We start from the raw sequence: 57,540 nt of genomic DNA on the forward strand, positions 1-57,540 counted from the left end.
CAACACCATGCTGACACACAGGGAGGCAACCAATGTAACAAAGTAAAAGTACCTCAAAATGCGAAAATTAATGACTACTCTCCACAAGGCTGGTCATGTAATAGCGGCTATAAGCGACAAGGCAACCAATGTAACAAAGTAAAAGTACCTCAAAATGCGAAGATTAATGACTACTCTCCACAAGGCTGGTCATGTAATAGCGGCTATAAGCGACAAGGCAACCAATGTAACGAAGTAAAAGTACCTCAAAATGCGAGGATTAATGAGTACTCCCCACAAGGCTGGACATGCAATAGCGGCTTCAAAGCATCGGGTAGTAATTGCATTAAAATGACAGATGGTGAGCTACAAAAAGAAGCTGAATTGAAAAGAAAGCTTGTTGAGTACCAACAACGCCAAAAGGAGAAAGGGCACTGCGAGATCGAATACAAGACCGGTGCCGAAGTTTGTGTAGCCGTATTAGATGGAGAGCTTGACTGCGATGAAAATTACTCTGGGAATTACTATAACAGCTGTGAAGTAAACTTAACTTATAAAGTTGAAACTAACTACTCTGGCAATGCTTATATTGATGCATCCGTAAAGTGTGAAGTTGAAATAGAGTACGAAGGAAAAAATAATTATTACACCGACGATGACTCAGAGACCGAAAGTCGTTCACATTCTCTGTATGCAAATGAGAGCAGTAGACGAACATTTGAATTCGACTTTGACTTTAGCTCTTACGAGGAAATTAATAGTGTAAAAATATCTGGTGCTGGATGCAAAATAAAAGATGTCTATATGTATTAGTTTGAGCCTTAATATTTGTTTTTTAAATTTAAATCCTTGTGGATGAGAAATGTGAAAAAAGAAAATTACCCCTGTAATGAATGAAAGCTATGTAAAATAATCTGCCTCAGACTAACAATTATATCTACTTCGGCTTTTGGCACGGGGCTGCCGTAGCAGCCCACTAACAGTTAGACCTCAATTGACTCAGAAATATCAAGCGCGTCATCCACTTCAATTCCGAGGTAGCGTACAGTGCTTTCCAACTTTTTGTGGCCTAATAAAAGTTGGATAACTCTGAGGTTCTTAGTTTTCTTATAGATAAGATATGGCTTGGTCCTTCGCATTGAATGAGTGCTGTACAGCGAACTGTCCAATCCTAGTTTCTCGATCCAGCCATGAAATATCCGGTTGTACTGGCGGGTCGAGATATGTTCTGCATCAGTAACTCTCGATCTAAATAAATAATCTGATTCTGATAGATTCGCTTGCCTGATCCAAGCGGATAGCGAATCTCTAGTTCCTTGAGTTATCTCGAACTGTACTGGACAACCTGTCTTCTGCTGCACAACGTGAGTTCTGGTAAGCAGCGAACGGCCACACGAAACATCCGATACTTTCAGTTTTACTAAATCACAACCCCTAAGCTTGCTATCTAACCCTAGATTGAAAAGAGCCAAATCTCTTGCTTTCCCTTCAAGTTCAAGGCGTATGCGAATGCCCCAGATATGGGATATCTGGAGTGGCTTTTTCTGTCCTATAATTCGATTTTTATTCCACGGATATGCTTGTTGAACTGCCATGATTAATCTCCAGTTAGTACTGAGACTTAAGTATGGCCGTTAAAAAGAGTAAAAAGCCCGCTAAAAAGCGGGCTCCATATTCACCTCGGTGAGACATCCCACCTGACGTGGAACGTCAGGCTACATCACAAAGCTTACCGATACTCTTCAATGCTCGGGCATGAGCACATCAGGTTACGGTCACCAAATACGTCGTCAATACGGTTTACGGTTGGCCAGAACTTATCGTAACCAACGGCTTCAACCGGGTAGGTTGCCGTTTTGCGATCGTATGGGCGGTCCCATTCTGCATCGGTAATGTCGGCCAGTGTATGCGGTGCATTTACCAGTGGGTTGTTGTCTTTTGGCCATTCACCGGCGGCTACTTTCTCGGCTTCGGCTTTAATGCTGACCAAAGCTTCAATAAAGCGGTCCAGCTCGGCTTTAGACTCAGACTCTGTCGGCTCAACCATAATAGTACCCGCAACCGGGAAGCTCATAGTGGGCGAGTGGAAGCCGTAGTCTTGCAAACGCTTAGCCACATCAATTTCAGCAATGCCGGCGACGTCTTTCATTGGGCGCAGGTCGATAATGCACTCGTGCGCGACACGGTTGTTGCGGCCACGATACAGAATTTTGAAGTGCTTGCTTAGCTTCTCAGCCAGGTAGTTGGCGTTCAAAATAGCGGTTTCTGAGGCTTCACGTAAGCCGCGTCCGCCCATCATGGCAATGTACATCCATGAAATGGTCAGAATGCTGGCACTGCCAAACTGAGCAGCAGACACTGCGCCGTTACCGGCTTTAGGCCCGTCGATATTCACAATGGAGTGATTTGGCAGGAATTCAGCCAGGTGCTGCTTCACGCCAATAGGACCCATGCCAGGGCCACCGCCACCGTGAGGAATACAGAAGGTTTTGTGCAGGTTCAGGTGCGATACGTCAGAGCCAATGTAACCCGGTGAGGTTACGCCAACCTGTGCGTTCATGTTGGCACCATCCATGTAAACCTGACCACCGTAGCTGTGAACCAGGTCACAAATGTCTTTAATGCCTTCTTCGTAAACACCGTGCGTAGACGGATAAGTCACCATAATGCACGACAGGTTCTCGCCCGCTTCTTCAGCTTTGGCTTTTAAGTCGTCCATATCCACGTTGCCGTGCTTGTCACAGTCAACCACTACCACTTTCATGTTGATCATTTGCGCTGAAGCCGGGTTGGTGCCGTGAGCAGAACTTGGAATAAGGCAAATGTCGCGGTGTCCGTCGCCGCGACTTTCATGATACTTCTGAATAGCCAGCAGACCAGCGTACTCGCCCTGCGCACCAGAGTTTGGCTGCATCGACATGTTGTCGTAACCGGTTACGTCAATTAACCATTCAGACAAGGTTTCAACCAGCTCGTAATAGCCTTGCGCCTGCTCTGCCGGGCAGAACGGATGCAACTGACCAAACTCAGGCCAGGTCACCGGAATCATCTCGGCGGTGGCGTTCAGCTTCATGGTGCACGAGCCCAGAGAAATCATGGAATGGTTCAGGGCTAAATCTTTATTTTCCAGCTTTTTAATGTAACGCAGCATTTCGGTTTCTGAGTGATACTCATTAAATACCGGGTGCTGCAAGTACTGAGAAGTACGCACTAAGTCAGTTGGAATAGATTCAACGTCACCGCCAGCAACACGGCTGTCCAGTACGTCGATGTCTAAACCGTGGTTGTCGCCAAACAGAGCGGCAAATAAGTTTTCAACGTCGTCACGCGTTTTGGCTTCGTCCAGGCTGATACCAAACACGCCTTCGCCGTCAACGCGTAGGTTAAGACCCAGCGCTTTACTGCGCGCTAACACGTCTGCAGCGTTTTCTTTCATTTCAAAGGTTAAGGTGTCAAACCAGTGGCTGTTCACCAGCTTCACGCCTTTGTCCTGCATGCCTAAGGCAACAATGTCGGTTAAGCGGTGAATGCGGTTGGCAATACGACGCAAGCCTTCAGGGCCATGATACACAGCGTAAAACGACGCCATGTTCGCCAGCAGAACCTGCGCGGTACAAATGTTCGAGTTCGCTTTTTCGCGGCGTATATGCTGCTCACGGGTCTGCATGGCCATACGCAATGCAGGGCGCCCGCGCGAGTCTTTAGAAACCCCGATAATACGACCCGGCAATGAACGCTTAAACTTGTCACGGGTAGCGAAGAACGCGGCGTGAGGACCGCCGTAGCCCATTGGTACACCAAAACGCTGAGCGTTACCGAACACCATGTCGGCACCCATTTCGCCCGGTGACTTCACCATTAACAGGCTCATTAAGTCAGAAGCAACGGCGACAATGGCCTTTTTCTCCTGCAACTCACCAATTAACTGTTCAATGTTGTGCAGCTGGCCTTGCTTGTCCGGGTACTGCAACAACGCACCAAACACGTCATGATCAGAGGCTTCACGCGCCGGTCCGACAATAATGTCAAAGCCAAAGTATTCGGCACGGGTTTTAACCACGTCAATCGTTTGTGTGTAAACATTGTCAGCAATGAAAAACGCGTTGGATTTTTTGTTTTTAGAAACACGCTTCGCCATAGCCATAGCTTCGGCAGCAGCTGTGGCTTCGTCCAGCAACGAGGCGCTGGCTAAATCCAGGCCGGTTAAATCCATGGTCATTTGCTGGAAGTTAAGCAGAGCTTCTAAACGGCCCTGCGCAATTTCCGGCTGATACGGCGTGTACGCTGTATACCAACCCGGGTTTTCCAGCACGTTACGCAAAATAACGTTAGGCACTACGGTGTCGTAGTAACCCATACCAATGTACGAGGTACAAATTTGGTTCTTTTTCGCGATGTTTTTAAGACGAGCCAGAGCTTCGCGTTCAGTTTGCGGCTCCCCTGTTTGCAGGAACGGTTCACGCAGAATCGCACCAGGCACAGTGTCTTTGGTTAATGCTTCTAAAGAATCTACACCCAGCTCAGCCAGCATGGCTTTTTGTTCATCGGCGCTTGGGCCAATATGGCGGCTAATGAATTCATCGTGGTGCTCTAATTGCGTCAGGGTAGTACTGCTCATTTAACTCAGCCTCGTACATTTATCGGAAATTTATCGAAAACTTATCGGATACAAAAAACAATGAACCCCGGCTAATTTCCGGGGCTCAGGACGCTCTGTGTCATTGGTGCTATGCGCCAATGGCCTCAGTCTTCGTCGATTGAAGCCTCGTAAGTATTTGCGTCCAGCAAGTTGTCCAGCTCGCTGCTGTCATCTGCTTTTATACGGAATAACCAGCCGTCACCGTAAGGGTCGTTGTTAACGGTTTCAGGGGCATCTTCCAGGTCTTCGTTAACCGCAACCACTTCACCGGTCATTGGTGCGTAGATGTCTGACGCTGCTTTTACAGATTCAGCGACAGCAATGTCGTCGCCTGTTGCCACTTTGTCACCTACGTCAGGTAACTCAACAAACACCATATCGCCAAGAAGCTCCTGCGCATGCTCAGAGATACCTACAGTAAAGGTACCGTCGCCTTCGTCACGAACCCACTCGTGAGTTGATGCGTATTTCAGATCTGCTGGAATATTGCTCATATTGCTTTCCTTCTACCCGGGTTACCCGGAATGTATTGAATCTTGTTCGATTATAAAACAGATTGACCGTTTCTGACGAAACCTGGCTTAACCACCTTCACCGGCATTTGTTTTTTACGCATTTCCACTTCCGCTGTATCACCAACACTGGATGGAACGCGAGCCATTGCAACTGAGAAACTAAGTGTAGGCGAGAATGTACCAGAAGTGATGATACCTTCGCCACCCTCAACGGTTACTTTTTGACCGTGGCGCAGTACACCTTTCTCTTCCATTACAAGACCGACTAATTTGTCATGACCTTTCGCTTTTTTCTGCTCTAAAGCTTTACGACCAATGAAGTCACGGTCAGCCGGTTCAAACGCTACGCTCCAGCCCATATTGGCTTCCAGCGGCGTGATGTTCTCGTCCATGTCCTGACCATACAGGTTCATGCCAGCTTCTAAGCGCAGTGTATCACGAGCACCCAGTCCACAAGGAGCCACATCGGCTTTTAGCAGAGCATCCCATAAGCTTTCCAGCTGCTCAGCCGGAACCACAATTTCGTAGCCTTTTTCGCCGGTGTAACCTGTGGTCGCAATAAAGTAATCGCCAACGTCTTTCCCGACAAAAGGCTTCATGCCGTCAATTTCTGCGTACTGCTCTGCGGTTAATACACCCTGGATTTTGTCAGCGGCTTTAGGGCCCTGCAAAGCCAGCATACCCATGTCGTCACGCTCTTTGGTGCTGACATCAAAATCAGCAGCGACTTTTTCAATCCATGCCAGGTCGCGGTCGCGGGTTGCTGAGTTAACAACCATGCGATAAGCAGTTTCTGAGAAGAAATACACAATAAGGTCATCAATAACACCGCCGTTTTCATTCAACATGCTGGTGTATTGTGCTTTGCCTTCGGTTTTTAGCTTGGCAACGTCGTTAGCCAGCAGGTAACGCAAAAACGCCTGAGCCTGTGGGCCTTCTACGTCAACAATGGTCATGTGCGACACATCGAAAACACCGCAGTCACGGCGTACAGCATGGTGCTCTTCAATTTGTGAGCCGTAGTTCAGCGGCATGTCCCAGCCGTGAAAATCAACCATCTTTGCACCCGCTTTTACGTGTGCTTCGTACAGTGGCGTTCTGCTACCCATACCGTGTTCCTTTTCTGTTCACTTTATGTGCGTGTGTATGGGCGCAAATTATAGGCGTGATTCGTTTAAACTTAAAATCAATAATGCTTATAATGGTATTAATTTTTCAAATACCCAGTAATGACTTTATAAAGCGAACCAATGAAACATTTATCCTTAGAAGCCTTACGCAGTTTTAGTGCGGTGATTGAGCTGGGCAGTATGACACTCGCCGGCGAGCGCATGGGGCGTTCTCAGCCAGCTATTAGTCTGCAGCTTAAAAAGCTTGAGCAGCAACTGGGCGTTGCACTGCTAACCCGCCAGGGCAGCGGCTTTGCCCTTACCGCCGACGGTGACGTGCTGTTTGACTACGCCCAGCGTATGTTGGCGCTGAATGACCAGGCCTGGGCGCAGTTCGAGCCGCAACAGGTTAGCGGTAAAGTGCGGCTGGGTATTACCAGTGAATTCGCGTCCAGTTTGCTGCCCAAAGTGCTGGGTCAGTTCGCTCAGGTTTACCCGCAGGTTACGCTGCAAGTGACTTCTGCTTTGAGTAAAGACTTACTGTCCGGGCTAGGGCAACAGTTCGATATTATTCTGGCACTGCGCGAACAAACCAATAAAAGCGATGTTTTGATTCAGCGCGAAGAGCTGGTTTGGGTGGGCTCCCCCGCATTGGTTGAGCAAGCCAGCCTGCCTTTGGTTGTGGCTCCGGAAGGGTGCATTTACCGCCGCCGTGCCGAACAGAGTCTGCAACGGATACACCAACCCTACAGAATTACCTACACCAACACCGACTTCTCAGGGCTTACCGCCGCACTGCACAGCAGTTTGGGAATAACCGTACTGGCCCGTAGCACGGTACCGGACAGTGTTTCGGTAATTGATGCGCTTGCTAATGGAAAGAAATTACCAGCACCTGGGTCAGTCAACGTCATTATGCGCCTGGCCGGCGGCACTTCAAGTGCGGCTTCTCAGTTAGCGGATTATCTGAAAGCGAGGATTTGAACATTACATGCCCGGTCGGATGTCGGGTAGCCTGATGCTATTGCATCAGGTGAGGTGCTTAAATGATCAGATGAGCCGTTCGAATAATAACGCGATGGTGATGGGTTCGATATCTCACCTGACGTGAACGTCAGGCTACGGGAGATGCGCTCCGGGATAGGTGGCGCCTATGGTTGGTACGTACTGGTCAGGGAGTGTGCAGCGCCATGGATGGCGCTGCCCAAGCCCCCCAGGGATGGGTTCACGGGCGGCTCCCAGACCAGTATGTAGCAACCACCGCCACCTAGCCCAGAGCCACTTCGGCTAGCTTGCGCTTTAAAAAGGTGAGTTTGTTTGGCAGTGCGAAAGCCAGAGCGCGTAGGCCTTTTACCACTGGGTTTGCTGTGCCGAAACCACGTTTGAACGTTTCCATTGCCGCTATCATGAGCTGGGTGTCGGCTTTGCGCTCACGCTGATACGCACTCAAGGAGCGGTGCAATTGCGCCAGCGAGGATAAATCCACACCCTCAATTTTCTCGGTTAAGGCTTTCACGTCACCAAAACCTAAGTTTGCGCCCTGTCCGGCCAGCGGATGAATGGTGTGAGCCGCATCGCCAGCCAAAACAATACGATGCTGATACCATTGGCGGGCATACTGCATTCTAAGCGGGAAGGCTTTTATATCAGACACACACTCGCAGGCACCTAATACCCGACCGGATTCTGTTTCCACCTGTTTAGCAAAGCGCTCAGGCGGCTCATTAAGTAAGTTTCTGGCGAGATCTTCATCGGCAGACCAAACAATCGAAACGGTATGAGAGTCAGGCGTTGGCAGAAGCGCCAGTGGCCCTGTGGGTAAAAATACCTGACGAGCCACGCCATTATGCGGTTGTTCCGTGCGAATGTTCGCCACAATTCCTTGCTGCCCGTAGTCCCAGAAGGAAATTGGTAATTCAGCATACTGACGCACTTTCGAGCGACCACCGTCGGCTCCAACTATTAGATCAGCTGACAGTAACCACTCACCAACTTCTATTTCCGCGGGGTGAGACTCATCGCCGCCGTGAACCATTGTCCACTGCTGCGTCTGTAATATCTCCACACCGGCCTGCTCCGCACGTTGCCACAAAAAGTGCTCAACAACGTTGTTTTCAACTATAGCGCCTAGATCTTCGGCGTTAATTTCCTTTGCTGAAAACTCAATGTGCGCCGGGCTGTCTTTGTCCCACACTTGCATGCTCTGGTAGGGGCCGCTTCGGTGTTCCTGCACTAAAGGCCAGGCACCGCAGTCTTTTAATACGCTGCGACTGCGATCATTCAACGCGCTCACCCGTAAAGCCAGCTCGTCAGAAAGTTCAGGCTGCGAATGCCTTTCCAGCACCATTACTCGCCGGTTCTGTTGAGCCAGGCGTATCGCCAGGCTCAGACCAATCATACCGCCACCAACAATCACAACATCTAACTTTTTGCGTTTCATGGTCATGGTTTCATCCCCATGGTTAAGCGTGCAAAGGCGGATTTCAGCGGCGAACAATGCTGCAGTAACATCAGCGCACTATTGCGACCCACAACGGTGGGTAAATAATGGTTGGAGAAACCACGCACAAGGCCGTCGGTCAGCTTAATAATGGCCTGATAGTCGCGTTCGCGGTTCTGCTCGTAGCCTTGCAAAACGCGGAAATGACCGGGGTCATCGGTTGTTGCCAGTAATTCACACAACACTTCGGTATCCCGCAGGCCCAGATTAAACCCCTGCCCGGCTATTGGGTGTAAGGCATGCGAGGCGTTACCAATAATGACACTGCGGTGATGGGTTGAGCGTTTAGCCCGGCGTAAAATGAGCGGATAAAAAACCCGCTTCGATACCCCGGTAAATAAGCCCGCGCGGTAGCCAAAGGCCTGCTGACAACGGTGCAAAAATTCAGTATCTGACCATTGTTCGGCGGCTTCACGCTGCTTTTCGGTAAAGCTCCACACCAATGAGGCCTGCGAATTCTGCATGGGTAACAAAGCAATGGGTCCGGCTTCGGTAAAACGCTCAAACGCCCAGCCATTTAAGGGCTGTTTCATGTCTAAGGTGGCAATGCAGCCAAACTGACCGTAGTCGTAGGTATCGGATTTTAATTCAAGCTGTTCGCGCACTAACGAGTTCTGGCCGTCGGCGCCAATCAGCAACTTAGTCTGTAATTTCTGCGCGTTATCCAGAGTGAGTTCCACGTGCTCCAGATGCTGTCTCAGCGACTCCAGCCGCACACCGGACAACCAGTTTAAATTAGGCTGTTTCTGGCAACTCAGGTATAGGTTATTGACCAGCTCTGAAGCCGAAACCACGCGCCCCAGCGCCTCAACTTTTTCATGCTCCGCGTGTAATTCCGCAGCGCCGGCAAAACCACGATCAGAAATATGAATGTGTTTTATTGGGGTAGTATCAATGCCATCGAGCGCACCAAGGCTTTGTAACCGCTTTGCTGAGGCAGCTGCCAGCGCAATAATGCGTTTGTCAGCAGGCGGGCCTTCTGCGCGAGGTTCACACACCACAATACGCCAGTCCGGCCGCTGCTGCGCCAGCATTAAGCCGGTTAAGGCACCCACTAAGCTGCCTCCGGCTATAACCACATCAGCCTGAGTTACTGGCTTTTCATCCATTCTTCAATCTCTTCAACGGTTTTCGGTACGCCCGCGGTCATGTTGTCAAAGCCATCGGCTGTTACCACTATGTCGTCTTCTATACGAATGCCAATGCCGCGCCACTTTTCATCAACCTCGGCGTCTTCCGGAATATAAATGCCCGGCTCTACCGTCAGCACCATGCCCGGTTTAAAGGAAACCGGCTCGCCTTCACTGTTGCGATAACGCCCCACATCGTGAACGTCCAGACCCAGCCAGTGGCCTAACCCGTGAATAAAATAGGTTTTCCAGCGCTGCTCTTTGAAGTTCTCTTCGGCGTCACCGGTTAAAATACCAAGCTCCGTCAGACCGTCGCTAATGACCCGCGCTGCGGCTTCGCTTGCCTTAACCAGATTGCTGCCGGGCTTTATTTCGGCAAAGGCAGCCTGCTGGGCTTTCAGAACTAAATTGTAAAGTATGCTCTGCGGCTCATTAAACTTCCCGTTCACCGGGAAGGTGCGGGTAATATCGGCGGCATAGCCCTGATATTCCGCACCGGCATCCACTAACAGTAAATCGCCGTCGCGCAGAGCATCGCGGTTGTCGGTGTAATGCAAAATACAGGCGTTTGCACCGCCGCCACTAATAATGCCATACGCCGGATGCAAAGCGCCGTTCATAGCAAACTCATGATGCAACTCTGCCGCTACCTGATACTCGTGCTTACCGTCTTCGACAAAACGCATAATGCGACGAAACGCTCCCGAACTTATACGTGCCGCTTCTTTCATTACCGCTATTTCTGCGGCTGACTTAATTAAACGCATGGCGTCCAAGTCAGGCCGTAAATCAGACAAGCTTTGAGGTGCCAGTTTGCCGCTTCGTCTGGCTTTAACACTCACTTCATCACGAGCTTCGCTGACTAACTCGGCCAGTATTGAGTCTTCGCCCATGGGGTAAAAAACCGATTCAATGCCCTGCAACAATTCGGGTAAGCGCTCGGGCAAGGTATCTAGGTCTTCTGCGCTATCAACAGCTAAGGCTTCAACGGCATTTTCATAACCCAGACGCAACCCGTGCCAAACTTCGTGCTTTGGATCTTTGTCCTGACAGAATAAAACACTGCGTGGGTTGCTGTCGTTGATCAGCAGCAATACAGCGTCCGGTTCGTTAAAACCGGTTAAGTAGAAAAAGTCGCTGTTTTGCCGGAACGGAAACTCGGTATCGTTGCTACGGGTAACTTCACTGCTGGCGGCAACCAGTGCCAGTGAATTGGTCGGCAACAATTGCAATAACTGCTGCCGGCGCTGGTTAAATTCGTCCTGCGGAATAACGTCTTTCATCAACGACCTCAACTCCGTCAGTAATTAATGTAAAGTTTTAGGCGGCTGGTTCGCGGGCTGTTCTTTTCGGCCTAACTCGGTGTAGCACATCATGGCTGAAATACGCAGATACTCGACAATTTCGGTGTAGGCTCGTTCTTCTTCCTCATCACCGTCGTCAGTAAATTCTATTTTTGCCAGCTCGACCATGTCTTCAATGGCTTCTTTCAAGTCACCACTTAAGTTGGTCATATTTTCCTGATTCACACCATAGCCCACTAAAAAGGCGTTAACCCAGCCAGCCAGCGCGCTTAAGCGGTCAGACAACGGCGTGGTGTCTTCAGGTAACAACAAGCGGTAGCCTAAATCTTCGTCGCCCAGCGAGTGCTCAATTTCTTCAGCCTGCTGTTGCAGCAAGTTTTCCAGCTCGACGGGCAAGCCCTGGCCGTCATATGCCAGGTCTGACATTAAGATCATTAATTCATTGCTTTTGGCGTCGCTACCGGTGGCTATTAGCCCGGTTAACATGCCCTGCACTTCCGATGCACTTGGCGTCATATCGTATTGAGCGTAAAGCTCAACTAAACGGTCATAATTAAAACGTGTCGACATTCACATTCTGCCTTTGGTTAATCTTGCCCTAATCCTAACACTGGCTTTACGTAATCGCTAGCTGACAAACACCGGTAGCTCATGCCATAATGCCGTTATCAACGCTGTTGAGTCAGTTGCAAGGAGTCTTTGAATGACCGCAAAAACCATGGATATAAAATTGCTGGAACGTAATTACAAGGTCGCTTGTCCCATTGGGCAGGAGAGTGCGTTACAGCAAGCGGCGGATGCGCTTAATGAAAGGCTTGAAGAAACCAAGGAACGGACCCAACTGACCAATGTGGAACAGATAGCAGTAATGACAGCCCTGAATTTGTGTCATGAATGGATTCAGGATCAAAATGAACAGTCTGCAAAAACTGCTAAGCTGGAAGAAAAAATTCAGTTGCTTCAGGCAACCATTGAACAGGCTATGAGTGAGCAACGCTCACAACGTAATCGTTAACGGTTAACCTAAAGCAACAATGTAAACCCTTTTGCGGTTTCCTGGGGTGTTTGCCAGCAGGCTTATGTCCCTGAGCCGATGCTTGTATTAAAAGGGGATCACTGGCCTGCCATGAGCAAGCCCGGCTTGAACCGGGAAGCCTACGGCAGATACCATTTGCTCCCCGCCTTGAACCAATGGGTTCAAGGGCTACAGCCAGCAGCGGCACCTTGGGAAGCCACCCTCATTTTTGGCGATCCGCCTTTTCTTCAGCAACAATGGCTTTAACGTCCTGCAACAGTTGCTGAGCATCGAAAATAATACCGTCTTTAATGGTATACTGAATACCTTCGGTACGCATTGGCTGATTATTATCATCCAGTTTAAAATGCCCGGTGCCATACAGCACTTTAAAGTTGTCCATCGGGTTTTCGTTCACAATGACCATATCGGCTTTTTTACCAATGGCCACCGAACCAATGTCGTCTTCCATATTCAGTGCTTCAGCACCCGCCAGGCTGGCAGCATGAATAACCTCTAACGCGTTTAAACCCGCTTCACGCAGTAATTCCAGTTCACGGATGTAACCAAAGCCATAAATTTTGTAGATGTAGCCTGAATCCGAGCCGGTGGTAATACGGCCACCGTTTTCATGGAAGTCCTTCAAAAACGTCATCCATTTCTGATAGTTCTTTTTCCAGGCAATTTCGTTGTCCGTGGTCCAGTCAAACCAGTACGAACCATGCGCATAGCGGCTGGGTTCAAAAAAGTCCCATAACCGGGGCAGAGTATATTCGTCATGCCAAATGGCCTGACGCTCACGCATTAGGTCACGCGAGGCTTCGTAAATGGTTAAGGTGGGGTTAATGGTAAAGTCGAGTTCAATGAGTTCGTCACGCACCGCGTTCCATTTTTCAGAGCCCGGCTCTGCCGCCTGCTTCCATAAGCGCCCGGCTTCTTCAAAACGGTTTTGTTCGTTGTTGTAATTATAATCTGCCGGGTAGTCCTGCACGCGCTGCTCTTCAAACAAGGCTTCCGGCAAACCATACCAATGCTCCATTGAGGTTAAGCCTGAACGTGCTGAATCTAATGCGTTCATTGACATCACATTAAGCTGCGCATGATGCATCATAGTGCCTAAGCCCTGCTTGTTGGCTTCGTCCAGCGCCGCTTCCATAACCTTACGCGAAGCACCGAAAAACTTAATGCCTTTTGCGCCCTGGTCTTTTATATAACGAACCCACTCGCGTGCCTGTTCGCCATTATAAATGGGCTTATCCCAGCCTTGTCCAAAACCAACGTAGGGAATAATTCGCGGCGACGTAATGCGGTTGTCCGCAGCGCGTTTCTCATGCCACTGAACCCAGTCCAGGCCATTAAAACTGCCCGGCTCTCGAATGGTGGTAATACCATGTCCTAACCATAGCTTCAGCACGTATTCCGCCGGAATGCCTTTTGCCGAGCCGCCAATGTGCCCGTGCATATCGACAAAGCCGGGCAGAATGTATTTGCCGCTGACATCCAGTTCTTTGTCGTTAGCGCCCGCTTCGGGCCGCCCTTCCGGCTTAATTGGCACGCCTGGGTTACCCACGCTGACAATATTCACGATACGGTCGTTCTCAATGACAATATCCACCGGGCCAAATGGCGGCGCACCTTCACCGTTAATTAATGTGCCGCCACGTAAAATAAGGCGTTCGTATGGACCTTCGCCACGGTCACGTTCCGGGGCTTTAGGTGGCGCTTGCACAGCATAGGCTGCAACCGTAAAAGCCATGGCAACCATGGCTAAAGCTATCGTTTTTATTGTTTTCATCGGTTATCCTCAGACCATTCTTCAGCGTTTTTCTAAAAGCAGACTCTAGCATGACCCGACACAATCTCCGACGCAAGTTACAGCAGATTCGCCGCAATTTACCCGCCGAACAGCAACAGACGGCGGCGCGCGAGGTTGCCAACAGACTGCAACAGCGTTTAAGTCATCTGCAACCAGAACAAACCACAGTAGCCGTATATAAAAGTTTTGACGGTGAACTGCCGACCTTTCCCGTTATTGAAACACTGTGGCAACTGGGGTTTAACACCGTTTTGCCGGTGCTTCACCCTTTTGCTAAAGGTCATTTGCTGTTTTTACGCTATACTCCTGATACCCCAATGACGCTCAACAAGTACGGTATTCAGGAGCCCGAATTAAACGTACAGAACGTGGTGCCGCTATCGAACATTCAGATACTGCTGATGCCTCTTGTCGGATTCGATCAAAACGGTAACCGGCTGGGTATGGGCGGCGGCTATTATGATCGCACTCTGGCTCAATGGCACAACGGTTATCAACCCAACTTATCACCCGTAGGGTTAAGCTATAACGAACAACTGGTTCAAAGCATTCCTGTCGAGAGCTGGGACATTCCATTGCCGGAAGTGATAACACCGGCAAAACACTGGCGTTTCTGAAGCAAAGAAACGTCGATAAAAACCAACAAATTCCTTATACTGGCGTATAAAAAACAAACGGAGAAAAACGCTCATGTCAGGCAACGCTGATGCACTCAAAAAAGCGGCAGCAGAAGCTGCTATGCAATACATTGAAGACGGCACTGTGGTCGGAGTCGGCACCGGCTCAACGGTAAACTTTTTTATCGATGCCCTGGCCGAACGAAAGCATGACATAGAGGGTGCGGTATCCAGCTCTGAAGCCTCAACCGAGCGCCTGAAATCGCACGGCATTGAAGTGTTTGAGCTTAACTCGGTTGTGGAGGTACCCATTTACGTAGACGGGGCTGACGAAATTACTGAGCACGGTCAAATGGTTAAAGGCGGCGGTGGCGCATTAACGCGCGAGAAAATTATTGCCGCAGTAGCCAGGAAGTTTGTTTGCGTTGCAGATGAAAGCAAAATGGTTGGCCGCCTGGGTCAATTCCCGGTGCCGGTTGAAGTTATTCCCATGGCGCGCTCTTACGTTGCCCGTGAAATTGTGAAACTGGGCGGCGACCCGGTGTGGCGTCAGGGTTTTACTACCGACAACGGCAACTGGATCCTCGATGTGCATAACTTCGATATTATGGAGCCAATGAAACTTGAAGCTGAGCTGAATAATATTGTCGGCGTGGTCACTAACGGGCTGTTTGCCCAGCGCGGCGCTGATATCGCTTTAATTGCTCGTGAAGACGGAGTACAAACCCTGAAGGTAAGTGGCTAATGCAGATATCCCTGGCAAAAGACAAAATCAAAGTTTTGCTGCTGGAAGGCGTTCACGAAAGCGCCATTCAGCTATTTCGGCATCATGGCTATCATAATCTGGAAATACTGCAGACTTCGCTAAGCGAAGACGAGCTGTGCGAAAAAATTAAAGACGCCCATATTCTGGGTATACGCTCGCGCAGCCAGTTAAACGACCGTGTGTTTGCCGCTGCCGAAAAGCTCATTGCCGTGGGTTGCTTCTGTATTGGTACCAATCAGGTTGATTTAGAAGCGGCAAAAAAGCACGGTGTTATTGTTTTTAATGCGCCATTTTCAAATACCCGCAGTGTTGCTGAGCTGGTTTTAGCCGAAATTATTATGTTGTTGCGCGGCATTCCGGAAAAAAATGCCGTAGCCCACGAAGGCGGCTGGCTGAAGTCGGCTAAGCAGTCTTATGAGGCACGCGGAAAGATACTGGGCATCGTCGGCTATGGCCACATAGGCAGTCAGCTCAGTGTTCTGGCCGAGCAACTGGGCATGCATATTCGTTACTTTGATATTGAAGACAAACTGCCTATGGGCAATGCTCAGTCGGTAGCCACGCTGGACGACTTGCTGGCACAGGCCGACATCGTCACTATGCACGTACCGGAAACTGAACAAACCCAATGGATGATAGGCCGCCGCCAAATTGAGCGGATGAAGCCAGGTAGCCTGCTGATTAACGCTTCGCGCGGAACGGTTGTAGACATCGACGCTCTTGCCGAAGCCTTGTCGTCACGGCACCTGGCCGGCGCGGCTATTGATGTGTTTCCGGTTGAACCTAAAGGTAACAGCGATGAGTTTCTGTCGCCTTTACGCGGCCTGAAAAACTGCCTGTTAACACCCCACATTGGCGGCTCAACCTTAGAAGCTCAGGAAAACATTGGCGTTGAAGTAGCCGGAAAACTGGTGCGTTATTCCGATAACGGCTCAACCCTGTCTGCGGTGAACTTCCCCGAAGTTAGTCTGCCGACACACGCAACAGCACAACGCCTGCTGCATATTCATAAAAACCAGCCGGGTATGCTAAACGCTATTAACCGCATTATTAGTGACAACGAAATTAACGTGGTTGGTCAGTACTTACAAACGGATGAGAACGTTGGCTACGTGGTGATGGACATCGACAGCGATAACGGTGCCGATGTACTACAGCAACTGAAAGACATTCCGGGCACGATTCGTGCCCGGCGCTTATTCTAGTCTTTTTTACCCATAACCGTGCGTTCCATGCTCTCTGGTGAGACATGGCGCACGTCTTTGCCTTTCACAAAGAAGATAATGTACTCGGCAATGTTCTGACAACGGTCGCCAATACGCTCTAAAGAACGTGCAGACCACAGAACATTCATGATTTTTGGAATAGAACGAGAGTCTTCCATCATGTAAGTCATAAGCTGGCGTGTCAGCGCTTCATATTGACGGTCAGCCTGTTCGTCCTGCTGATGCACGTCATAAGCCGATTCAAGATCCATGCGCGCGAAAGCGTCCAGAACTTTATGCAACATGCTTAATACTTGCTGCCCAAGGTTTTCCAGACTCACCAACAGCTGCTGCTGGTCGTTATTGAAGCTTTCTTTCGCAACTTTAGCAATGCGCTCGGCTTCATCGCCAATACGCTCTAAATCAGCAATGGTTTTAATAATAGCAATAACCAGACGCAGGTCACTGGCAGCCGGCTGACGCTTAGCAATAATATGCACACACTCTTCGTCAATCTGCACTTCCAGCTTATTGACTTTGTGGTCACTGCTCAGCACTTTTTCGGCCAGCTCGGCGTCGCCTTTTTGAATTGCTAAAAGTGAATCCTGTAATTGCTTCTCAACCAGGCCACCCATGCTCAATACACGGTTACGCACAGCCTCAAGTTCCTCGTTGAACTTGCCGGAAATGTGCTTGTTCATATTCATCTTATCCATGACACTCTCCTTAACCGTAACGACCGGTAATATAATCTTCTGTTTGCTTCTCAGACGGGGTCGTAAACAGAGTATCAGTATCGGCGTACTCAATCAGTTTACCCATATACAAAAACGCTGTCTGGTCTGAAACGCGCGCGGCCTGCTGCATGTTATGCGTAACAATTACCACGGTATATTTGTCTTTCAAATCGGTGATCAGCTCTTCAATGGTCAAAGTCGAAATAGGATCCAAAGCTGACGTTGGTTCGTCCAGCAACAGAATTTCCGGCTCAATGGCAATAGAACGCGCAATAACCAGACGTTGCTGCTGACCACCTGACAAACTGAACGCACTGGCGTTTAGGCGGTCTTTTACTTCGTCCCATAAGGCTGCGCCACGCAGTGACGTTTCTACCGCTTCGTCCAGCACCCGTTTGTCTTTTACACCCTGTAAGCGTAGACCATAAACCACATTCTCATAAATAGACTTAGGAAACGGGTTCGGGCGCTGAAACACCATACCAACACGACGACGCAGCGCTGCTACATCAACGTTCTTGTCGTAAATATTGTGGCCGTGCATATCAATCTGACCTTCAATACGACAAATTTCAACCAAGTCGTTCATGCGGTTAATGCAGCGCAGAAGCGTTGACTTACCACAACCCGATGGCCCGATAAACGCGGTTACGCGGTTATTCGGAATGCGCATAGAAATGTCATACAACGCCTGATCTTCACCGTAGTAAAGATCCAGGTTTTTAATATCTAAAGCAGTCTGTTCTGCTGGCAAGTTGTGTAAGTCCAGCTTTTCTAAGTTGCTTGTACTCGGATTTACCGAAATCATAAGTTCAGACCTTTTCGCTAATTCATCAAAACTGTCGTGTTCAACTGTCGCGTTCAACATTAATGCTCAAGTGAGCGGTATTTTTCACGTAAGTGGTTACGTACGCCAATGGCTGTTAAGTTCAAACCGACAATAACGGTTATCAACAAGAAAGACGTAGCGTAAACCAGCGGCCGGGCAGCCTCGACGTTCGGGCTCTGGAAGCCTACGTCGTAAATATGAAAGCCCAGATGCATAAATTTTCTGTCCAGATGGAAGTAAGGAAAGTTTCCGTCCAGCGGCAACATAGGCGCCGACTTAACCACACCCACCAGCATCAATGGTGCAACTTCACCTGCAGCACGGGCAACGGCCAGAATCAAACCGGTCATAATAGCCGGTGACGCCATAGGCAGAACAATGCGCCAAATGGTTTCCCACTTAGTGGCACCTAAAGACAAACTGCCTTCGCGCAACGAGGGTGGAATACGAGACAAACCTTCTTCGGTCGATACAATTACCACCGGCAACGTCAGAATAGCCAGAGTTACCGCAGACCACAGGACGCCTGGCGTACCAAAGGTCGGGCTGGGCAAGGCTTCCGGATAAAACACCTGGTCGAGACTACCGCCCACCATGTAGACAAAGAAACCTAAACCAAACACACCATAAACAATAGATGGCACACCCGCGAGGTTGATAACCGCTATACGAATCAGCTTGGTTACGGCGTTTTTACCCGCGTATTCGTGCAAGTAGACGGCCGCAATAACACCAAAAGGCGTCACAATAATCGACATTAACAGCACCATGAACACGGTACCGAAAATTGCCGGGAACACCCCGCCTTCGGTATTCGCTTCGCGAGGTGGCTCTGACACAAACTTACCAATTTGCTGGAAAAAGTGCCCTACTTTTGAGAAAAAGCCCATGTCGTTAGAGAAGTTCACATCCAGCACCTGATACATCGGTACTTTAATTTCCTCACCGCGCATGTCGCGCATAATTAATGAATCACGACCCGCTTTATCGCGCAGTGCAAACAGCTCTTTTTCATACTCAAGATACTCGTTATGCAGCTCTTCGCGACGACGTTCAATGTCGTCCATGGCTTCCTGAGTTAAGTTCCCCTCAAGCTCAAGACTGCGGCTCTCAAGATTGAGCTGGTTTAGTTTGTAATTAACCGCACCTATTTCGCCTTCCTGCAGCGCCATGGCTTCTTCATTAAGCTCTACCGCTCGTTCCATGCGTTGAAACAGCTCTTCACGCAAGTTGCCTTGTGTCGCAACTCGCTCCCCCTGCTGTTCAATCGCAACTGGATAACCATAAAAGTTACCATCTTTGGTTCGTTCAATAACGGCCAGATCAATTGGCGTTTCGTCCGCACGAATCGCAGGCCCTAACACCCAGGCAAAATCGAGAGGCACATACTCACGATTACCAATTTTCATTAGGTAACGAGTCACTTCCTCTTCTTCATAGCCGTCCATGATAGTGCCGGCGTCACTCACTCGTGAAGTTGGCACCGACTCGCTTTCATAAATTTCGCCAATTAACGTACGCGTTGAACCGTCAGCCTGTTCAATAGACATTTCGTGAATAGCTGAAGGCCAGAAAAAAGACAGCCCGCGCCAGCCAATCATAAGCACCAGCCCGATAACGGCTATCAGACTGATACTAACTGAACCGGCGGTTAACCAGATCCAGGGCTTTCCGGATTTAAACCATGTATTCATTGCTATAAACCTCTGTTCCGGAATTACATCGAGCTGTATTTGTCACGCAAGCGTTGACGGACAAATTCAGCAATGGTGTTAAAGAAGAAGGTAAATATGAACAGCACAAAAGCTGCCAGGAACAAGATTCGGTAGTGCGAGCTACCAACCTCTGATTCCGGCATCTCGACCGCAATATTGGCAGATAAGGTGCGCATACCTTCGAAGATGTTCCAGTCCATAATTGGCGTATTACCGGTAGCCATCAGAACAATCATGGTTTCGCCCACAGCGCGCCCCAGACCCATCATAACCGCCGAGAAAATTCCCGGACTTGCAGTTAACAAAATGACTTTAGTCAGTGTCTGCCATGGGGTAGCACCCAATGCCAAAGAGCCATTAGATAAATGCTTAGGCACACTGAATACCGCATCTTCGGCAATAGAGAAGATGGTTGGAATAACCGCAAAGCCCATGGCGATACCCACAACCAGCGAGTTACGTTGGTCAAAGGTTATGCCTAGTTCATTGGTTAAATAGCCACGCACATTACCGTCAAACAGAACTTCCTCAACCCAGGGACTCAGGCCAAAGGAGAACCAGCCAACCAGCAAAATAATGGGTATAAGCAACAACGCAGCGCGCCCGTCGGTTACGGTGTTACGAATATTCGGCGGCAGCTTGGACCATAAAAATGCGGTCAATATTATTGTCGCGGGTACCAGCAGCAGAACGGCTATTAGCCCGGGCAGGTACCTCTCTATAATAGGTGCCAACCAGAGACCAGCCAGGAAACCGAGGATAACGGTAGGCAAAGCTTCCATAATTTCTACCGTTGGCTTTACGTATTTACGTACCGAAGGCGACATGAAATAGGCTGTATAAACCGCTGCAGCTAAGCCAATAGGCACTGCGAACAACATTGCGTAGGCGGCAGCTTTAATAGTACCGAAAGAAATAGGCACCAAACTGAATTTAGATTCAAAGTCGTCGGAGCCGGAGGTTGACTGCCAGGTGTAGTCAGGCTCTGGGTAACCTTCGTACCAGACTTCCTGCCACATAGCGCTCCAGGTTACCTCAGGGTGTTCATTATCAACATCGAAAACACTGAAGCGGTCGCCACTTTGCATAATAAGATAATTAGCTCGCGGATCGACCATAACGTTTTGCAGCTTGGACTCTAATGGGTTACCGCGATAGAGATCGGCTTCTGAGGTCGTATGGAAAATGCCGAGGTCGCCATTTTCAGAAACCGTGTAGAAGGTCCGGCGATAATATTCTACTTCAATGTTTTCAACCGGAGAGCCGACATCAAAAGAACGAATGTACTGATACTCGCGCCCCTGATCAGTTGATACCTGGAACCACTGAGTAATAAGCCCGGAGTCGTGGGTAACTAAAATAGAGCTGGCACCCGCAAGCAGGTACATACCGGTGGCGTCTCCTTGCTCGCGCGCATCAATTATCATCAATTCCCGTTCTTTGACGTTGCCGGTTAACCCGACGTCAAACACGTGAATTCGGTTGCCCCGACGCGCCATCACCTGACGCAAATCAGGAGTAACCACCAGGTCATCGATACTACCGTTAAGGCTGACCTGGCTAAACGTTGGCTTTAAGCTGATCTCACCGGTCATAAAGTTTTCTTCAGCAGCGTACTTGGTAATTAATAGATTGTTGCCATTCTGCACCGCAGCAAACAACATCGCTTCGCCATCGGTATCGTAAGCGAGCTTTTCTAAAGGCTGGCCATTTTCAGCTACGGTAAGAGGGTCACCATTATTAAGCACTTCAACTCTTGGGGTAATGGTACGCTCGGCTATACCAGTTTTCGGGTCTTCAGCAAAAGTCACCCTGAACTTAGGCTCGACGACTACCGCGGACCCATCATCCAGTCCATACGCATACTGTTTATTAACCGGCAAGCTACTTGCGAAACTGGTCACTTTATCAGCTTCTACAATTGCTTTAGAGCTGATTATATCGCCCGCTTCACGGTTTGCTGCTCGCTTATCACTTAAAGCGAAAAACTGGAACTCCCCTGAACGCATCAGGCGGTATCCTATTTCGGCTTGCTCTTCCATACCAACAGCACTGACTCCTTCGCTGTTTGGCAAAGAAAAGCTTTGTTGTTCAGTTAAATCAACTGAGCGGAATATAGGCTGGACAACATAAAGTAGATAGAAAAAGATAAGCAACAGCGCTACCAACACCATAATACCACCTAAGGTGACACCATAGCGTGCGGCACGATCTTTAAATAATCGGCCCCGATTAGCGGCTAGTTGTTGAGCTGACAGTGATGCCATCAGAAACCTCAAGTTTGAATACGCGTTACTAAAAGTCTGCAGACAGTTTAGTTGAATAATGTGACAGTATTGTTACACCACTGTCATATTTTCTTAATAATGCAGTAATAGTTATAAAAAAAGCCGGCAGCAAGCTACCGGCTATTCGTTTTCAGGGAAAAATTACTCTAAGCCAAGCTTCTTCAGTTCAGCTTTAACTACCGCATTTGGTAACCCGATGTAACCGTCTTTATTGACAATATCCTGACCTGTTTTTGACAAAATCATGCGCAGGAACTCGCCTTCCGCTTTACCCAAAGGTTTAGTCGGATGCTTATTCACATAAATGTACAGGAAGCGAGCTAATGGATACTGACCTGCCAACGCATTTTCAGCGGTTGCACCAATAAACTCCTGACCTTCGGCTTTAGCGATAGGTACCGCTTTAACGCCTGACGTCACATAGCCTATGCCGGAATAACCAATCGCATTAATTGAGGTAGAAACTGACTGCACCACAGACGCTGAACCCGGCTGCTCGTTCACGTTCGAACGGAAGTCGCCGTCACATAACGCTATTTCTTTAAAATAACCATAGGTGCCGGATACCGAGTTACGACCATAGAGCTGTAAGTCGCGGTTGCTCCATTCACCGTCCATATCAAGGTCGCCCCAGCGGTTCACTTGTTCATTCAGGCCGCACTTACGAGTTGATGAAAAAATAGCATCAACTTCTGGAATCGTCAGACCTTCAATAGGGTTATCTTTATGTACAAATACCGCTAAGGCGTCAATTGCAACGCGAACCGGAGTTGGTTTGTAACCGTGGCGTTTTTCAAAAGATTCTATTTCTTTTGACTTCATTGCACGGCTCATAGGACCGAAGTTTGATGTGCCTTCAGTTAAGGCCGGAGGCGCTGTTGAAGAACCTGCCGCCTGAACCTGAATGTTTACGCTTGGGTAGTTACGCTTAAACTCTTCACTCCAGAAGGTCACCATATTAGCCAGGGTATCAGAACCCACTGACGACAAGTTGCCTGATAAACCGCTGACTTTTTCGTATTCTGGTAAATCGTCAGTTGCCGCAGCTAACGAGCTGAACGCCAGTGAACCTGCAACCACTAAACCGGTTAATGTCTTGTTCAAAGTTGATTGAAACATAGTGTATTCACCTCTAAGGGTTATTGAACTGTTTTCGAATTGTGGTCAGTTTAAGACGGTTATGTGACAACTTTATGACAATATGAAAATTTTATGACTAACTGACTAATAGCCCGCTCGGTATACGAAATGAGAAACGGCTGCCCTTTTCCAGCGAGCTATTAATGTCTAGTTGCGAGTTGTGATGTTCTATTGCGTGCTTCACTATCGACAGCCCCAACCCGGTGCCACCACTGGCACTGTTGCGATCATCCTCAACCCGGTAGAAACGTTCGGTAAGGCGCGGCAAGTGTTCTGCAGCAATACCTTTACCGTTATCTTTAACACTGAACTCAACACCACCGGCTACGGTTTTCCAGGTGACTTTTATTTCACCGCCGTCGGGTGTGTAATTAATAGCATTGGTTATTAAATTCTGCATCGCACTGCGCAGCAGGTTTTCCTTGCCGTAAATTCGCACGGGCGCAACGTCAAACTCAATTTTATGTTGTTTCACTTCATTTAAACGCTTCGCTTCAGACTCTAACTGTTCCAGCAAAGCTGGCATATCCACTTCGTGATCAAAGACATCATTACTTGGCGTTTCCATGCGCGACAGGGTGAGTAACTGATCTACCAGATTAGCCATACGAGTGCTTTGCGCATTCATGTTCTCGACCGCTTTTTTCAGCATAGCCGGTGGCGTCTGCTGCGGCTCATCCATCATTTCCAGATAACCCTGTAATACTGTCAGCGGCGTTTTCAGTTCATGAGACACGTTAGCCACAAACTCACGACGTAAGTTCTCAAGGCGTTTTACCTGAGTGACGTCACGGGCAACCAGAAGAAACTGGTCTTCGCTGTAAGGCATAATGCGAATTTCAATGTCCAGGCTTTCGCGAATGGGTGAAGGAATCGTCAGTTCTTCGTCAAAATTACCGGCGTTCAGGTAGGCATAGAATTCAGGATGCCGAATCAGGTTCGATAACCGCTGTCCGGCATCGTCCGGCCAACGCAAACCAAAATAGAACTGCGCCAGCTTGTTACTCCACAACAACGCGCCGTCAGCACGGAACACAATAGCAGCGTCAGGCAAAGCTTCAGCCGCTTCACGAAAACGGCGTAATAAGCGCGCTAAAGCCTTACGACGTTTTTGGCTGCGCCGCTGCGAGCGATAAATACCGTCGTAAATATACGACCAACTGCCCGGCGCGGAAGGCGGCATTAAGGTACGGCTTTGCCATAACCACTTAATAAGCTTTTGCTGGTAGTAATAGTGCCAGCAAACCAGTCCTAATAGGGCCAGAGCCGTTACCGGCCAGAACAGGTCAAACAGCCAGCCAATAAATAAAAACGGCAGCAGGAATAAGGCAAGACTGGTCAGTGACTGCCAGTTGGAGTAGTTCCTGTCCATACTAAATCAGCCTGCGCTTAGCGACTTGAAAAACGATAGCCAACTCCCCGAACCGTTTGAATCAAACGGTCATAACCATGTTCGGTCAGGGCTTTACGCAAACGGCGAATATGAACATCAACAGTTCGGTCTTCCACATACACGTTGGTGCCCCAAACGTGGTCCAGCAGCTGTTCACGACTGTATACCCGCTCCGGGTGTGTCATAAAAAAGTGCAGTAGTTTGAACTCTGTCGGGCCCATATCAATGCCTTTGTCATCGACCGAAATACGGTGCGATACCGGATCAAGTTTTAAGCCTTCAACTTCCAGCGGTTCGTCGAGCACGGTTGGCGCAACGCGGCGAAAAACGGCGCGCATGCGGGCCATAAGCTCTTTTGGGGAAAAAGGTTTGGTAATATAGTCATCAGCACCCACTTCCAGGCCTTTAACTTTATCTTCTTCTTCGCCTCTTGCTGTCAGCATTATGATAGGAATATTACGGGTAAAATCATCGCCTTTAATTTTTTTAGCCAGCTGCAGACCTGAGCCGCCCGGAAGCATCCAGTCCAGTAACACCATATCCGGATAGGGTTCGGCAATTTTATCGACAGCAGCGTCAAAGTCGTTGGCTTCCACAGCTTGATAACCGTGTTGTTCCATAACAAAGCTCAACATCTCACGAATAGGCGCTTCATCTTCAACAATTAGAATTCTACGTGACATGCATTGTTTCCCTAATATGAACTGATGGTTCAATTATTACTAAAGAATATGACACTTTTATGAATCTAGACACATCTCTGTCAAATTTCTTATATCAATGCGCAGAGAGCAACTGCAATAATTGGTAAACAATGGGCAAGGAAACAAAGGCAAACAAGATACCGTAACCGACCATAGCCGCCGACAAACGCGGCGCCAGCCCAGCCATAATAGCCACTGCTCCTGCTGTGATCATAGGCGGCATAGCACTTTCAAAAATAGTCACCTGAACCAGGGTGCTGTCAAAACCGAAACCATACAATAAGCCAACGGTAATCAGGGGCATTAGAACCAGTTTCGTCAATAAACCTATCGTTAATGGTGTTTTACTGCCCTTAGGCAGGCGAAATTTCAACTGAAAACCCACGGCTATCATAATAACCGGCACTAAAGTCACCGCCAACGAGTCAATAAGCCGCTGAAAAACTTCCGGATAAACCAGAGATTTCGTTAACAACGCAATAATGAGCGCGATAAAAGGCGGGAATGTCACAATTTGACGGGTAACACTGGCCACTGTGGGTTTATTGTCCTGCTCGCGATACAGGGCGATAACAATGGTCGAGTAAATTGCCAGACCAAAAAAGGAACCGAACTGATCGTATAACAGGCCATAGACAATAGCGTCACTGCCATAAAAGGCTTCTATCATCGGAAAGCCAAAGAACGAAGTATTGCCCAGTGGCACACAGATAAGTAACGCGCCAACCACTTCCCGGGGCCATTTAAAAGCTCGCCCTAACAACCATATGAAAACAGCACTAAAGGCTAAGAGAACCCAGGGAATAACAACCGGAATTAGCAGATCAGTGGAAAACTCCAGAGCCGGAACTTTACTGAAAATAACGCCAGGTAAGGCAGCGTAAATAACATAGAGATTAAGAACTTGCGCGCTGTTTTCCGGGCACTTGCCGGTACGCTTGAGGATAAAACCAATAAGTAAATAGAGCCCCAATACGGCGAGGTTGATCATAGCGTACAGATAGGTTGAGAGTGACCGCTATAGTGTAGCCTGACAAAGAGTGTCAGGCTACTTTTGTGTTTTTCTGCAGAGGAAACGCTTACCAGGAAAAGTCGTGGCGAATGCCGACTGCAACAAAGTCCTGCTCAATACCTGGCGTTGCGCCGCAACCCTTGGTTGAGTACAAGCTGATGTCGCACTCACGACCCGTGTACCAGGCATAAACACGAGTATCGCCACTGAAGAAGTAATCGGCACCGACAGATAATGAAGCGTCGTTATCGGTGTCATCATCTATTGCCTGATACTGTGCTTTAAAAACCCAGTTTGCATAAGGATGAGCAGCGCTGATTAAGTAACCGTCAGAATCATTTGAGCCATTAATAGTTTCAAATTGCTGCAAAACCACACCGACTCGGGTTTTGCCAAACTTAGTAGCGCCGGTTAATTGGGTTACGTCATAACCATTCACATCACGATCAAAAGCTAACGCAGCATAATAATTGGTTTTCTTCAGCTTACTGTCACCGTACAACAGACCAAAGGAAAGACCGTCGTCAACATTGTCATTTTCTGACGCTATATAAGTAACCCCGAAACTAAAGCCTTTATAAGAAGGTGAGTAATAGGTCAAGGTGTTGTCTGGACGGTTTTCACCCTTGAATAAACTTTTCAAGTCGGCTTCAAAGTCTTTAAACTCATCAACCGAGCCTTGAGAATCCTTTAAAAAAGTATCATAACGGCCAATCATCACTTCGCCAAAATTGCCGCGCAGGCCGACAACTTGGTTTCGATTCGTTACGGCGTCTTCTTCATCATCAGAGTCGGCTAAATCAACGCCAAACTCTATTTGATAAAAGACTTCTAAATCGGACTCCAGTTCGCTGGCACCTTTAAAACCGAAACGTGATGAATTACTTACCACCTCAGTTTCTGAACCAAAACCATAGTCATTACTTTGAAACGAAACATTTGCCCGGCCGTAAACCGTTAAACTGTCATCATTATTAGCGAAAGCCGAAAAGCTGGCTGCAGTGGCAGCAATCATTAACGGAACCGAGTACTTTGTCATCATTATCCTCACAAAAAAACAAAACCTGTATAAATTTCGCGCACATTATAATGAATGAAAAAATTATTACAGTTTTTTTTCGTTTTTTAGTCAATCACATGACATTATTGTTAGGATACAGTTATAAATACTCGCTTATTATAAGTTTGCCATTTGCTGTTGCTGCTTATACTGACTTTTCGCGTATTTAAGCCATTGTTTTGCAGAGCGTTCCGCCCCTTCAATTTCTGCAGCCTGCTCAAAAGACTCAATAGCCTGCTCATAACGTTTCAAGTTCAGTAACGCCATTCCTTCAGCCAGATACAAATTACCCTCGTTGTCCAGCTCACCTTTGCTAAAGGCCTGTTTCGCGTATTCTACTGCCTTTTCATTATTATCCAGTGCCAGATACAGCTGAGCTATTTGCGCCGCAAAGTTTCCGTGCTCAACCTTTTCTGACGCTTTCATATAGGCACTAATGGCTTTTTCATTTTCTTTTGCCTGAGTATAGGCCTGAGCAACAAATTTCAGGTTATCGACAGAGGCATCAACTTTGCCTTTAGACATGGCTTCCTGCATGGTTTCTGCCGCTTTGTACGGCAATTCATTAAAGTAATAAGCCTGAGCTAACTGCCTCCACTCACTGCCTGTTTCGATATACCCCTGTTGATGCGCGGCTTCCAGTACCGCCAGCTGTTTCTCGTCCTGTTCCAACTGCGCGTAAACACCAGCCAGTTGTACCCAATACTCCGGCTTGCTGTAACTGGTCACTAAACGCTCCATGACTTTGGCAACCTGCTCTGGCTGCTCCAGCTCGTAGTGCAATGCACGTTTTAAAATCAACCAGTTTTCATCTGGTATTTTGTTTTCTGCATCGACAGCTGCAATGGCTTTATCAATTAGAGACAAAGCTTCCTGGTATTTATCAGCCTGGTAATAAGCCTGTGCTTTTAACACCCAGGCTTTACCCATCTCACCTTCTTCCGCAAGGCCTTCCCATTGGTCTAAAAAGCTAATTGCGCGCTGGAACTGGCCATCACTTAAGGCAAGTTGAGCCAGGCTGTACAGCGTGCTTTTTTCCAAAGATTCAGGAATAGGCGACTCTTTTACAACCTTTTCAAAGTAGTTAATAGCCTCTTTGGTATTGCCCTGCTCGTAATACATGAAACCGTAAAAGTTCCACATCATGGCGCGCTCGTAGCTGTTCATGCTATCCGCTTTTTCCGCCACTTCGCCCAGTATCGAAATGCCCTCGGCGAGGTTACCGTTATCGGCTTGTTCCTGCGCCCGCGCCAGTTGTCCGTAAACTTTTTCCCGTAACGCCGGCACTCGTTCAGTCTGTTGTGCCAACACCGGGTGGGCAAAGGCCAGCCAGCAACTACAAGCCGCAAAAGTAATGAATTTAAATTTCATAAGTCACCCAATCAGTTCATTTCAAAGGTCATGCGGTTGCGGACACCATCCACTTCCACCGCTTCGCCATCAATAACCCGAGGTTTGTATTTAAACTTCAGTACGGCATCCATTGCGGCCTGATCAAAAATACCTTCCGGTTCTGCCTGGACAACCACCGGATCTCGCACCGACCCTTGTTTTGTCACCGTAAACTCCACCACCACGTAACCTTCTATGCCGCGCTGCAAAGCCCGGCGCGGATATGCAGCCTGAACCTTCACAATAGGCAGATACTCGCCGTCGCTTGCCTGCAGTGACATACCACTGCCAATGTCTGCACCGCTGTCCATATTGGCCGAAAAGTCATAACCTGATCCGCCGTCAGTATCCGCAATATCATTATTCATTTGCGGCTGGGGCAAATCTTCAGGTGGCTGCTCAGGCTCTGGGGGGCGTTCAGGCTTGCGCTCCTTCTCCTGAACTTCTTCAGGCTCAGGCGTGCGCACAAAGTCCAGCACGCTGCCCCGGGGCGGTTCGCTCATTGCGCCCTCGCCACCACTGATCAAGGACTGCATCAGGTAAAACAAACCAATGGTGACAAAAGCTGCAACCAGTAATGCTGCCAGGAATCTCATCATTTACTCTTCATCCGTTGCTACAGAAACGTCGTAAACCCCCGCTGAGCGGGCTGCATCCATTACCTTAATTAACACCCGGGTGTTTGACTCCTGGTCCGCCTGAATCACCACAGACCCTTGCGGATTTTCCGCGTACAAACGTTCGATGTTAGCTTGCACTGCCCGCACATCCACCTGGCGCTTATCAATCCAGATTTCGTTGCTTTCACTTATCGCAATTAAGATGTTGGCACGGTCTTTTTGCACTGCGGTGGCCGCATCCGGGCGGTTCACATCAATACCGGCTTCCTTCACGAAAGACGCCGTGACAATGAAGAAAATCAACATAATGAACACCACGTCCAGCATGGGTGTCATATCGATAGCACTTTCTTCTTCTTCAATTAAATTGGCAAAATGCTGCTTCATAATCCTGTCCTCGACATCACCTTAGTGACGCTCCAATAAAATTTTATCTTCCAGCTTCATGCGCTCACGGCGAGTCGTACGTTGCAGCCAGGTTGCGGCAAATACACCTGACAAGGCGCCAACCATACCCGCCATGGTCGGAATAGTGGCTTTAGAGACACCCGACGCCATTGAGCGCGCACTACCGGTTCCGGTTACCGCCATGACATCGAACACTTCAATCATGCCGGTTACGGTACCCATCAGCCCCAGCAGCGGACACAAGGCCACCAGCGCCTTAATAATCGGTAAGTTTCCGCCTAACGCCAAACTGACCCGCGAAATCATCGCCTGCCGAATTTGCTCTGCATTCCACGACGATTTATCTTCCCGCTGCTGCCAACGTTGCCGCGTTTCTTTCACATTTTTACGGTGCCCGTTGAAGTAATAAAAAATGCGTTCAAGAATCATCAGCCACATGGTAAAAATGAGGATTCCGATGACCAGCAGAACGTGTCCGCCGGACTCGATGAAATCTCTAATCGCATTACTGAATTCAATGAGGAATAACACGGTTACTCTCCTCGCTCAGACCGCTCCGCGATAATGCCGGATGCTTGTTCCTGCAGTATATGAATCAGGTTTTTACTACGCGTGTGTAACGTCGCGAACAGTAACGTCATGGGAATCGCAACCACCAGGCCCAGTACCGTCGTTACCAGGGCTTGTGAAATACCACCTGCCATCAGTTTCGGGTCACCCGTACCAAACAAGGTAATTGCCTGGAAGGTGTTGATCATACCAGTGACCGTTCCCAGCAGACCCATTAGCGGTGCGACCACTGAAATAATTTTAATGAACGTCAGGTTGCGGGTAATCTTCGGCACTTCACGCAAAATCCCTTCACTCAGCTTCAATTCCAGGGTTTCAGTGTCAGCCTGCGGATACTTGTCTTTCAGCAACATCACTCGGCCCAGCGGGTTATCATCGCTCGGCTTATCTTTTTTCAGCTGACGCTTCACTTTATTGCCCAGCAGCATCAGCGAAACAAAGCGTTCCAGTGCAAACAGCAGGCCAATAGCACCCAGTGCTAAAATGATGTAACCAACGGTTCCGCCCTGATCAATACGCTCACTCAGGCTTGGCGCCTGAACTAACAGACTCAGAATTGAACCACCAGTGGGGTCAAGACCAAAAGTCACAATGCCGCTGTCGGTTTGCTGAATCTCTTCTGCGGTACTCAGGTAGCGGCCTGCTGGCTGACGTACCAGTTCGGCAACCGAACCGGTTTCACCCACTCGTTCCAGATATTTACCGTCTGCAACCAGGTTGAATGCACCGACACGAACCACTTCTTTTTCTGACTTGTCGCCGTTTGCCGCGGTAACCTGAGTGGTAAATTCAGCAACTTTACCGGATTCCGTCATTTCCTGTTGCAAGGCAAACCAGACGCTTTCTATGTCTTCAATAGAGGCCAGCTTAGACGACGAGCCCATACGTTCAGCCAGTTCCGATAAATTCTCGGCACGCCCGGGATACTGAGCAGAAATAACCGAGTTATCAAAGTTACTTGAGGCGTCGTTAGCCACCTGCTGCAAAACACCGAACAGCTCTTTCAGTGAGCCCATGCGCTGCGTTAAAGTATCGCTCAAGTTACCCAAATCAACTTCATTCTGCTCGAACTGAGTTTCCAGTTGCTCTGCGCGCTGCTCCAGACGATTGCGCTCGGCAATGGCGTCTTCCAGCATAGCTTTTTGTTCTTGCTCTCTTTCACGAAAACGCTGTTCACGTTCTTTGTTGTTCTCTGACTGCGAGAACTTGCCCTGCTGCAACTGCTGCAGAAGCTCATCTAAATTAATGGGTTCCTGCGGAACCGGTGCCGCCAAAGCTGCGGAAGAAGTGATGGCCAGTAGCGTTACTGAGAACCATTTTGCAATCTGCTTACTTAATCTCATGGCTATCATTCCTTATTGGCCGCTGCCGTTGTTAGAAGAACTGGTCGATTTATTCGCGAACAGCGGCATCATCAGTAAATCTGGCGCCAGTTGTTTTCTGGCAATACGAATGGCTTCGTCAATTTCTGGTAAGTGCTTACTATCAAGCTCTTCCCAGCTGCGCGTTTGCTGGTTCCATAATCCCAGATGCTGACCGTCGCGGGTTTTGTAAATCAAAGCGACACGGCCAACACGCAGGAAGGTGACGTCTTGTTGCTGACCATCAATTTCGTGTTCAGCGGTATAAGCTTCAATGTTGCGGCCGTAGTCAGCTTCTATCTGGTAAGCTTCCATAACCCGACGGAACTTCTCAGAGACATCGACGTTGGCTCTTTCCATCAAGTCATTCAGCTGCTGTAAGCGTTCACTTCGCTCGGTCTGCAGAAACGGGGCGTCTAATTCAACAAAAGACTCAAGCGAGTCAATCATCCGCAACATTAGTGGAGTAATTTGGCGTTCGACATAACTGACCTGATCAATAGAGTTATTAATGTCGCTTTTTTCACTTTCCTGGCTATCGATTTGCTGCTCGACTTGCGCGGTATAAACCTTTAATCCATCAATTTCTTTCATGATGCGTTTATACTGTTGCAGTCGTTCCTGCATATCATCGGAAATCTGGTCTATAGTCAGTTGCGACTGACGGGCAGATTCATTAATAGAGGATGCCTGCTCAACCACAGGTTCCAGTGTGTCCTGTTGCGAATAAGCCGGAGCCGCAACTAAGGCTGCAACAGCTAAAGCGCCAGCAGAAGTAATTAACTTCATAAATTATGACCTTTGTGAATTAATTTGTGGCGACTTTAGTCACTTTTCGTGACAGCTTAATGACTGTAATATGTCATTTTTGTGTCAGTGCTTTTTATTGGCGGGATTGCTTTATTGCGTTATTTCAGTCAATGAATTAGTTTATCCCTATCTGTACAACTCGTTGACCTCAGTCTATGGCAATCAAAAGTATTTCATCCTCCTTATTAACTCGCGTGCTTTCCGTCTACTTTTTGTTGACGTTAATTGTGACCGCGATACAAATTGGAGCTGAATATTTTGATACCAAACGAGTACTGATTGCCGAACTACAGAACCAGCAAAGCACATTTAATGGCTCCCTGACGCGTTCGCTTTGGGAGTTCAACAGCAACCAGATTGATACCATTGCCGACGGCCTTATTAGTATTCCCGCTATTGCCGGTGTTCTTATCCGCGACGATGCCGGTAATATTTTGGTGCAGCTGGGCGAAACCACAGAAATGAGCGACTTGCCCGACGACAATAGCGAAGGAGCGTTGCTACCTGAACGTAACGGCATTTTCGGCTACTACGATTCACTCATATTTGAATTTTCCGGTCATTCCACCAAAGTGGGTGATGTCAGCCTGTTTTCGACCCGCGACATTGCCATTGACCGTATTAAAGTGAGCCTTGGCTTTATTATCGGTAACGCCATTATTAAAAGTATCTTCCTTATTGTGCTTTTCACTATTGCCTTTAACCGCATGCTGAACCGGCCACTCAGCGACTTAACTCAGCAAATTAAAGGTTTCCGGCTGGATAACCTAGAACGCTCCAGAATTCGCTTAGCGGATCAGCACAACAATGAACTGGTACTGGTAGAGCAAGCCTATAACCAGCTGCTGGATAATATTGAGGAATATCAGTCCGATTTGGACCGTACCCAGAAGAAGCTCAAAGCGGCTAACCGTCAGCTCGACGAGCAAAATGCCATACTTGAGCAGGAGGTGGCGCGCAAAACCTCCAGTTTAAGTCAGGTTATGCTTGACCTTGAACAACGTAAGAACGAGCTGGAAATGCGTCAGGAGAAACTGGAGCGCGAAGTTGGCCAGCGCCGCGCCATTGAAAATACATTGCGTCAGTCTAACCAGCGGCTGGAGTCTTCGCTGAATAACTTGCGTGAAACTCAACAGCAACTTATTGAGTCGGAAAAAATGGCGTCGCTGGGTGGGCTGGTTGCCGGTATTACGCACGACGTGAATACGCCCATAGGCATTAGCGTTACAGCGTCCTCTTACTTACGCGAAAAGCTCGACACGCTTGATCAGTCGCTGCTTAATAAAGAACTGACGCAAACGCAGTTGAAGAAATTTATAGAGGAAGGTCGCGAAAGCCTGAACTTACTGGACAGCAACCTGCACCGCGCGTCTGATCTTATTAGCAGCTTTAAACAAGTGGCTGTCGACCAGGCGTCGGACGCTATCCGCGACATTAACCTGAAAAGTTATATCGAAGACTTAGTTCAGTCTTTGCAGCCTCACCTTAAAAAGACCAACCATCAGGTGCATCTTGAATGTGCCGATGACATTTTCATACGTTGCCCGGCGGGTGCTTTATCACAAATTTTTACCAACCTGATTCTTAACTCGCTACGGCATGCCTTTGACGGCATTGATGAAGGCCTTATGACCATTTCTATCCGGCTCGATGGTGAAACCCTTCAGGTTCACTATTCTGACAATGGTAATGGTTTATCCGAAGCTCAACTTAAACGCTTATTCGACCCCTTCTTTACCACGAAAAGAGACCAGGGTGGCAGCGGCCTGGGTACGCATATTGTCAGGAACCTGGTCACTCAGACTCTGTCTGGTGAAATCAGCGCGGAAAGTGAACCCGGTAAAGGTTTAAACTATTTCTTTTCATTTTCTGTACAGGTTTTAAACTGACAGCTCTGCCCTAACGGGCTACAATCCCTGCCCTTATTTTTGTTTTATTTGTTGCGACAGGAACAGCTTACCTATGTGGTTTAAAAATCTTCGTTTTTATCAATTCAGCGAAACCTTTTCCCTGCCAGATGATTTCTCTGAGCAATTAGCTGAGCACAGCTTTCACCCCTGTTCGCGCTCGGACCAAAGCTCATTTGGCTGGTCTTCGCCTTTTGGCGCAGACAATGAAGTACTGACTCACAGCCTGGGTAATTGCTGGTTGCTGTGTGCCAAACGAGAAGAAAAAGTACTTCCGAGCACGGTTGTTAACGCCCAGCTGGACGAAAAAGTACGCCAGATCAGTGAAGCCGAAGGCCGCTCAGTGCCGCGCAAAGAAAAACAAAACTTAAAAGAAGACTTAATTCACCAGCTTCTGCCACAGGCGTTCAGCCGTTTCCGCCAAAGCTGGGGTTACATCGACCTAGACCGCCAAATTATTGCTATTGATGAGTCAGCAGCCAATAAAGCCGAAGACTTTTTAGGTTTGTTGCGTGGTTCTGTCGGCTCGTTACCTGTGCGCCCGGTAAGCCCAAGTGACGCAGTTGAAACTTACCTGACGGCCTGGTTACAAAGTGCTGAATTACCGAATCCATTCGAGTTTGGTGATGAAGCAGAATTGCGTTCACCACAAGCGGACGGCGGCATTATTCGCTGCAAGCAGGAAGACTTAACCCGTGAAGACATTCAGGCACACTTAGCCGGTGGCAAGCAAGTCACTCGTTTAGGTCTGGTATGGCAGGAAAATTTAGAATTTATTATTGAGTCGGATATGGCGTTAAAACGAGTCAAACCAACAGACCGTCTGCTCGACGCCAAAGACGATTTAGTTGACCCTAGCCCGGAAGAAAAAATCGACGCCGACTTTGCTCTGGTTAGCGCCGAAGTCGGGCTTCTGTTTGACGATTTAAAGAAAGCTTTTGGCTAAGACAGCAAGTCCAGCATTTGGCGGTAGGATTTCTGCACAGACTCCTGCTGCCAAAAATCATCGGTCTTAATCACCCCCAACATTTGATACTCAACCAGAGTCACACTGTCCTTGCCAGGTTTCACATTTCCGGTTAACAAAGCAGCCAAATGCACAATGTCACAGTAGTTCACGGTAATTGCATCGTTTAAGCTCATTCTGCCGTTGTAATAGTGCAGCGGCACCTGCACCAGGTTTGGCGTAAACTGCCAATAGCTGAGAATATTACTGCCTAAAGGCGAACTGAACTGGTTAATACACTCTTTAATAAAAGAAGGGTTGGCGAAGCTGTCTTCAAACTCATTCGCCATATGCAAAATTGGGGCAACGCCAATGCGCGACACCATACCGGCTAACAGCGCAACGTCCTGATGCAGCCGATGACCAATGCCTCTGCGCTGCAAGTCTTCGGTTATAACAACGGCTGCCGCCGCAATTTCTCTGCTTTCAACAATAAACTGCTGAGAAAACATCTGTACTATGTCATTGTCCGGCTTAAACACCTGCTCCATTGCCATTGCCAATGCCAGTGTCCGAATGCGCCGCATACCAATACGAGTTAACGCCTGCATTAAGCTCTCGGCTTTGTTTCTGCCGCCAAGGTACGCACTATTCGCCAGGCGAATAAGCCGTGCTGTCAACGCGGTATCTTGCTGAATAATATGACAGAGATCGTGCAGGTTGCAGTCCGGATCCATGGCTGCGTTGCGCACTTGCTCTGCCGTTTCAGGTAAGCCGGGAAGTTTTAATTCATCACGTCTGAGTCGCTCGTCAATTAGCATGTATAGTGCATTTTGCGATGACATTTTATTTCCTTATTATTATGGTTTTCTTGCTTCTGAAAAAGCTTGGAAGTAGATTAACAGAACTTTACAACAACTCAATTTCTAGAAACGTCATATTATGAAAAAAACACTTTTTAGCTTAGCACCACTAGCGCTGGTTTTAATGGGTTGCAGCGAGCCACAAACCACCACACAAAACCCTGATAGCGGACAACAAAATAACTACGAATTAGTTGAGGGGGCAGAACAAAGACTTGATATCTACACACCCTACCAACTAAAAACGGACCTGTCGCATTTATCAAACGAGCAGAAAAAAATGGTCGGTTTACTCATAGACGCGTCAAAAATTATGGACAACCTATTTTGGCAGCAAGCGTTTCCGGGTGATAAACAAAAACTTTTAAACCAGGTTGAAGAAAAAGCCCGGGAGTTTACTGTTATTAACTACGGACCATGGGATAGGCTAAACAATAACCAGCCCTTCTTAACCGGTTTTGAAGACAAACCTGCAGGCGCTAACTTTTACCCTGCCGACATGACCAAAACGGAATTTGAAAACGCCGAGCTTGCGAACAAAGACAGTTTATATACGTTGTTGCGTCGCAACGATGAAGGCGAATTGAAAACAGTAGCCTACTCAGAGGCTTATAAAGAGTCTTTAACTAAAGCCGCTGATTTACTCCGCCAGGCTGCCGATTTAGCAGAAAACAAAGATTTTTCAGAGTACCTGCGTTTGCGCGCCGATGCTTTTTTAAGCAATGAATACCAACCTTCCGATATGGCCTGGATGGACATGACAGGTAACGATATTGATGTGGTTATCGGTCCTATTGAAAATTATGAGGACCATTTATTTGGTTACAAAACCGCTTTTGAGTCTTACGTGTTAATAAAAGATAAGGCCTGGAGCCAGCGTCTGGAAAAGTATGCGGAGTATCTGCCGCAGTTACAGGAAGGTTTACCGGTTGAGCCCGCTTACAAAGCAGAAAAACCCGGCGCTAACGCTCAGCTAAACGCATACGATGTTGTTTACTACGCAGGCCATTCAAATGCTGGCAGCAAAACCATTGCCATTAACCTGCCTAATGACGAAGAAGTTCAGTTAGAAAAAGGCACACGTCGTTTGCAGCTTAAAAATGCCATGCAAGCTAAGTTCGATAAAATACTAGTACCAATTGCCGCGCAACTCATTGTGCCAGAGCAACGTGAAGACATTACCTTTAACGCCTTTTTCGCTAACACCATGTTCCACGAAGTGGCTCACGGCTTAGGCATTAAAAATACCCTGAATGACAAAGGCACCGTACGTTCAGCATTAAAAGAGCACGCTTCTGCTTTAGAAGAAGGAAAAGCGGATATTCTGGGTCTGTACATGGTGACTCAGTTATTTGAGCAAGGCGTTTTAGCCGAAGGCGAACTGAAAGACTACTACACCACCTTTATGGCCAGTATTTTCCGCTCAGTTCGTTTTGGTGCCTCAAGTGCACACGGCAAAGCCAACATGATCCGCTTTAACTACTTCGCCGACGCAGGCGCTTTCGATCGTAACGCCAGCGGTCAATACGCCATTAATATGGACAAAATGCGCGAAGCCATGAACAGCCTGTCAGAAAAAATACTGACACTGCAGGGCGACGGCGACTACAACGGCGTAGCTGAACTGGTTGCAACGCTAGGCGTTGTCAGCCCGCAACTAAAAGCCGACCTGGACAAACTAACCGACGCCGGCATACCGGTTGACGTCACCTTTGACCAGGGCAAAGAGGTGCTGGGGCTGTAGGGCAGGTTGTCACTTGCTTCGCTTGAACATTGACCCCCCTGTGGCGGAGACGCTACGAGTTCATCCATGAACGCTTGACGAAGGCCATCCTTGGCCTTCGACACTCCGCCACAGGGGGCTCAACATTCATAACGCTTGCAAGTGAGCAACCTACCCTATCTACACCTGCGAGATCCAACCTGGCATTGATATTAGGATAGGGACTGAAACAGGAGCGCGTACGACGGTTACAGCGGACCACGGTGGAGGTGTGCAGCGCCATGGATGGCGCTGCCCAAGCCCTACAGGGATGTATTCACGGGCGTCCTCCACAATGGTTCCTGTAACCTCAGCGCTCTTGGTTCAGTCCCTATCCTGTTGCACCTTCTACATATTCGATCTACCATATATATGAAATATCGAATATATGGTGATACTCATGACCACGAAGGTTCTGTTTCTCTGTACCGCCAACTCGGCTCGCTCTTTAATGGCCGAAGCCATTTTGCGACAGTTTGGTAATGATGAGCTGGAAGTTTACAGTGCCGGCACTGAGCCAACCCAGCCTGAACCTAAAGCTCTTGAAGCGCTGCAAGCCCTCGGGGTTAGTACCGAAGGGTTAGGTTCAAAGGCCGTTTCAGATTTAAGCATCGATGAATTTGATTACGTTATCAGCTTATGCGACCGCGCCCGCTCTGAATGCCAGCTACAATACAAAGAGAACCACTTTATAGCCTGGGACTTTCCCGACCCGGTAAGCAGCAAAAAAAACAATGCCTTTAAGAAGACCGCTCATGAGTTAAGTGACCGCATTAAGATGTTTTTGCTCATTTTGCGCAAGAACAGTGGCAAGCCGCATTTATTTAATGCACCGGAAGATTTCTTCAAGATTATGGCAGACCCGCTACGCTTAACCATGATAAGCCTGTTAGCGAAGCACAAAGAGCTGTGTGTGTGCGAGTTTGTTGATGCTACCGCCATGTCGCAGCCTAAAGTGTCGCGCCACCTGGCTCAGCTGCGCGAATATGGGCTGCTGATTGACCGCAAAGACCAGCGCTGGGTTTACTACCAACTGAATCCGGCACTACCTGACTGGATGCGTAAAATCATTATTACCACCGCCGACTATAACCCCCAACTGATAAAGGATATCGATAATGGGTGTGTTTGAACGTTTTCTCTCTGCCTGGGTAGCCTTAGCTATTATTGCAGGAACGGCTCTGGGGAGCTTCTTTCCAAGCGCTTTCGAATGGCTTTCAGCTTTTGAGTTTGCTCAGGTTAATTTAATTATCGCAGTACTTATCTGGCTGATGATTTACCCCGTCATGGTGCAGGTTAACTTTGCTGCTATCACGCAAATAGCGAAAGAGCCCAAAGGTTTAATTCTGACGGTTGTCATTAACTGGCTGGTGAAACCTTTTACCATGGCGTTGGTAGGCTGGTTATTCTTCAAAGGTATATTTGCCGACTTTATTGAACCCGAAACCGCAAACGAATACCTGGCCGGAGTCATTTTATTAGGCGTTGCCCCCTGTACTGCCATGGTTTTTATCTGGAGCCAGCTGACCAAAGGCGATGCTAACTACACGCTGGTACAGGTGTCGGTTAACGATATTATTATGATCTTCGCGTTCGCGCCCATTGCGGCCTTGTTACTTGGTGTTACCGATATCATTGTGCCCTGGCAAACCCTGCTACTAAGCGTTGGTCTTTACGTTATTGCTCCGCTTATTGCCGGATTTATAACGCGTCAGTACATTACCCGCTCAAATTCAGACAGTAATAGAGCACTCGCGAACTTTGATCAGAACATGAAGCCCTGGTCAATTGTGGGTCTGCTTCTGACTGTGGTGCTGTTATTTGGTTTTCAGGCTGAGGTTTTGCTGACCCGTCCGCTGGATATCGCCATGATTGCTACGCCATTATTGGTACAGACGTACGGCATTTTTGCTATTACCTTTATTATTGCGTTATTAATTAAGCTGCCTTACCGCATTGCGGCTCCGGCCTGCTTAATTGGTACCTCAAACTTTTTCGAGTTAGCAGTAGCCGTAGCTATTTCACTATTTGGTTTGCAGTCCGGCGCAGCGCTAGCCACGGTTGTTGGCGTGCTGGTAGAAGTACCGGTAATGCTCTCATTAGTCTGGTTCGCGAATAAAACCAAACACTGGTTTGCATCAAGTTAAGGCGTGGAGTGATGAGCGCAAAAAACCTTTAGATATGGGAGGGGGAGTTTGTTGTCTTGTAAGCGTTATGAGTGTTGCGCCCCCTATGGTGGAGTGTCGAAGGCCAAGGATGGCCTTCGTCAAGCCCTCATGGATGAGCTTGTAGCGTCTCCGCCATAGGGGGCGCAATGCTCAAGCGAAACAAGACAGCAAACTCCCCCCCAAGCCCAAAAGCAGGCAGGTAAGAGATACACAAAAGGAGTCTTTTATGACTATTAAGGTTGGAATTAACGGTTTGGGTCGTATTGGTCGTTTAGCGCTTCGCGTGGCATGGGAAAACCCTGACCTGGAAATTGTTCAGGTGAATGACCCGGGTGCTGATGCGGCTACTTTTGCACACTTGCTGAATTTTGACTCGGTGCATGGTCGCTGGGGTTATGAAGCCGAAGCTCAGGACAACGCCATTCAAATTGGTGATGAACGCATAGCTTTCACTCAACACAAAACCATTGCCGAGAACGACTGGAGTGGTTGTGATGTGGTTTTAGAAGCCTCCGGCAAGATGAAAACCGTGAAGGTGCTTAACGACTACCTGTCGCAGGGCGTTAAACGTGTGGTGGTATCAGCTCCGGTCAAAGAACCCGGCGCGCTGAACATTGTTTTGGGCGTTAATGACCACCTTTACGATCCGGAAAAGCATCAGATACTCACCGCCGCGTCCTGCACAACCAACTGTCTGGCACCTGTGGTCAAAGTACTGCAGGACAAAATTGGTATTAAGCATGCGTCTATTACCACCATTCACGATTTAACCAACACACAGACCATTCTGGACGCGCCTCATAAAGACTTACGCCGAGCCCGTGCCTGCGGCATGAGCTTAATTCCTACATCCACCGGTTCAGCAACGGCCATTGTGGAGATTTTCCCAGAGCTGAAGGACAAAATTGACGGCCACGCAGTACGTGTACCTTTAGCCAACGCGTCATTAACCGACTGCGTGTTCGAAGTGAAGAAACCCACCAGCGTGGAGGAAATTAATGGCTGGATGAAAGAGGCCGCCGAAGGCGAACTCAAAGGCATTCTGGGATATGAAGAGCGTCCGTTAGTATCAATAGATTACAAAACCGACCCTCGCTCCAGCATTGTCGATGCCCTCTCCACCAAAGTCATTAACGGCACGCACGTGAAAATTTATGCCTGGTACGACAATGAATGGGGTTATGCAAACCGCGCAGTTGAACTGGTGGAAAAAGTCGGCTAATGCTCAGTCAGCTGTCGCCGGCTATACGCCAATACTTAATTGTTACGGGTAACTACTGGGCTTTTACCCTGACTGATGGCGCGCTGCGCATGCTGGTGGTGCTGCACTTCCACCAGTTGGGTTACAGTGCGCTGGAAGTGGCTATGCTGTTTCTGTTCTACGAGTTTTTCGGCATAGTCACTAACTTATTTGGTGGCTGGCTGGGCGCTCGTTGGGGGCTCAACAGAACCATGAATATTGGGCTTGGCATACAGATTGTGGCGCTTGCCATGCTGCTGGTACCGGGTTCTATGCTCACCGTCATTTGGGTGATGGCCGCCCAGGCGTTGTCTGGCATTGCCAAAGATCTCAATAAAATGAGCGCCAAAAGCACCATTAAGCTACTGGTGCCTGACGACAAACAAGGTCAGCTGTATAAATGGGTCGCGATACTCACCGGCTCAAAAAACACCTTAAAAGGCGTTGGCTTTTTCCTTGGTGGACTCCTGCTTACCTTAATGGGTTTTCAGGGCGCGGTACTGGCTATGGCAATAGTGCTGGCGGTTGTGTGGACAGGCAGTCTTATTTTCCTGAAAAAAGAGTCGGGCAAAGCTAAGTTCAAACCCAAGTTTAAAGACATTTTATCCAAAAGCCGGCCTATCAATATTTTATCGGGTGCCCGTTTTCTGCTCTTTGGTGCCCGCGACGTCTGGTTTGTGGTGGCCTTGCCGGTGTTCTTAGCCAGCCAGCTTAACTGGAACCACTGGCAAGTCGGCAGCTTTTTAGCCTTGTGGGTTATTGGCTATGGCTTTGTACAAAGTGTTGCGCCTAAATTCACAAAAACGGGCAATGACGTACCTAAAACTCAGGCCGTGGTATGGAATGCGTTACTGACTCTGAGTCCACTCGCGCTTGCTCTGGCCCTGTGGCAGGGCTTACCTGTTACCCAGAGCATTATTATTGGTTTAGGCTTGTTCGGCATTCTGTTTGCCATTAATTCGTCGCTGCACAGTTACCTTATTGTCTCTTACTCACGCGCCGACGGGGTGTCTTTGGACGTAGGCTTTTACTACATGGCCAACGCAGCCGGGCGTCTAATGGGTACCGTTTTATCCGGCTGGGTGTATCAGCAATGGGGGCTGGTTGCTTGCCTAATGATATCAACACTGTTATTGCTATTATCCACGGCAGCAATTAGCTTTTTGCCCGAGCGGGAGCAGCATCGCGTCTGATATGTCGTAGCCTGACATTTATGTCAGGTGCGATATCTGACCTGACGTAAATGTCAGGCTACGCCGATGTGGAAATCACTTGTAGTTGGCACATTTTATGCTAAAATTCGCGCTCTTTTTTTGACCAGCCTCAAACCATAAGGAGCCACCTACGTGCTGACGCGTATTACGCCACCCTAGCCGTCACTTTCCTGTCACAGGTGCGCAGTAGGCTGTTCTCTGCTTTTCTGGCCATTCCGGCCGCTTTATATTTACGATTAAAATTTGGTGTTATCTATCTATGTTGAAGTCTATCCAGCAGAACTGGTTTTCTAATATACGTGGTGATTTGTTGTCAGGTATTGTGGTCGCTTTAGCGCTTATTCCTGAAGCCATCGCATTCTCTATCATCGCCGGCGTTGACCCTAAAGTGGGCCTGTATGCCTCTTTCTGTATTGCCGTTGTTATTGCTTTTACCGGCGGTCGTCCGGGGATGATATCTGCCGCAACCGGTGCTATGGCGTTACTTATGGCGTCGCTGGTCAAAGAGCATGGACTTGAGTACTTGCTAGCGGCCACCTTACTGACCGGGTTGCTACAAATTGCTGCCGGCTACCTTAAACTGGACGAGCTGATGCGCTTTGTCTCGCGCTCGGTGGTCACCGGTTTCGTAAATGCTCTGGCCATTCTGATTTTTATGGCGCAGTTGCCCGAGCTAACTGACGTAACCTGGCATGTATACGCAATGACAGCTGCTGGCCTAGCCATTATTTACGGCTTCCCTTACATACCTTTCATTGGGAAAATACTGCCCTCTCCGCTGATTTGTATTGTATCCCTAACTATCGTCGCCGTATTCTTAGGTTTGGATATTCGTACCGTTGGTGATATGGGTAAATTGCCGGACACCCTGCCTATTTTCTTATGGCCTGACGTTCCGTTAAACTTCGAAACCTTAGCCATTATCTTCCCTTACTCGGCAGCGCTTGCGGTAGTAGGTTTACTTGAGTCCATGATGACAGCGACTATTGTCGACGACCTAACCGATACCCCCAGCGATAAAAACCGCGAATGTAAAGGTCAGGGCGTTGCGAATATCGGCGCAGGTCTGTTAGGCGGAATGGCTGGTTGCGCCATGATTGGTCAGTCCATTATTAATGTGAAATCGGGCGGTCGTACACGGTTGTCTACATTAACTGCCGGTATCTTCCTGCTGATTATGGTTCTGGTTCTGGACAAACTGCTGGTGCAAATTCCTATGGCCGCACTGGTTGCCGTAATGATCATGGTCTCTATAGGTACCTTCAGCTGGAGTTCCATTAAGAACTTAAGGAAACATCCGCTGTCCACCAATATTGTCATGGTTGCAACAGTTGCGGTCGTTGTCGCAACGCATAACCTGGCTTATGGTGTATTGGTTGGAGTGCTGTTGGCCGCTATGTTCTTTGCGAACAAAATTGGGCATTACCTGTACATTAAGTCAGAGATTGACTCTGACGGCATAAAACGCATTTATCGGGTCATTGGTCAGGTATTTTTCAGCTCATCTGAAAAGTTTCTTGGCGCATTTGATTTCAAAGAAGGGGTTGAGCAGGTTGTCATCGACCTCAGTCAGGCCCATTTCTGGGATATCACCGCCGTCGATGCACTTGACCGTGCTGTAGTAAAATTCCGCCGCGAAGGTGCTGAAGTAGAAGTTATAGGGCTTAATGAAGCCAGCGCGACCATCGTTGATCGCTTTGGCGTACATGACAAACCCGACGCTGTCGATAAGCTGATGGGCGGGCACTAATGGAAAAGGATTTAATAATGAAACATGTTGTTGCTTGTATTGATGGCTCTGCGTCAACTCAATCTGTCTGTGATTACGCCAGTTGGGCTGCATTACGCTTAAAAACGCCATTAACGCTTTTTCATGTTCTGGACGAAGCGCGTTACCCCACCGAGACCAATATGACAGGTAACATCGGCTTAGGTAGCAGAGAGGCTCTGCTCGAGCAGTTAGCCGAGCTTGATCAGCAGCGCAGCAAGTTAGCCTTAGAGCAAGGCCACCACATGCTGGAAAGTGCCAAATTACGCGCGACACAAAGTGGCGTCGAACATATCAACTTACGTCAACGACACGGTGACTTAGCGGAGTCTTTGTTAGAAATCGAAGACTCCATGAGATTACTTGTTATAGGTCTTCATGGTGAAGAGACGACACGTACCAATCGCGTCGGAAGCCAACTTGAAACCGTTGTAAGAACCATGCATAGACCTATTCTGGTCGCACCTGAAGAATTTACTCAACCTAAAAATGTGATGTTAGCATTCGACGGCAGTGACTCCTCTCGTAAAGGAATTCGTATGCTTGCGGAAAGCCCTATTTTTAAAGGCCTTCCGTTACATTTGGTTATGGTCGGAGCTGATACCAACGACAGTCGCGCGTCCATCGAAGCGGCATCTAACCACTTGCGGGAGCTGGGACATAATGCGCGATTTGAAATACGCTCAGGCGAAGTTGAGCCTGCACTTCATGCGTACCAGGAAGAGCACAATATTGATCTTCTGGTGATGGGAGCTTATGGTCATTCGCGTATTCGTCAGTTTTTAGTAGGCAGTACCACGACCAGCCTGCTACAGACAACTAACTCCGCTTTATTGCTGCTACGTTAATTGCAGCAGACAAGACGATTTCAAGGAAAATAACATGACGCCAGACTGGGAAGAGTTTGATCTCGATGACCGCTTAATTGCGGTTCTTCGCGATGCTGAACTGAACAAACCAGCAAAAGTACAACAACAAAGCATTCCTGCCGCCCTGGATGGACGCGACTTGCTTATCAGCGCCCCAACAGGAACAGGTAAAACTTTGGCTTTCCTGCTGCCAGCACTGCAGCATTTGCTGGATTTCCCGCGTCAGCAACCGGGACCTGCCCGTATTTTGGTACTGGCACCAACCCGCGAACTGGCTGAACAAATCCATGAACAGGCTAAACAGTTTGAGGGCAAAACCGGATTAACCTCTGTGGTTGTCACCGGAGGCATCAACTATGGTTCGCAGCTGTCGGTACTAGAGAAAACACACGATATACTGGTTGCTACCCCAGGCCGCCTGATGGATTTGCTCGAGGCCGAGCAATACAATCTGGAAAGCATAGAGTGGCTCATCATTGATGAGGCTGACCGCATGCTGGACATGGGCTTTGCCGCAACGGTAAAAGAGATGGCTTTGCAGGCACGTCATCGTCAGCAATCACTGTTACTCTCGGCAACATTAAACAGTTCTGGCGTTATTAAATTCTCCCGCGAATTATTAACTGAACCCGAGTACATTGATGTGCAGCCTCCCAAACGTGAGCGCGGTAAAATTCTTCAGTGGATTCATTTAGCCGATACCGACGAACATAAGCGTCAGCTTTTAATGAGTACGCTTAAAGGACACCCCGGGCGGCAGTTTGTCTTTGTCCGGACTCGCGAGCGGGTAGAGCTTATTGCAAATTTCCTGCGCAGCCAGTTTGGTACCGGCCGTAAAATTGTCACTTTGCGCGGCGATATGCCCCAAAGCGACCGCCAGCGCATTATGAATGAGCTTAAACAAACTACGGAAATTACCTTGGTTGCTACTGATATTGCAGCGCGAGGGCTGGATGTAGACGACATCACTTTGGTCGTTAATTATGACCTTCCTAAGCAAGCTGATGTTTATCTGCACCGAATTGGACGCACAGCCCGCGGCGGACAAAAAGGAACGGCCGTATCGCTGGTAGAAGCACACGATGCTTTATTACTGGGGCGTGTCGAGCGTTACCTGGACGCCAAACTAGACAGACGAACAATTGAAGGGTTAAAACCTCAATATAAGTTTCCGTCGACAGAAAAGTCCCGGTCAAAGAAAAAAGTGAAGAAGAAAACGGACAAAAAGAAGAAGTCGCGTTAACGCGACTTCTTGCTTAGTAAATGGTGCAAAATAAAGTAAGCAACGACGCCACTGGCATCCGCCAACCAGTCGTAAACATCGGCACTGCGCCCGGGCGCATAAGACTGGGCTATTTCTATTAAAAAGCCGTAGCAAACTAAAACCAGTAGCGACAGTTTAGCCGACAACGCAAAAGCTCTGTGAAAAGTCAGTGCTAAGACAAAAAAAATTCCAAAGTGAACCAGCTTATCCAGGTAAGGAATGCTCTGAGCTCCCGTACTTGGAAACTGCCACAAAAACAGAAAGGTGGCTGTCGATAACACAACAAAAAATAGGGCTCTTGCCAGCATAGTTTACTTCTCTCTAAATTAGGGCTTATAAACCGATACGTTGTTATAGCCATTTTCGTGCAATAACAAAGCCTGCATCCGACTCATAATACCTTGATCACAGTACAGCAAGTATTCCCGGCTTTGATCCAGTTCAGCAAACTGAGAGACTAACTTGAAAAATGGAATTTCAATAACCTCAACTTCTACTGACAAGGGTGCTGCTTCAATTTCTTCGTCGTTTCGAATATCTATGATGGTTGTGTGGCTACTGAGTTCCGTCGTGGTATCCGGCAGTGCCAGTTCTGCATCTGTTTGCGTGGCTATATCCTGCATACTCAGTACGTTTGACGCCTGCACCACCTGTTCGAGTAAATCTTTGTTAAGCTTCGCTTCTTCGGCTTCGATAACCGCCGGAATAGCCTTCACTGTCGGTTTGTTCGAAATTACACCACAATATTCAGGAATAGATTTAGCCAATGGCTCGGTGCCAATGCGTTTAGCTTCATCCACAATTTCCTGCTTGTCTTTGGTTATCAGAGGGCGTAAAACCAGCGCCGATGTCGCCTGATCAATCACTTTTAAATTAGACAGAGTCTGACTGGATACCTGCCCCATGGCTTCACCCGTTACCAATGCCTGCGCTTTCACATAACGAGCGACTTTATCCGCCGCCCGTAGCATTTGTCGTTTTAACACAACACCCATTTGGCCGTTATCGACGTTTGTCAGAATGTCATCAACAATAGGGGCAAAATCAACACTAATAAACTTAATGGGATGCGAGGAGCTGTAACGCTTCCACAAATAATAGGCTATTTGACGCACAGCTACTTCATGGGCGTCACCGCCTAAATTAAAAAAGCAAAAATGAGTCCGCGCGCCGCGCCGGATAAACTCATAGGTTGCAACGCCAGAATCGAAACCACCACTTAACAAGGACAACACCGTTTCTTGAGTAGGAATGGGGAAACCACCTAAACCGTTAATTCGTTCCCCGACCAAGTGCACAATTTGGTTAGTAATTTGCAGCGCAATATCGAGATCCGGATTAGAGAGGTTGACAGAAGTATCCGAAACACGCTCCAGCAAATAGCCACCGACATAGCGTTCTAACTGCTGTGAGTTAAACTCGTGGTTACCTTTGCGTTTAACCCGCATAGCAAAACTTTTTCCCGGTAAACGCTTTAACCAGTGCTCACCAACTAACTCGGCAATAGCATCAAAATCGGTTAGCGGCCGCTCTATAACTTCGGCAAACCAGGAAATACCGGGGGTGTTTTGCAGAATCTCTTTGATTTCACTACGCACCTGAGAGTCGTCGCCATCAGCAGAAACTTCGATGCGATCCCACAGCCATTTGACGTATACCGAGTCATCGACCGGAGCCAGAATTTTACGCAGGTTATTGGTCAGTACTTTACCGTAACGCTTACGAACAGAACGGCTTTTAATGGTAATTTCAGCGTGCAGGCGAACAACAAACTTCATAGCTAAATCGTCAAGTCTTTAGGAAAGTGGGCAATTATACGTGTCCTGCCCGACAGAAACCAGCGCTCAGTCTATAACATCAACTGGGTCAGATTCTGCCGCTTTACCCTGCATAACAGATATTTCAACACGACGGTTTCGCTTACGGTTCTCTTCCGAGTTATTCGGCACCAACGGTTTAGTGTCAGAGTAACCCATCACCACCAGCCGATCTTCGCTAAAGCCGTCCACTTTCAGCATTTCTTCTGCAACAGCAACGGCACGCTTACTGGAGAGATCCCAGTCTGATGAGTAGATTTCCGATACCAGCTTTTCATTATCACTATGGCCAGAAATAGTGACCTCACCCGGAATATCTTTCAGCGCCCCGGCAACCTGCTGAATAATAGGCCGGAACTGCGGCTGTAAAAATGCAGACCCCTCAGGAAATGAACCTTGTTCACGTATGCGAATAATAATTTGCTGACCGTGCTGCTCAAGCTCAATAGTGCCAGCTTTAATCTCATTCTCAAGCTGCCGCTCGATACGACGCATAAGCTCCTTAGATACCTGCGTCATAGCTTCCGTATTTTCTGCCTTCGCCTCTTTTGCGTCTTCTGCGCTGTCGGACTCCTGACCGCCCCGCTCAGTTTGCTGACCACCGGCAAAGTCGGACTCACCTTCCTGGAATTCCAGCATCTGCTGTGTCATTTCGACAGTTTGCTGCTGAATAGTTTCAATTGGGGTTGGTTCAGGCCGCCCGGGACGGAATTCCTGGGCAATAACACTGGTGCCTTTCGGTATGTCTTTGACTTCTATTTTATTTTGTACACCCAAAGCGTACTTCATTGAACCGGCTATTTGCTTAAACTTCAGCACGTCCATTTCGGAGAAGGCCAATAAAAGTACAAAAAAACTCATGAGCAAGGTCATGAGATCGGCAAAGGTTGCCATCCACATGGGTAATCCTGGTGGAGGACATTTGCAATCCTCTTCTTCTTCGTCTCTGACTTTCTCTGAGGCCATGACTACTCGTCCTCATCCTCGTTACCAATGCGCTTAGATTCAGCTAAGTAATTACGTAAAATACCTTCAATAACACGAGGGTTCTGACCGTCCTGAATACCTAAAATAGCATCCAGTATCAATTGCCGGTTCAGCTTTTCCTGTTCGGCCCGTAGCAATAACTTATTAGCAATAGGAATGGCAATAACGTTGGCTAAAAACGCACCATAAAGGGTGGTTAGCAAAGCAACGGCCATCGCAGGTCCTATAGCCTTAGGGTCATCCATATTCGCTAGCATAGCCACCAGGCCAATCAGGGTACCAATCATACCCATAGCCGGTGCGACATCGCTCAGTATTTTGAAAACACGGGCGCCTTCTTCGTGGCGGGAAAAGCTCATTTTTATATCTTTCGACAAGGTTTGCCGGACAACTTCGGCATCGTGACCGTCAACCAGCATGTCGACGCCTTTACGAAAGAATTTGTTCGGAATTTCCGCTTCCTCAAGCGCCAGAAAACCACCTTTACGCGCAGAGTCGGCCATCTCAACAGCAGTATCGATAAGCTCTTGTGGATGTTCAATCTTAAAGAAAAACGCTTTAACGACTACCTTGCCCGTTCCTAAAAACTGGCTTAACGGAAAATTTGCAAGAGTAACAAATAAGGAACCACCAAAAACAATAAATAATGACTGTGTATCTATATACAAACTGATATCACCACCGAGGATCATTGCCATGATAACAAAGCCGATGGCGCCTATGATTCCTACGAGCGTTGCTATATCCACTCAGCCTTCCTCCCCGATTTGAGTTTTCATTTATGCTGTTGTGCTCATTCTTAAACAATCGCGTCGCGCTTACAAGCGACATCTGCTCATCTTACTCAGGAATAATGAGATCATCGGCTGACATTCAGGATTCTTTATCGGATAATTAACTTTCATTCTAGTAGCAACGCGGCTCATCACAGATTTTAAGGCAGACTTAGTATGGCAGACGAACAGAAACAGCAATCTTTCGAACAGGCTCTGGAGCAGCTAGAGCAACTAGTTAACGAACTGGAGCAAGGCGACTTACCGCTTGAGCAATCGCTGAAAAAATTCGAACAAGCCATTGCCTTATCACGTTCCAGCCAGCAACAATTGCAGCAAGCTGAACAAAAAGTGACAACTTTGTTGGCTGAACAGCAATCTGGAAATGATGAAAGCAATGGAGAACTGATGTGACGATTAACTCGTTAACAGCAGCAACACGAGAACAAGTCGATTCCTTCTTAAAGCAAGCGCTTGCGCAGTTAATCCTGAACCCGCGTCTGAACCAGGCCATGCAGCACGGGGTGTTAATGGGTGGAAAACGTATTCGCCCCTACCTGCTGATGACCGTTGCCGATATTTGTGGTGCTAATGAAAACGATGCTCTTAGAGCCGCTGCATCAGTGGAATTGATACACGCGTATTCGTTAATCCATGACGACTTGCCCGCAATGGATGATGACGATTTACGCCGGGGTCAGCCGACTTGCCACATCGCTTACGATGAAGCAACAGCCATTTTAGCCGGAGATGCTCTGCAAACATTGGCTTTTGAAGTTTTAACCGAAAGCAGCATGGAAGGGTTGCCCAGCGAGCGGCAGTTGCAATTGGTTCAGGTTTTGGCAAAAGCCAGTGGTGCCCGCGGAATGTGTGCGGGTCAGGCAATTGACTTACAGGCGACAGCTAAAATCGTCACTGAAGACGCGCTAGAACAAATGCATTTAAGTAAAACCGGCGCGTTAATAACAGCCGCCGCTACTATGGGCGTGTTGTGCGGTCAGGAAAATTCACAACAATGGCGAGAGAAGTTTGAACTATTTGCCCACTATCTGGGGCTGGCATTCCAAGTACAAGATGATATTCTTGATGTAACAGGTAATACTGAAGCTTTAGGGAAACCTCAGGGGTCAGATACCGCGTCTGAAAAATCAACTTACGTGCGTTTGCTCGGTATTGAAGGTGCTCAGCAACGCCTGCAAAACTTACACCATAAAGCACTACAGTCGTTAAGCGATATCCCTTACAATACCGACAGACTTGAACAATTTTCCGACTTGCTGTTAAAGCGGGACCACTAACTGAATGACTCAACAATATCCGTTACTTGATAAAATTAACTCCCCCGCTAACCTGCGCCGTTTACCACGGACGCAATTGCCGGAACTGTGCGCAGAAATTAGACAGTTTCTATTAACCTCAGTGAGCCAAAGTAGCGGCCACCTGGCGTCAGGTTTAGGCACCGTAGAGCTGACAGTTGCTTTACATTATGTGTATCACACTCCAGAAGACAAACTGGTATGGGATGTTGGCCATCAGGCTTATCCGCATAAAATACTGACCGGCCGTAAGCAACGGCTGCACTCTATTCGCCAAAAAGACGGACTCCACCCTTTCCCCTGGCGTGAAGAAAGTGAATACGATGTGCTGTCAGTCGGGCATTCAAGTACATCTATATCGGCAGCGTTAGGCATGGCGGTAGCAGCACAAAGACAAAGCCTGCGACAAAAAGTCGTCTCTATTATCGGTGACGGAGCAATGACAGCAGGTATGGCATTTGAAGCCATGAATCATGCTGGTGATATAAAACCAGATATGTTGGTGGTGCTGAACGACAATGACATGTCGATTTCAGAAAACGTTGGTGCTCTGAACCATCATTTCGCCCGTCTTTTATCTGGCCGTTTTTATACATCGATACGCGAAGGCAGCAAAAAATTACTTAGCCCGCTACCTCATATACGCCATTTTGCCAGCCGTGCCGAAGAACATATGAAAGGCATGATGGCACCGGGCACCATTTTCGAAGAGCTGGGGTTCAATTACATAGGCCCGATAGACGGCCATGATGTTGATACTCTGGTTGATACGTTATCGAACATGCGCAGTTTAGGCGGCCCGCAATTACTGCATATTGTGACGCAAAAAGGCAAAGGTTACCGACCGGCAGAGAAAGATCCTATTGGTTACCATGGCGTGCCAAAGTTTGATCCCAAAGAGTCCAGCCTGCCTGAGAAAGCACCGGGTATTCCCAGCTATTCTGAAATTTTTGGCCAATGGCTGTGCGATACCGCCAGTAATGACAAGTCACTTATGGCCATAACACCGGCTATGCGTGAAGGCTCGGGCATGGTGACGTTCTCACAGCAATATCCACAGCAGTACTTTGACGTGGCTATAGCTGAGCAGCACAGTGTGACTTACGCAGCGGGCCTGGCTATTTCAGGACTGAAACCGGTTGTAGCCATTTACTCCACCTTTTTACAGCGCGGTTATGATCAGCTCATTCACGATGTCGCTCTGCAAAACCTTGATGTGCTCTTCGCCATTGACCGTGCCGGTATTGTCGGTGCCGATGGCCCCACTCACCAGGGCGCATTCGACTTAAGTTACCTTCGTTGCATACCTAATATGGTGGTAATGGCTCCCAGTAATGAACAAGAGTGTCTGGACATGCTAACCACCGGGTATCAGTACAAAGGTCCGGCAGCGGTTCGTTACCCCCGAGGAGCCGGCGTTGGTCTGGAGCTTCGTAAGGGTAAAGTTATTGATATAGGAAAAGCTCAAACCCTTACTGAGGGGCAGAATATTGCTTTCCTTAATTTTGGTACCCTGCTACCGGAAGTGGAAGCAGCGGCAGCCAAATTTAATGCCACCGTTGTCGATATGCGTTTCGTAAAACCACTGGACACAGCTTGTCTGGGCCAGTTAATGACAACCCATTCAGTGCTGGTAACTGTAGAGGAAAATGTCATAGCAGGCGGCGCAGGCAGTGCCGTGAGCGAATACGTAGCCCAATACAAAGCAAGCCCGCAAGTGTTAACAATAGGCTTACCGGACGAGTTTATTAAACATGGCTCGCAAGGTGAAGTTCGTGCCGAACTGGGTCTGGATGCCGCAGGTATTGAGCGGCAGGTGAATGACTTTATTAAGAAAGGCTGAAGTATGACACGGTCAGGTTTGCTTTAGCCCGGCAGACCTGACAGCCACCAGCCTAAATGCAGTAATACCGCCGAGAAAATACCCGCCAGCACGTCATCCATCATAATACCGTTACCGCCACTTAGCTTTTTATCTGCCCAGCCAATTGGGCCGGGTTTCCAGATATCAAAAATGCGGAACAACACAAACGCCGCCAGCAACCAAAATGGCTCTACAGGCAATGCGAACATGGCCACGGCATAGCCAACTATTTCATCCCAGACAATTGAAGGGTGGTCGTGCTCACCCATTGCCTTAGCGGTATATTGGCATATCCAAATGCCGGCCAGCGTCATTACCACCAGAGCCAGCAAATATTCCCACCAGTTAAGTGGAGCTAATAAAAAAACGGTCGGAATACCAATAAGGGTTCCAAAGGTACCCGGCGCTTTAGGAGCAAGACCGGAGCCAAAACCCAACGCAAGCCAATGTATAGGGTTAAACCATGAAAGTTTCGCATGAGACATGGACTTGTGGCTCCTTAAATCTCTTATTTAGTGGCTTCTTCGTTCTGCGGAAAGTGATTAAAGCTGCTATAACCCTCAGCCAGCAACCAGTCTTCGCCATTATAGCGCAACTGAATGTCACCGGATTCACCGTTCGCTACACGACCGATACATACAGGTCTTGTTTTAAGATGAGTTGTTAAGGTTTCCATACGCCCCCGATGTTCCTCAGGTAAGGTAAAGCAGAGCTCGTAGTCGTCTCCGGCGGTCAAAGCCAAAGCAAGTGCGTCATCCACCTGAAGTGTTTCGGTTAACGCCAGTGACAGTGGAAGCTTTTCCAATTCCAGTTGCGCCTGAGTGCCTGCTTCTGTCATTAAATGCCTTAAATCCGCCAGCAGACCGTCAGAAATATCAATGCAGGAACTTGCTACGCCTCGCAGACTTTGCCCTAAAGCGACTCTGGGGGTGGGGTAATGCAGGCGCTCTATCACCTGCTGCAAATGTCGTCCGGTTGTGCTCACTTTATTTTGCGTAACCTGCAAGCCTAAGCCAGCATCACCTAAAGAACCGCTGACATAAATCCAGTCGCCCGCTTTTGCCCCGGAGCGCGGTATGGCGCTGCCAGAAGGCAACTGCCCGTGAGCCGTTATGGTTACTGTCAGTGGGCCTTTGGTGGTATCACCACCAATTAGCTGGCAATCGTAATAGCTGCAAATTTCATCCAGGCCACCACTAAATTCCTGTAGCCAGTCTTCGTCCATACCAGGAAGCGTCAAGGCCAGACTAATCCAGCACGGCTGAGCACCCATAGCCGCTAAGTCGCTTAAATTCACGGCAACACTTTTATGACCAATAGCACGGGGTGGCGTGGTCGTATCAAAATGTACACCTTCAACCAGAGTATCGGTAACAATGACCAGGTCATGCTCAGGCATTGGCCGGACAACAGCGCCGTCATCTCCAATGCCCATAGCAACATCGCCCCGTTTTGCGGAGCGATGAGTGAAGTATTCATTAATTAGCGAAAATTCATCGCGGGGCATAAGTTACTGCCTGGTTGGGCGGAAAGTGTCTACTGCTTTATCGAGTACGCCGTTGACAAAACGATGGCTTTCATCGGCACCAAAAGATTTAGCCAGCTCTATTGCTTCGTTGATAGCAACTTTATAAGGTACATCAACGCGTTCACGCAACTCATAAGCCGCCAGTCGAAGAACAGCCAGTTCAATAGGGTCAAGCTCTTTAATCGGTCTGTCTAGAAAGGGTTCCAGCGCTTCGTCCAGTGTCCGGTAATGCCCGCCAACACCACGAACTAACTCTAAAAAGTAGTCAACGTCCACTTTGCTGGTGTCATTTTCCGTTAAAAATTGAGCCTCAATATCGCTAAAGCTATTTTGCGATAGCTGCCATGAGTAAATTGCTTGCACGGCCAACTTGCGGGCCTTTCTTCTTGCTGCGGGTTTCATTTGAAGTATCTCAGAGTTGTTTCAGTACATTGACCATTTCAAGCGCGCTTAATGCGGCTTCCGAGCCTTTATTTCCGGCTTTAGAACCACTGCGCTCAATGGCTTGTTCCAGCGTATCGGTGGTGATAACACCAAATGCGACAGGTAAATCAAACTCGGTCGCAACACGACCTAAACCGCTATTACATTCACCGGCAACAAACTCGAAGTGTGGTGTGCCACCGCGAATAACCGCACCGACCGCAATAATTGCGTCGTATTTACCAGAACTGGCCAGACGTTTCGCTGTTACCGGCATTTCATAAGCACCGGGAACACGCACAACGGTTATATCGTCGTCCGCTACTTCACCATAATGCTTTAATGTCTGCACCGCGCCGTCTAATAAGCTTTCAACCATAAAATGGTTAAAGCGAGAAACGATAATGGCAAACTTTTTACCAGCCGCGTTTATTCCACCTTCAATTACCTGCATGAGTTTTCCTTATTAACCGTTCGTTAATTGCGCGCGATCATAGCACAATGTGGGGCTATTTGCGTGAAATTGAGTAGGAGAAATACCTTTCCTGGGCATCTAAGTCACGACCCAGCGAGCGGGCACTGCTACTTTCCAGTAGCTGCAAAGCTGTTTCGTTATTTTCTGATACCGGAAACAGCACTTGCCGCCAGGGCCAACTTGCTTCCAGCCAATCTTTTAAAAGCACAAAAAAATCATTATGTAAGTTATCGTCAATGGCCGATTCTAAAAGCCACCAACTGACTTCAGCGTTATACGCATTACGTGGAATGCCATTTTTTTCTTGTCTACTGGCAGCTACCGGTACCATATAAACAGCACCAATAATGGACTTATCTTCCTTATCAATCACCAAATAAGTAAACGCCGTTTGCGCTTTTGCCTGTTGCAGATGGTAATTCACCATGGTTTCGTTTTGCTGAGGGGTACTTTTCTCTGACGGCCAGGACCAGCCCAGACGATCATAAAGCCACCTCTGCGAAGTCATATAGCTGTGGAATAAACGATCGGTATCAGAGCTTTCAATGGGACGGATAATTAAGCTGTTACCCTCAGCATATTCAGGAACAGCCCATTCTTTTTGCCAGAAATCTGCCGCTGCTGCCGCATTAAATAGCGGCAGTATCAACAGGAGCAGAAAACTGCGAAGAAGCATTCTCAACACGCTTCTCCGTGCTTACCCTGCGCATGCTCAAAATAAGATTTAACCCGGGCAAGCTCTTTTTCCAGTTCATCGCCAATCATAAGCGCGGGGCCTATATCAATAGCTTTACGCGCATAATCAAAAGCAACAGGAACAACAGGGACACGAGCTTGCTGTGCCATGTGTAAAAAGCCTTTCTTCCACTCTTTTACCCGCTTTCTCGTTCCTTCAGGAGTTATCACTAAAACCAGTTCGTTTTTTTCGCGAAACTCTTTCACCATGTTGCCAACAACGCCATTCGCACTACTTCGGTCTATAGGAAGTCCGCCCAGCTTGGTTAACAAACCTTTCAGCGGAAAGCGGAACAAACTGCTCTTTGCCAAGTAGTTAAGCTTTAACCCCATAGCCAACATGACGCAGGCTCCAACCGGGAAGTCCCAGTTAGATGTATGTGGCGCAACCGGAAGAATCGCCTTTCTCACGTTTGGCATTTCACCATTAATTTTCCAGCCGCCCAATACGCGTAAGCCAAAACGGCCTACCCAACGTAAAAAGCGGTTATGGGTAACAGGAAATTCGCCTCTGACAAATTCCGGAATTACTTGTTTATCGGTCATAAAATTACTGTAGTACCTGTCTTATTTCGCGTAACTTTTCTTTCACTCGCTGAATATTTTCAGGCCCCATGCGCAGCAACTGTTTTTGCGCTGCAGGCAAAGATTCATAAGAGTCGTTAGCGAAAGTATACATAACGCTGTCATCTTCTACCTGAACCAAACCTTCTGGTACAGGGGTTTCAAGTATGACATTAATGGCTTCCAACAAGGTGTCATCAAAATCTGACTCCGGATAACCAATTTCGGCGTAAGCTTCCTGCACTAATGGCTTAAATAATTCATAGTTTTCAGCCAGTGCATCAGGCTCCAGACTGACAAACCAATCAACTAAAGCGTCGTATCGGCGATAGCTACTTTCGTCAATATAGAGTTCGCCATCAACCTCCAACACACTAAAGCGACCGTCGGGACGCTGAACAATAGTTCGCTCGCGAACAATGC

55 protein-coding genes and 1 other RNA gene (1 of these 56 only partly in view) are annotated in these 57,540 nt (G+C 48.2%); 20 read left to right on the forward strand and 36 right to left on the reverse strand.

Going from position 1 to position 57,540, the window contains the following annotated elements:
- A partial coding sequence (locus B2U97_RS11420; protein WP_286824337.1) for a hypothetical protein occupies positions 1–792 on the forward strand: 792 nt, incomplete at its 5' end.
- Positions 793–962: 170 nt separating this feature from the next.
- Here B2U97_RS11420 and B2U97_RS11425 read toward each other — a convergent pair.
- The 4 genes from B2U97_RS11425 to gcvT all read right to left on the reverse strand — a co-directional run bounded on the left by B2U97_RS11425 (position 963) and on the right by gcvT (position 6,242).
- Positions 963–1,574, reverse strand: a complete 612-nt coding sequence (locus tag B2U97_RS11425; protein WP_088767559.1) for a tyrosine-type recombinase/integrase — start codon at positions 1,572–1,574, stop codon at positions 963–965.
- Positions 1,575–1,708: 134 nt separating this feature from the next.
- Positions 1,709–4,597, reverse strand: a complete 2,889-nt coding sequence (gcvP, locus tag B2U97_RS11430; protein WP_110014099.1) for an aminomethyl-transferring glycine dehydrogenase — start codon at positions 4,595–4,597, stop codon at positions 1,709–1,711.
- Positions 4,598–4,722: 125 nt separating this feature from the next.
- Positions 4,723–5,112, reverse strand: coding sequence for a glycine cleavage system protein GcvH (gcvH, locus tag B2U97_RS11435; RefSeq protein WP_153849677.1), 390 nt, complete (start codon positions 5,110–5,112; stop codon positions 4,723–4,725).
- A gap of 50 nt (positions 5,113–5,162) precedes the next feature.
- Positions 5,163–6,242, reverse strand: a complete 1,080-nt coding sequence (gene gcvT / locus B2U97_RS11440) for a glycine cleavage system aminomethyltransferase GcvT (protein WP_286824356.1) — start codon at positions 6,240–6,242, stop codon at positions 5,163–5,165.
- A 141-nt stretch (positions 6,243–6,383) separates the two neighbouring features.
- Between gcvT and B2U97_RS11445 the strand changes: the two genes are divergently transcribed.
- Positions 6,384–7,226: a LysR family transcriptional regulator gene (locus tag B2U97_RS11445; RefSeq protein WP_286824357.1), complete on the forward strand. Its 843-nt coding sequence runs from the start codon at positions 6,384–6,386 to the stop codon at positions 7,224–7,226.
- Between the two features lie 283 nt (positions 7,227–7,509).
- Here B2U97_RS11445 and B2U97_RS11450 read toward each other — a convergent pair whose 3' ends face one another.
- Genes B2U97_RS11450 through B2U97_RS11465 form a run of 4 tightly spaced genes read right to left on the reverse strand, consistent with a single transcriptional unit; the run spans position 7,510 to position 11,746 of the window.
- Positions 7,510–8,688 (reverse strand): FAD-dependent oxidoreductase, encoded by a 1,179-nt coding sequence (locus tag B2U97_RS11450; RefSeq protein ID WP_286824358.1) that lies wholly within the window; start codon positions 8,686–8,688, stop codon positions 7,510–7,512.
- Positions 8,685–9,851, reverse strand: a complete 1,167-nt coding sequence (ubiH, locus tag B2U97_RS11455) for a 2-octaprenyl-6-methoxyphenyl hydroxylase (RefSeq protein ID WP_286824360.1) — start codon at positions 9,849–9,851, stop codon at positions 8,685–8,687. Before ubiH ends, B2U97_RS11450 begins: the two co-directional genes overlap by 4 nt.
- Entirely contained in the window at positions 9,833–11,155 is a 1,323-nt protein-coding gene (gene pepP, locus B2U97_RS11460; protein ID WP_286824364.1) for a Xaa-Pro aminopeptidase, read from the reverse strand. Before pepP ends, ubiH begins: the two co-directional genes overlap by 19 nt.
- 24 nt (positions 11,156–11,179) lie before the next feature.
- Positions 11,180–11,746, reverse strand: coding sequence for a UPF0149 family protein (locus B2U97_RS11465; protein WP_011235327.1), 567 nt, complete (start codon positions 11,744–11,746; stop codon positions 11,180–11,182).
- Positions 11,747–11,879: 133 nt separating this feature from the next.
- Between B2U97_RS11465 and zapA the strand changes: the two genes are divergently transcribed.
- On the forward strand, positions 11,880–12,191 hold the full coding sequence (zapA, locus tag B2U97_RS11470) for a cell division protein ZapA (RefSeq protein WP_011235328.1): 312 nt from the start codon (positions 11,880–11,882) through the stop codon (positions 12,189–12,191).
- 35 nt (positions 12,192–12,226) lie between these two features.
- Positions 12,227–12,411, forward strand: a non-coding RNA gene (gene ssrS, locus B2U97_RS11475) — 6S RNA.
- A gap of 3 nt (positions 12,412–12,414) precedes the next feature.
- On the opposite strand, the gene B2U97_RS11480 is transcribed toward ssrS, so the two are convergent.
- Entirely contained in the window at positions 12,415–13,986 is a 1,572-nt protein-coding gene (locus B2U97_RS11480) for an amidohydrolase family protein (protein WP_286824368.1), read from the reverse strand.
- Positions 13,987–14,036: 50 nt separating this feature from the next.
- On the opposite strand from B2U97_RS11480, the gene B2U97_RS11485 reads away from it, so the two are divergent.
- The 3 genes from B2U97_RS11485 to serA all read left to right on the forward strand — a co-directional run bounded on the left by B2U97_RS11485 (position 14,037) and on the right by serA (position 16,595).
- Positions 14,037–14,624 carry a 5-formyltetrahydrofolate cyclo-ligase gene (locus B2U97_RS11485; RefSeq protein WP_286824370.1) on the forward strand — a complete coding sequence of 196 codons (588 nt, stop codon included), beginning with the start codon at positions 14,037–14,039 and terminating at the stop codon, positions 14,622–14,624.
- A gap of 73 nt (positions 14,625–14,697) precedes the next feature.
- Positions 14,698–15,369, forward strand: coding sequence for a ribose-5-phosphate isomerase RpiA (rpiA, locus tag B2U97_RS11490; RefSeq protein ID WP_011235331.1), 672 nt, complete (start codon positions 14,698–14,700; stop codon positions 15,367–15,369).
- Positions 15,369–16,595, forward strand: a complete 1,227-nt coding sequence (gene serA, locus B2U97_RS11495) for a phosphoglycerate dehydrogenase (protein ID WP_286824377.1) — start codon at positions 15,369–15,371, stop codon at positions 16,593–16,595. The genes rpiA and serA overlap by 1 nt, the downstream gene beginning before the upstream one ends.
- Here serA and phoU read toward each other — a convergent pair.
- The 15 genes from phoU to B2U97_RS11570 form a co-directional block, all read right to left on the reverse strand.
- Positions 16,592–17,311 (reverse strand): phosphate signaling complex protein PhoU, encoded by a 720-nt coding sequence (phoU, locus tag B2U97_RS11500; RefSeq protein WP_034822281.1) that lies wholly within the window; start codon positions 17,309–17,311, stop codon positions 16,592–16,594. The genes serA and phoU overlap by 4 nt on opposite strands.
- Before the next feature lie 10 nt (positions 17,312–17,321).
- Positions 17,322–18,140 carry a phosphate ABC transporter ATP-binding protein PstB gene (pstB, locus tag B2U97_RS11505; RefSeq protein WP_034822279.1) on the reverse strand — a complete coding sequence of 273 codons (819 nt, stop codon included), beginning with the start codon at positions 18,138–18,140 and terminating at the stop codon, positions 17,322–17,324.
- A gap of 59 nt (positions 18,141–18,199) precedes the next feature.
- Positions 18,200–19,855, reverse strand: a complete 1,656-nt coding sequence (gene pstA / locus B2U97_RS11510) for a phosphate ABC transporter permease PstA (protein ID WP_286824384.1) — start codon at positions 19,853–19,855, stop codon at positions 18,200–18,202.
- 23 nt (positions 19,856–19,878) lie between these two features.
- Positions 19,879–22,143, reverse strand: coding sequence for an ABC transporter permease subunit (locus B2U97_RS11515; protein WP_286824386.1), 2,265 nt, complete (start codon positions 22,141–22,143; stop codon positions 19,879–19,881).
- 162 nt (positions 22,144–22,305) lie between these two features.
- Complete coding sequence (locus B2U97_RS11520; RefSeq protein ID WP_272988153.1) at positions 22,306–23,283, reverse strand: PstS family phosphate ABC transporter substrate-binding protein; 978 nt, start codon at positions 23,281–23,283, stop codon at positions 22,306–22,308.
- A gap of 97 nt (positions 23,284–23,380) precedes the next feature.
- Positions 23,381–24,676 (reverse strand): phosphate regulon sensor histidine kinase PhoR, encoded by a 1,296-nt coding sequence (phoR, locus tag B2U97_RS11525; RefSeq protein WP_011235338.1) that lies wholly within the window; start codon positions 24,674–24,676, stop codon positions 23,381–23,383.
- Positions 24,677–24,693: 17 nt separating this feature from the next.
- Complete coding sequence (gene phoB / locus B2U97_RS11530) at positions 24,694–25,380, reverse strand: phosphate regulon transcriptional regulator PhoB (protein ID WP_011235339.1); 687 nt, start codon at positions 25,378–25,380, stop codon at positions 24,694–24,696.
- Positions 25,381–25,474: 94 nt separating this feature from the next.
- Entirely contained in the window at positions 25,475–26,392 is a 918-nt protein-coding gene (locus B2U97_RS11535; RefSeq protein ID WP_011235340.1) for an AEC family transporter, read from the reverse strand.
- Positions 26,393–26,480: 88 nt separating this feature from the next.
- Positions 26,481–27,455 carry a porin gene (locus B2U97_RS11540; protein WP_231378591.1) on the reverse strand — a complete coding sequence of 325 codons (975 nt, stop codon included), beginning with the start codon at positions 27,453–27,455 and terminating at the stop codon, positions 26,481–26,483.
- A 135-nt stretch (positions 27,456–27,590) separates the two neighbouring features.
- Positions 27,591–28,844 (reverse strand): tetratricopeptide repeat protein, encoded by a 1,254-nt coding sequence (locus B2U97_RS11545; RefSeq protein WP_011235342.1) that lies wholly within the window; start codon positions 28,842–28,844, stop codon positions 27,591–27,593.
- 11 nt (positions 28,845–28,855) lie between these two features.
- The gene (locus B2U97_RS11550; protein WP_011235343.1) at positions 28,856–29,464 is read right to left on the reverse strand and encodes an energy transducer TonB; all 609 of its coding nucleotides are present in this window, start codon (positions 29,462–29,464) and stop codon (positions 28,856–28,858) included.
- The gene (locus B2U97_RS11555) at positions 29,465–29,872 is read right to left on the reverse strand and encodes an ExbD/TolR family protein (RefSeq protein WP_011235344.1); all 408 of its coding nucleotides are present in this window, start codon (positions 29,870–29,872) and stop codon (positions 29,465–29,467) included.
- 21 nt (positions 29,873–29,893) lie between these two features.
- Positions 29,894–30,424 (reverse strand): MotA/TolQ/ExbB proton channel family protein, encoded by a 531-nt coding sequence (locus B2U97_RS11560; protein ID WP_011235345.1) that lies wholly within the window; start codon positions 30,422–30,424, stop codon positions 29,894–29,896.
- A 2-nt stretch (positions 30,425–30,426) separates the two neighbouring features.
- A complete protein-coding gene (locus B2U97_RS11565) occupies positions 30,427–31,806 on the reverse strand; it encodes a MotA/TolQ/ExbB proton channel family protein (RefSeq protein WP_011235346.1) in 1,380 nt (459 codons plus the stop codon).
- A gap of 12 nt (positions 31,807–31,818) precedes the next feature.
- Positions 31,819–32,613, reverse strand: coding sequence for a DUF3450 domain-containing protein (locus B2U97_RS11570; RefSeq protein WP_011235347.1), 795 nt, complete (start codon positions 32,611–32,613; stop codon positions 31,819–31,821).
- 176 nt (positions 32,614–32,789) lie between these two features.
- On the opposite strand from B2U97_RS11570, the gene B2U97_RS11575 reads away from it, so the two are divergent.
- Together B2U97_RS11575 and rdgC are read left to right on the forward strand one after the other, a co-directional pair.
- Positions 32,790–34,523 carry a sensor histidine kinase gene (locus B2U97_RS11575; protein WP_034822274.1) on the forward strand — a complete coding sequence of 578 codons (1,734 nt, stop codon included), beginning with the start codon at positions 32,790–32,792 and terminating at the stop codon, positions 34,521–34,523.
- 73 nt (positions 34,524–34,596) lie between these two features.
- Positions 34,597–35,487, forward strand: a complete 891-nt coding sequence (gene rdgC, locus B2U97_RS11580; RefSeq protein WP_034822272.1) for a recombination-associated protein RdgC — start codon at positions 34,597–34,599, stop codon at positions 35,485–35,487.
- On the opposite strand, the gene B2U97_RS11585 is transcribed toward rdgC, so the two are convergent.
- Positions 35,484–36,332 (reverse strand): HDOD domain-containing protein, encoded by an 849-nt coding sequence (locus B2U97_RS11585; protein WP_272989314.1) that lies wholly within the window; start codon positions 36,330–36,332, stop codon positions 35,484–35,486. The genes rdgC and B2U97_RS11585 overlap by 4 nt on opposite strands.
- A gap of 97 nt (positions 36,333–36,429) precedes the next feature.
- Here B2U97_RS11585 and B2U97_RS11590 point away from each other — a divergent pair, with 97 nt between their 5' ends.
- The 8 genes from B2U97_RS11590 to srmB all read left to right on the forward strand — a co-directional run bounded on the left by B2U97_RS11590 (position 36,430) and on the right by srmB (position 46,614).
- Entirely contained in the window at positions 36,430–38,094 is a 1,665-nt protein-coding gene (locus B2U97_RS11590; RefSeq protein ID WP_011235351.1) for a dipeptidyl-peptidase 3 family protein, read from the forward strand.
- Between the two features lie 418 nt (positions 38,095–38,512).
- A complete protein-coding gene (locus tag B2U97_RS11595; protein WP_272989317.1) occupies positions 38,513–39,244 on the forward strand; it encodes a metalloregulator ArsR/SmtB family transcription factor in 732 nt (243 codons plus the stop codon).
- On the forward strand, positions 39,231–40,259 hold the full coding sequence (gene arsB, locus B2U97_RS11600; protein WP_272989319.1) for an ACR3 family arsenite efflux transporter: 1,029 nt from the start codon (positions 39,231–39,233) through the stop codon (positions 40,257–40,259). The genes B2U97_RS11595 and arsB overlap by 14 nt, the downstream gene beginning before the upstream one ends.
- A gap of 247 nt (positions 40,260–40,506) precedes the next feature.
- On the forward strand, positions 40,507–41,502 hold the full coding sequence (locus tag B2U97_RS11605; protein WP_272989321.1) for an ArsJ-associated glyceraldehyde-3-phosphate dehydrogenase: 996 nt from the start codon (positions 40,507–40,509) through the stop codon (positions 41,500–41,502).
- Complete coding sequence (gene arsJ / locus B2U97_RS11610) at positions 41,502–42,713, forward strand: organoarsenical effux MFS transporter ArsJ (protein ID WP_286824456.1); 1,212 nt, start codon at positions 41,502–41,504, stop codon at positions 42,711–42,713. The genes B2U97_RS11605 and arsJ overlap by 1 nt, the downstream gene beginning before the upstream one ends.
- Before the next feature lie 280 nt (positions 42,714–42,993).
- Positions 42,994–44,484 (forward strand): SulP family inorganic anion transporter, encoded by a 1,491-nt coding sequence (locus B2U97_RS11615; RefSeq protein ID WP_153849699.1) that lies wholly within the window; start codon positions 42,994–42,996, stop codon positions 44,482–44,484.
- Between the two features lie 17 nt (positions 44,485–44,501).
- On the forward strand, positions 44,502–45,350 hold the full coding sequence (locus B2U97_RS11620) for a universal stress protein (protein WP_286824460.1): 849 nt from the start codon (positions 44,502–44,504) through the stop codon (positions 45,348–45,350).
- A 34-nt stretch (positions 45,351–45,384) separates the two neighbouring features.
- Positions 45,385–46,614, forward strand: a complete 1,230-nt coding sequence (gene srmB, locus B2U97_RS11625; RefSeq protein ID WP_272989329.1) for an ATP-dependent RNA helicase SrmB — start codon at positions 45,385–45,387, stop codon at positions 46,612–46,614.
- Here the strand turns inward: srmB and B2U97_RS11630 are convergent.
- The 4 genes from B2U97_RS11630 to pomA all read right to left on the reverse strand — a co-directional run bounded on the left by B2U97_RS11630 (position 46,611) and on the right by pomA (position 50,188).
- Positions 46,611–46,943, reverse strand: coding sequence for a VanZ family protein (locus B2U97_RS11630; protein ID WP_286824461.1), 333 nt, complete (start codon positions 46,941–46,943; stop codon positions 46,611–46,613). The genes srmB and B2U97_RS11630 overlap by 4 nt on opposite strands.
- An 18-nt stretch (positions 46,944–46,961) precedes the next feature.
- Positions 46,962–48,413 carry a tRNA uracil 4-sulfurtransferase ThiI gene (thiI, locus tag B2U97_RS11635; RefSeq protein WP_272988196.1) on the reverse strand — a complete coding sequence of 484 codons (1,452 nt, stop codon included), beginning with the start codon at positions 48,411–48,413 and terminating at the stop codon, positions 46,962–46,964.
- A gap of 66 nt (positions 48,414–48,479) precedes the next feature.
- Positions 48,480–49,418 (reverse strand): flagellar motor protein MotB, encoded by a 939-nt coding sequence (locus B2U97_RS11640; protein ID WP_272988194.1) that lies wholly within the window; start codon positions 49,416–49,418, stop codon positions 48,480–48,482.
- Positions 49,419–49,420: 2 nt separating this feature from the next.
- On the reverse strand, positions 49,421–50,188 hold the full coding sequence (pomA, locus tag B2U97_RS11645) for a flagellar motor protein PomA (RefSeq protein ID WP_272988192.1): 768 nt from the start codon (positions 50,186–50,188) through the stop codon (positions 49,421–49,423).
- A 201-nt stretch (positions 50,189–50,389) separates the two neighbouring features.
- Here pomA and B2U97_RS11650 point away from each other — a divergent pair, with 201 nt between their 5' ends.
- The 3 genes from B2U97_RS11650 to dxs are packed head-to-tail and all read left to right on the forward strand — an operon-like array spanning position 50,390 to position 53,371.
- Positions 50,390–50,626, forward strand: coding sequence for an exodeoxyribonuclease VII small subunit (locus B2U97_RS11650; protein ID WP_011235364.1), 237 nt, complete (start codon positions 50,390–50,392; stop codon positions 50,624–50,626).
- On the forward strand, positions 50,623–51,510 hold the full coding sequence (locus B2U97_RS11655; protein ID WP_272988189.1) for a polyprenyl synthetase family protein: 888 nt from the start codon (positions 50,623–50,625) through the stop codon (positions 51,508–51,510). The genes B2U97_RS11650 and B2U97_RS11655 overlap by 4 nt, the downstream gene beginning before the upstream one ends.
- A gap of 4 nt (positions 51,511–51,514) precedes the next feature.
- The gene (dxs, locus tag B2U97_RS11660) at positions 51,515–53,371 is read left to right on the forward strand and encodes a 1-deoxy-D-xylulose-5-phosphate synthase (RefSeq protein ID WP_272988188.1); all 1,857 of its coding nucleotides are present in this window, start codon (positions 51,515–51,517) and stop codon (positions 53,369–53,371) included.
- Between the two features lie 23 nt (positions 53,372–53,394).
- Here dxs and B2U97_RS11665 read toward each other — a convergent pair whose 3' ends face one another.
- The 7 genes in view from B2U97_RS11665 to B2U97_RS11695 are tightly spaced (at most 55 nt apart) and all read right to left on the reverse strand, a layout consistent with a single transcriptional unit that may run on beyond the window.
- A complete protein-coding gene (locus B2U97_RS11665; RefSeq protein WP_272988186.1) occupies positions 53,395–53,877 on the reverse strand; it encodes a phosphatidylglycerophosphatase A family protein in 483 nt (160 codons plus the stop codon).
- 23 nt (positions 53,878–53,900) lie between these two features.
- Positions 53,901–54,899 carry a thiamine-phosphate kinase gene (gene thiL, locus B2U97_RS11670; RefSeq protein ID WP_286824481.1) on the reverse strand — a complete coding sequence of 333 codons (999 nt, stop codon included), beginning with the start codon at positions 54,897–54,899 and terminating at the stop codon, positions 53,901–53,903.
- Between the two features lie 3 nt (positions 54,900–54,902).
- On the reverse strand, positions 54,903–55,322 hold the full coding sequence (nusB, locus tag B2U97_RS11675) for a transcription antitermination factor NusB (RefSeq protein WP_011235369.1): 420 nt from the start codon (positions 55,320–55,322) through the stop codon (positions 54,903–54,905).
- A gap of 10 nt (positions 55,323–55,332) precedes the next feature.
- The gene (ribE, locus tag B2U97_RS11680; protein WP_011235370.1) at positions 55,333–55,797 is read right to left on the reverse strand and encodes a 6,7-dimethyl-8-ribityllumazine synthase; all 465 of its coding nucleotides are present in this window, start codon (positions 55,795–55,797) and stop codon (positions 55,333–55,335) included.
- A gap of 55 nt (positions 55,798–55,852) precedes the next feature.
- Positions 55,853–56,494, reverse strand: coding sequence for a GNAT family N-acetyltransferase (locus B2U97_RS11685; protein WP_272988183.1), 642 nt, complete (start codon positions 56,492–56,494; stop codon positions 55,853–55,855).
- A 2-nt stretch (positions 56,495–56,496) separates the two neighbouring features.
- Positions 56,497–57,099, reverse strand: coding sequence for a 1-acyl-sn-glycerol-3-phosphate acyltransferase (locus tag B2U97_RS11690; RefSeq protein ID WP_272988182.1), 603 nt, complete (start codon positions 57,097–57,099; stop codon positions 56,497–56,499).
- Between the two features lie 4 nt (positions 57,100–57,103).
- A protein-coding gene (locus tag B2U97_RS11695; RefSeq protein WP_272988180.1) for a DUF3014 domain-containing protein crosses the window boundary here: on the reverse strand, positions 57,104–57,540 show its final stretch. Its footprint extends 448 nt past the window's final position; 437 of the gene's 885 nt are visible here — the last part of the coding sequence; its start codon lies beyond the right edge, outside the window — the gene reads right to left on this strand; its stop codon occupies positions 57,104–57,106.

Origin of the sequence: Idiomarina sp. UBA3176, assembly GCF_002364295.1 — a bacterium.
GTDB lineage: Bacteria > Pseudomonadota > Gammaproteobacteria > Enterobacterales > Alteromonadaceae > Idiomarina > Idiomarina loihiensis.

Bases quoted from the DNA above. Each gene is read 5' to 3' on its own strand.
- B2U97_RS11425 (WP_088767559.1), bottom strand. From the start codon at position 1,574: ATGGCAGTTCAACAAGCATATCCGTGGAATAAAAATCGAATTATAGGA.
- B2U97_RS11515 (WP_286824386.1), bottom strand. From the start codon at position 22,143: ATGGCATCACTGTCAGCTCAACAACTAGCCGCTAATCGGGGCCGATTA.
- gcvT (WP_286824356.1), bottom strand. From the start codon at position 6,242: ATGGGTAGCAGAACGCCACTGTACGAAGCACACGTAAAAGCGGGTGCA.
- gcvP (WP_110014099.1), bottom strand. From the start codon at position 4,597: ATGAGCAGTACTACCCTGACGCAATTAGAGCACCACGATGAATTCATT.
- B2U97_RS11590 (WP_011235351.1), top strand. From the start codon at position 36,430: ATGAAAAAAACACTTTTTAGCTTAGCACCACTAGCGCTGGTTTTAATG.
- B2U97_RS11685 (WP_272988183.1), bottom strand. From the start codon at position 56,494: ATGCTTCTTCGCAGTTTTCTGCTCCTGTTGATACTGCCGCTATTTAAT.
- ribE (WP_011235370.1), bottom strand. From the start codon at position 55,797: ATGCAGGTAATTGAAGGTGGAATAAACGCGGCTGGTAAAAAGTTTGCC.
- B2U97_RS11480 (WP_286824368.1), bottom strand. From the start codon at position 13,986: ATGAAAACAATAAAAACGATAGCTTTAGCCATGGTTGCCATGGCTTTT.
- pstA (WP_286824384.1), bottom strand. From the start codon at position 19,855: ATGAATACATGGTTTAAATCCGGAAAGCCCTGGATCTGGTTAACCGCC.
- arsJ (WP_286824456.1), top strand. From the start codon at position 41,502: ATGCTCAGTCAGCTGTCGCCGGCTATACGCCAATACTTAATTGTTACG.
- B2U97_RS11690 (WP_272988182.1), bottom strand. From the start codon at position 57,099: ATGACCGATAAACAAGTAATTCCGGAATTTGTCAGAGGCGAATTTCCT.
- B2U97_RS11465 (WP_011235327.1), bottom strand. From the start codon at position 11,746: ATGTCGACACGTTTTAATTATGACCGTTTAGTTGAGCTTTACGCTCAA.
- arsB (WP_272989319.1), top strand. From the start codon at position 39,231: ATGGGTGTGTTTGAACGTTTTCTCTCTGCCTGGGTAGCCTTAGCTATT.
- B2U97_RS11595 (WP_272989317.1), top strand. From the start codon at position 38,513: ATGACCACGAAGGTTCTGTTTCTCTGTACCGCCAACTCGGCTCGCTCT.
- B2U97_RS11570 (WP_011235347.1), bottom strand. From the start codon at position 32,613: ATGAAGTTAATTACTTCTGCTGGCGCTTTAGCTGTTGCAGCCTTAGTT.
- B2U97_RS11445 (WP_286824357.1), top strand. From the start codon at position 6,384: ATGAAACATTTATCCTTAGAAGCCTTACGCAGTTTTAGTGCGGTGATT.
- B2U97_RS11450 (WP_286824358.1), bottom strand. From the start codon at position 8,688: ATGACCATGAAACGCAAAAAGTTAGATGTTGTGATTGTTGGTGGCGGT.
- B2U97_RS11620 (WP_286824460.1), top strand. From the start codon at position 44,502: ATGAAACATGTTGTTGCTTGTATTGATGGCTCTGCGTCAACTCAATCT.
- B2U97_RS11665 (WP_272988186.1), bottom strand. From the start codon at position 53,877: ATGTCTCATGCGAAACTTTCATGGTTTAACCCTATACATTGGCTTGCG.
- B2U97_RS11565 (WP_011235346.1), bottom strand. From the start codon at position 31,806: ATGAGATTAAGTAAGCAGATTGCAAAATGGTTCTCAGTAACGCTACTG.
- srmB (WP_272989329.1), top strand. From the start codon at position 45,385: ATGACGCCAGACTGGGAAGAGTTTGATCTCGATGACCGCTTAATTGCG.
- B2U97_RS11650 (WP_011235364.1), top strand. From the start codon at position 50,390: ATGGCAGACGAACAGAAACAGCAATCTTTCGAACAGGCTCTGGAGCAG.
- B2U97_RS11550 (WP_011235343.1), bottom strand. From the start codon at position 29,464: ATGATGAGATTCCTGGCAGCATTACTGGTTGCAGCTTTTGTCACCATT.
- pstB (WP_034822279.1), bottom strand. From the start codon at position 18,140: ATGATTTCGGTAAATCCGAGTACAAGCAACTTAGAAAAGCTGGACTTA.
- nusB (WP_011235369.1), bottom strand. From the start codon at position 55,322: ATGAAACCCGCAGCAAGAAGAAAGGCCCGCAAGTTGGCCGTGCAAGCA.
- B2U97_RS11545 (WP_011235342.1), bottom strand. From the start codon at position 28,844: ATGAAATTTAAATTCATTACTTTTGCGGCTTGTAGTTGCTGGCTGGCC.
- phoB (WP_011235339.1), bottom strand. From the start codon at position 25,380: ATGTCACGTAGAATTCTAATTGTTGAAGATGAAGCGCCTATTCGTGAG.
- dxs (WP_272988188.1), top strand. From the start codon at position 51,515: ATGACTCAACAATATCCGTTACTTGATAAAATTAACTCCCCCGCTAAC.
- B2U97_RS11535 (WP_011235340.1), bottom strand. From the start codon at position 26,392: ATGATCAACCTCGCCGTATTGGGGCTCTATTTACTTATTGGTTTTATC.
- B2U97_RS11615 (WP_153849699.1), top strand. From the start codon at position 42,994: ATGTTGAAGTCTATCCAGCAGAACTGGTTTTCTAATATACGTGGTGAT.
- rdgC (WP_034822272.1), top strand. From the start codon at position 34,597: ATGTGGTTTAAAAATCTTCGTTTTTATCAATTCAGCGAAACCTTTTCC.
- B2U97_RS11555 (WP_011235344.1), bottom strand. From the start codon at position 29,872: ATGAAGCAGCATTTTGCCAATTTAATTGAAGAAGAAGAAAGTGCTATC.
- B2U97_RS11640 (WP_272988194.1), bottom strand. From the start codon at position 49,418: ATGGCCTCAGAGAAAGTCAGAGACGAAGAAGAAGAGGATTGCAAATGT.
- B2U97_RS11520 (WP_272988153.1), bottom strand. From the start codon at position 23,283: ATGTTTCAATCAACTTTGAACAAGACATTAACCGGTTTAGTGGTTGCA.
- thiL (WP_286824481.1), bottom strand. From the start codon at position 54,899: ATGCCCCGCGATGAATTTTCGCTAATTAATGAATACTTCACTCATCGC.
- phoU (WP_034822281.1), bottom strand. From the start codon at position 17,311: ATGGATAAGATGAATATGAACAAGCACATTTCCGGCAAGTTCAACGAG.
- phoR (WP_011235338.1), bottom strand. From the start codon at position 24,676: ATGGACAGGAACTACTCCAACTGGCAGTCACTGACCAGTCTTGCCTTA.
- serA (WP_286824377.1), top strand. From the start codon at position 15,369: ATGCAGATATCCCTGGCAAAAGACAAAATCAAAGTTTTGCTGCTGGAA.
- B2U97_RS11540 (WP_231378591.1), bottom strand. From the start codon at position 27,455: ATGATGACAAAGTACTCGGTTCCGTTAATGATTGCTGCCACTGCAGCC.
- zapA (WP_011235328.1), top strand. From the start codon at position 11,880: ATGACCGCAAAAACCATGGATATAAAATTGCTGGAACGTAATTACAAG.
- ubiH (WP_286824360.1), bottom strand. From the start codon at position 9,851: ATGGATGAAAAGCCAGTAACTCAGGCTGATGTGGTTATAGCCGGAGGC.
- rpiA (WP_011235331.1), top strand. From the start codon at position 14,698: ATGTCAGGCAACGCTGATGCACTCAAAAAAGCGGCAGCAGAAGCTGCT.
- B2U97_RS11585 (WP_272989314.1), bottom strand. From the start codon at position 36,332: ATGTCATCGCAAAATGCACTATACATGCTAATTGACGAGCGACTCAGA.
- B2U97_RS11575 (WP_034822274.1), top strand. From the start codon at position 32,790: ATGGCAATCAAAAGTATTTCATCCTCCTTATTAACTCGCGTGCTTTCC.
- B2U97_RS11485 (WP_286824370.1), top strand. From the start codon at position 14,037: ATGACCCGACACAATCTCCGACGCAAGTTACAGCAGATTCGCCGCAAT.
- gcvH (WP_153849677.1), bottom strand. From the start codon at position 5,112: ATGAGCAATATTCCAGCAGATCTGAAATACGCATCAACTCACGAGTGG.
- B2U97_RS11605 (WP_272989321.1), top strand. From the start codon at position 40,507: ATGACTATTAAGGTTGGAATTAACGGTTTGGGTCGTATTGGTCGTTTA.
- thiI (WP_272988196.1), bottom strand. From the start codon at position 48,413: ATGAAGTTTGTTGTTCGCCTGCACGCTGAAATTACCATTAAAAGCCGT.
- pepP (WP_286824364.1), bottom strand. From the start codon at position 11,155: ATGAAAGACGTTATTCCGCAGGACGAATTTAACCAGCGCCGGCAGCAG.
- B2U97_RS11630 (WP_286824461.1), bottom strand. From the start codon at position 46,943: ATGCTGGCAAGAGCCCTATTTTTTGTTGTGTTATCGACAGCCACCTTT.